At 28.9% G+C, this 57,671-nt stretch carries 59 protein-coding genes and 1 tRNA gene (1 of these 60 running past the window's edge); 57 read left to right on the top strand and 3 right to left on the bottom strand.

Features of this window, described 5'->3' with window-relative positions; all coding sequences use genetic code 11:
• Positions 1–380: 380 nt before the first annotated feature.
• The 27 genes from A3M9_RS0106610 (at position 381) to A3M9_RS0106740 (ending at position 25,271) form a co-directional block, all read left to right on the top strand.
• On the top strand, positions 381–1,067 hold the full coding sequence (locus A3M9_RS0106610) for an SPOR domain-containing protein (protein ID WP_027308525.1): 687 nt from the start codon (positions 381–383) through the stop codon (positions 1,065–1,067).
• Positions 1,068–1,178: 111 nt separating this feature from the next.
• A complete protein-coding gene (locus A3M9_RS0106615; protein ID WP_027308526.1) occupies positions 1,179–1,436 on the top strand; it encodes a DUF4321 domain-containing protein in 258 nt (85 codons plus the stop codon).
• 5 nt (positions 1,437–1,441) lie between these two features.
• The gene (locus A3M9_RS0106620) at positions 1,442–2,008 is read left to right on the top strand and encodes a nucleoside triphosphate pyrophosphatase (RefSeq protein WP_027308527.1); all 567 of its coding nucleotides are present in this window, start codon (positions 1,442–1,444) and stop codon (positions 2,006–2,008) included.
• A gap of 13 nt (positions 2,009–2,021) precedes the next feature.
• On the top strand, positions 2,022–2,711 hold the full coding sequence (gene radC, locus A3M9_RS0106625) for a DNA repair protein RadC (protein ID WP_027308528.1): 690 nt from the start codon (positions 2,022–2,024) through the stop codon (positions 2,709–2,711).
• A 22-nt stretch (positions 2,712–2,733) separates the two neighbouring features.
• Entirely contained in the window at positions 2,734–3,771 is a 1,038-nt protein-coding gene (locus tag A3M9_RS0106630; protein ID WP_027308529.1) for a rod shape-determining protein, read from the top strand.
• 19 nt (positions 3,772–3,790) lie between these two features.
• Positions 3,791–4,612 (top strand): rod shape-determining protein MreC, encoded by an 822-nt coding sequence (gene mreC, locus A3M9_RS0106635; RefSeq protein ID WP_027308530.1) that lies wholly within the window; start codon positions 3,791–3,793, stop codon positions 4,610–4,612.
• A 13-nt stretch (positions 4,613–4,625) separates the two neighbouring features.
• Positions 4,626–5,132 carry a rod shape-determining protein MreD gene (gene mreD / locus A3M9_RS0106640; protein WP_027308531.1) on the top strand — a complete coding sequence of 169 codons (507 nt, stop codon included), beginning with the start codon at positions 4,626–4,628 and terminating at the stop codon, positions 5,130–5,132.
• A 15-nt stretch (positions 5,133–5,147) separates the two neighbouring features.
• A complete protein-coding gene (locus A3M9_RS13360) occupies positions 5,148–7,661 on the top strand; it encodes a penicillin-binding transpeptidase domain-containing protein (protein ID WP_035166042.1) in 2,514 nt (837 codons plus the stop codon).
• Positions 7,662–7,845: 184 nt separating this feature from the next.
• On the top strand, positions 7,846–8,457 hold the full coding sequence (minC, locus tag A3M9_RS0106650) for a septum site-determining protein MinC (RefSeq protein WP_027308532.1): 612 nt from the start codon (positions 7,846–7,848) through the stop codon (positions 8,455–8,457).
• Between the two features lie 18 nt (positions 8,458–8,475).
• A complete protein-coding gene (gene minD, locus A3M9_RS0106655; protein ID WP_027308533.1) occupies positions 8,476–9,273 on the top strand; it encodes a septum site-determining protein MinD in 798 nt (265 codons plus the stop codon).
• A gap of 11 nt (positions 9,274–9,284) precedes the next feature.
• On the top strand, positions 9,285–9,557 hold the full coding sequence (gene minE / locus A3M9_RS0106660) for a cell division topological specificity factor MinE (RefSeq protein WP_027308534.1): 273 nt from the start codon (positions 9,285–9,287) through the stop codon (positions 9,555–9,557).
• A gap of 55 nt (positions 9,558–9,612) precedes the next feature.
• Positions 9,613–10,740: a rod shape-determining protein RodA gene (gene rodA / locus A3M9_RS0106665; RefSeq protein WP_035166044.1), complete on the top strand. Its 1,128-nt coding sequence runs from the start codon at positions 9,613–9,615 to the stop codon at positions 10,738–10,740.
• A gap of 74 nt (positions 10,741–10,814) precedes the next feature.
• Complete coding sequence (locus A3M9_RS14175) at positions 10,815–11,468, top strand: M23 family metallopeptidase (RefSeq protein ID WP_051350632.1); 654 nt, start codon at positions 10,815–10,817, stop codon at positions 11,466–11,468.
• A gap of 9 nt (positions 11,469–11,477) precedes the next feature.
• Positions 11,478–12,254 carry a hypothetical protein gene (locus A3M9_RS0106675; RefSeq protein WP_027308536.1) on the top strand — a complete coding sequence of 259 codons (777 nt, stop codon included), beginning with the start codon at positions 11,478–11,480 and terminating at the stop codon, positions 12,252–12,254.
• On the top strand, positions 12,254–14,092 hold the full coding sequence (locus A3M9_RS0106680) for a TIGR03960 family B12-binding radical SAM protein (protein ID WP_027308537.1): 1,839 nt from the start codon (positions 12,254–12,256) through the stop codon (positions 14,090–14,092). The genes A3M9_RS0106675 and A3M9_RS0106680 overlap by 1 nt, the downstream gene beginning before the upstream one ends.
• Positions 14,085–14,774 (top strand): TIGR03936 family radical SAM-associated protein, encoded by a 690-nt coding sequence (locus tag A3M9_RS0106685; protein WP_035166046.1) that lies wholly within the window; start codon positions 14,085–14,087, stop codon positions 14,772–14,774. The genes A3M9_RS0106680 and A3M9_RS0106685 overlap by 8 nt, the downstream gene beginning before the upstream one ends.
• A 4-nt stretch (positions 14,775–14,778) precedes the next feature.
• Positions 14,779–16,164, top strand: a complete 1,386-nt coding sequence (locus A3M9_RS0106690; protein ID WP_027308539.1) for a ribonuclease E/G — start codon at positions 14,779–14,781, stop codon at positions 16,162–16,164.
• A 119-nt stretch (positions 16,165–16,283) separates the two neighbouring features.
• Entirely contained in the window at positions 16,284–16,595 is a 312-nt protein-coding gene (gene rplU, locus A3M9_RS0106695; protein ID WP_027308540.1) for a 50S ribosomal protein L21, read from the top strand.
• A gap of 35 nt (positions 16,596–16,630) precedes the next feature.
• Positions 16,631–16,897 carry a 50S ribosomal protein L27 gene (rpmA, locus tag A3M9_RS0106700; RefSeq protein WP_027308541.1) on the top strand — a complete coding sequence of 89 codons (267 nt, stop codon included), beginning with the start codon at positions 16,631–16,633 and terminating at the stop codon, positions 16,895–16,897.
• A 91-nt stretch (positions 16,898–16,988) separates the two neighbouring features.
• Positions 16,989–17,534 carry a Spo0B domain-containing protein gene (locus A3M9_RS0106705; protein ID WP_198011945.1) on the top strand — a complete coding sequence of 182 codons (546 nt, stop codon included), beginning with the start codon at positions 16,989–16,991 and terminating at the stop codon, positions 17,532–17,534.
• Between the two features lie 13 nt (positions 17,535–17,547).
• Positions 17,548–18,813 (top strand): GTPase ObgE, encoded by a 1,266-nt coding sequence (obgE, locus tag A3M9_RS0106710; protein ID WP_027308543.1) that lies wholly within the window; start codon positions 17,548–17,550, stop codon positions 18,811–18,813.
• A gap of 10 nt (positions 18,814–18,823) precedes the next feature.
• Positions 18,824–19,123 (top strand): ribosome assembly RNA-binding protein YhbY, encoded by a 300-nt coding sequence (gene yhbY, locus A3M9_RS0106715; RefSeq protein WP_027308544.1) that lies wholly within the window; start codon positions 18,824–18,826, stop codon positions 19,121–19,123.
• A gap of 140 nt (positions 19,124–19,263) precedes the next feature.
• Positions 19,264–20,430: a nicotinate-nucleotide adenylyltransferase gene (gene nadD, locus A3M9_RS14420; RefSeq protein WP_035166048.1), complete on the top strand. Its 1,167-nt coding sequence runs from the start codon at positions 19,264–19,266 to the stop codon at positions 20,428–20,430.
• Position 20,431: 1 nt separating this feature from the next.
• The gene (locus A3M9_RS13370; RefSeq protein ID WP_051350633.1) at positions 20,432–21,544 is read left to right on the top strand and encodes an LCP family protein; all 1,113 of its coding nucleotides are present in this window, start codon (positions 20,432–20,434) and stop codon (positions 21,542–21,544) included.
• A 76-nt stretch (positions 21,545–21,620) separates the two neighbouring features.
• Positions 21,621–21,959 (top strand): ribosome silencing factor, encoded by a 339-nt coding sequence (gene rsfS, locus A3M9_RS0106730; protein WP_051350642.1) that lies wholly within the window; start codon positions 21,621–21,623, stop codon positions 21,957–21,959.
• Positions 21,960–22,243: 284 nt separating this feature from the next.
• A complete protein-coding gene (gene leuS / locus A3M9_RS0106735; protein ID WP_027308547.1) occupies positions 22,244–24,715 on the top strand; it encodes a leucine--tRNA ligase in 2,472 nt (823 codons plus the stop codon).
• 172 nt (positions 24,716–24,887) lie between these two features.
• Positions 24,888–25,271 (top strand): RidA family protein, encoded by a 384-nt coding sequence (locus tag A3M9_RS0106740; RefSeq protein ID WP_027308548.1) that lies wholly within the window; start codon positions 24,888–24,890, stop codon positions 25,269–25,271.
• Positions 25,272–25,281: 10 nt separating this feature from the next.
• Here A3M9_RS0106740 and A3M9_RS0106745 read toward each other — a convergent pair whose 3' ends face one another.
• On the bottom strand, positions 25,282–26,487 hold the full coding sequence (locus A3M9_RS0106745) for a D-alanyl-D-alanine carboxypeptidase family protein (RefSeq protein ID WP_027308549.1): 1,206 nt from the start codon (positions 26,485–26,487) through the stop codon (positions 25,282–25,284).
• A gap of 121 nt (positions 26,488–26,608) precedes the next feature.
• Here A3M9_RS0106745 and A3M9_RS0106750 point away from each other — a divergent pair, with 121 nt between their 5' ends.
• From A3M9_RS0106750 to A3M9_RS0106775, 6 genes are all read left to right on the top strand, one after another.
• The gene (locus A3M9_RS0106750) at positions 26,609–27,172 is read left to right on the top strand and encodes a helix-hairpin-helix domain-containing protein (RefSeq protein ID WP_051350634.1); all 564 of its coding nucleotides are present in this window, start codon (positions 26,609–26,611) and stop codon (positions 27,170–27,172) included.
• Between the two features lie 47 nt (positions 27,173–27,219).
• A complete protein-coding gene (selD, locus tag A3M9_RS0106755; protein WP_084106422.1) occupies positions 27,220–28,251 on the top strand; it encodes a selenide, water dikinase SelD in 1,032 nt (343 codons plus the stop codon).
• 9 nt (positions 28,252–28,260) lie between these two features.
• Positions 28,261–29,646, top strand: coding sequence for an L-seryl-tRNA(Sec) selenium transferase (selA, locus tag A3M9_RS0106760; protein ID WP_027308552.1), 1,386 nt, complete (start codon positions 28,261–28,263; stop codon positions 29,644–29,646).
• A 12-nt stretch (positions 29,647–29,658) separates the two neighbouring features.
• Entirely contained in the window at positions 29,659–31,569 is a 1,911-nt protein-coding gene (gene selB / locus A3M9_RS0106765; RefSeq protein WP_027308553.1) for a selenocysteine-specific translation elongation factor, read from the top strand.
• Positions 31,570–31,636: 67 nt separating this feature from the next.
• Positions 31,637–31,733 (top strand) — tRNA-Sec (locus A3M9_RS0106770).
• A 121-nt stretch (positions 31,734–31,854) separates the two neighbouring features.
• Complete coding sequence (locus tag A3M9_RS0106775; protein WP_027308554.1) at positions 31,855–32,391, top strand: biotin transporter BioY; 537 nt, start codon at positions 31,855–31,857, stop codon at positions 32,389–32,391.
• Positions 32,392–32,427: 36 nt separating this feature from the next.
• Here A3M9_RS0106775 and A3M9_RS0106780 read toward each other — a convergent pair whose 3' ends face one another.
• On the bottom strand, positions 32,428–33,405 hold the full coding sequence (locus tag A3M9_RS0106780) for a biotin--[acetyl-CoA-carboxylase] ligase (protein ID WP_027308555.1): 978 nt from the start codon (positions 33,403–33,405) through the stop codon (positions 32,428–32,430).
• 121 nt (positions 33,406–33,526) lie between these two features.
• On the opposite strand from A3M9_RS0106780, the gene A3M9_RS0106785 reads away from it, so the two are divergent.
• From A3M9_RS0106785 to holA, 8 genes are all read left to right on the top strand, one after another.
• Positions 33,527–34,714, top strand: a complete 1,188-nt coding sequence (locus A3M9_RS0106785; RefSeq protein ID WP_027308556.1) for a D-alanyl-D-alanine carboxypeptidase family protein — start codon at positions 33,527–33,529, stop codon at positions 34,712–34,714.
• Complete coding sequence (locus A3M9_RS14615; protein WP_156897880.1) at positions 34,690–34,854, top strand: hypothetical protein; 165 nt, start codon at positions 34,690–34,692, stop codon at positions 34,852–34,854. Before A3M9_RS0106785 ends, A3M9_RS14615 begins: the two co-directional genes overlap by 25 nt.
• The gene (locus tag A3M9_RS0106795; protein ID WP_027308557.1) at positions 34,854–35,540 is read left to right on the top strand and encodes a TVP38/TMEM64 family protein; all 687 of its coding nucleotides are present in this window, start codon (positions 34,854–34,856) and stop codon (positions 35,538–35,540) included. The genes A3M9_RS14615 and A3M9_RS0106795 overlap by 1 nt, the downstream gene beginning before the upstream one ends.
• A 178-nt stretch (positions 35,541–35,718) precedes the next feature.
• Entirely contained in the window at positions 35,719–38,310 is a 2,592-nt protein-coding gene (locus A3M9_RS0106800) for a calcium-translocating P-type ATPase, SERCA-type (protein WP_027308558.1), read from the top strand.
• A gap of 176 nt (positions 38,311–38,486) precedes the next feature.
• Positions 38,487–38,996: an ECF transporter S component gene (locus tag A3M9_RS0106805; protein WP_035166053.1), complete on the top strand. Its 510-nt coding sequence runs from the start codon at positions 38,487–38,489 to the stop codon at positions 38,994–38,996.
• Between the two features lie 90 nt (positions 38,997–39,086).
• Positions 39,087–39,344, top strand: coding sequence for a hypothetical protein (locus A3M9_RS0106810; protein ID WP_027308560.1), 258 nt, complete (start codon positions 39,087–39,089; stop codon positions 39,342–39,344).
• A gap of 9 nt (positions 39,345–39,353) precedes the next feature.
• On the top strand, positions 39,354–41,438 hold the full coding sequence (locus tag A3M9_RS0106815) for a DNA internalization-related competence protein ComEC/Rec2 (RefSeq protein ID WP_027308561.1): 2,085 nt from the start codon (positions 39,354–39,356) through the stop codon (positions 41,436–41,438).
• A gap of 18 nt (positions 41,439–41,456) precedes the next feature.
• Positions 41,457–42,443: a DNA polymerase III subunit delta gene (gene holA / locus A3M9_RS0106820; RefSeq protein WP_027308562.1), complete on the top strand. Its 987-nt coding sequence runs from the start codon at positions 41,457–41,459 to the stop codon at positions 42,441–42,443.
• Positions 42,444–42,469: 26 nt separating this feature from the next.
• On the opposite strand, the gene rpsT is transcribed toward holA, so the two are convergent.
• Positions 42,470–42,736, bottom strand: coding sequence for a 30S ribosomal protein S20 (gene rpsT, locus A3M9_RS0106825; RefSeq protein WP_027308563.1), 267 nt, complete (start codon positions 42,734–42,736; stop codon positions 42,470–42,472).
• Positions 42,737–42,915: 179 nt separating this feature from the next.
• On the opposite strand from rpsT, the gene gpr reads away from it, so the two are divergent.
• The 16 genes from gpr to yqfD form a co-directional block, all read left to right on the top strand.
• Positions 42,916–43,893, top strand: coding sequence for a GPR endopeptidase (gene gpr / locus A3M9_RS0106830; RefSeq protein WP_027308564.1), 978 nt, complete (start codon positions 42,916–42,918; stop codon positions 43,891–43,893).
• A 58-nt stretch (positions 43,894–43,951) separates the two neighbouring features.
• On the top strand, positions 43,952–45,025 hold the full coding sequence (spoIIP, locus tag A3M9_RS14185; protein WP_051350635.1) for a stage II sporulation protein P: 1,074 nt from the start codon (positions 43,952–43,954) through the stop codon (positions 45,023–45,025).
• 111 nt (positions 45,026–45,136) lie between these two features.
• Positions 45,137–46,939 carry a translation elongation factor 4 gene (gene lepA / locus A3M9_RS0106840; RefSeq protein WP_027308565.1) on the top strand — a complete coding sequence of 601 codons (1,803 nt, stop codon included), beginning with the start codon at positions 45,137–45,139 and terminating at the stop codon, positions 46,937–46,939.
• Positions 46,939–48,042 (top strand): radical SAM family heme chaperone HemW, encoded by a 1,104-nt coding sequence (gene hemW / locus A3M9_RS0106845; RefSeq protein WP_027308566.1) that lies wholly within the window; start codon positions 46,939–46,941, stop codon positions 48,040–48,042. The genes lepA and hemW overlap by 1 nt, the downstream gene beginning before the upstream one ends.
• Positions 48,043–48,155: 113 nt before the next feature.
• Positions 48,156–49,181 (top strand): heat-inducible transcriptional repressor HrcA, encoded by a 1,026-nt coding sequence (gene hrcA, locus A3M9_RS0106850; RefSeq protein ID WP_027308567.1) that lies wholly within the window; start codon positions 48,156–48,158, stop codon positions 49,179–49,181.
• Positions 49,182–49,194: 13 nt separating this feature from the next.
• Positions 49,195–49,779 carry a nucleotide exchange factor GrpE gene (gene grpE / locus A3M9_RS0106855; protein ID WP_051350636.1) on the top strand — a complete coding sequence of 195 codons (585 nt, stop codon included), beginning with the start codon at positions 49,195–49,197 and terminating at the stop codon, positions 49,777–49,779.
• Positions 49,780–49,797: 18 nt separating this feature from the next.
• Positions 49,798–51,609 (top strand): molecular chaperone DnaK, encoded by a 1,812-nt coding sequence (gene dnaK, locus A3M9_RS0106860; protein ID WP_027308569.1) that lies wholly within the window; start codon positions 49,798–49,800, stop codon positions 51,607–51,609.
• Between the two features lie 54 nt (positions 51,610–51,663).
• Positions 51,664–52,797: a molecular chaperone DnaJ gene (gene dnaJ / locus A3M9_RS0106865; RefSeq protein WP_027308570.1), complete on the top strand. Its 1,134-nt coding sequence runs from the start codon at positions 51,664–51,666 to the stop codon at positions 52,795–52,797.
• 111 nt (positions 52,798–52,908) lie between these two features.
• Complete coding sequence (gene prmA / locus A3M9_RS0106870) at positions 52,909–53,847, top strand: 50S ribosomal protein L11 methyltransferase (RefSeq protein ID WP_027308571.1); 939 nt, start codon at positions 52,909–52,911, stop codon at positions 53,845–53,847.
• A 10-nt stretch (positions 53,848–53,857) separates the two neighbouring features.
• Complete coding sequence (locus A3M9_RS0106875; protein WP_027308572.1) at positions 53,858–54,607, top strand: 16S rRNA (uracil(1498)-N(3))-methyltransferase; 750 nt, start codon at positions 53,858–53,860, stop codon at positions 54,605–54,607.
• Positions 54,604–55,896, top strand: a complete 1,293-nt coding sequence (gene mtaB, locus A3M9_RS0106880; RefSeq protein WP_027308573.1) for a tRNA (N(6)-L-threonylcarbamoyladenosine(37)-C(2))-methylthiotransferase MtaB — start codon at positions 54,604–54,606, stop codon at positions 55,894–55,896. The genes A3M9_RS0106875 and mtaB overlap by 4 nt, the downstream gene beginning before the upstream one ends.
• 19 nt (positions 55,897–55,915) lie before the next feature.
• Positions 55,916–56,257: a histidine triad nucleotide-binding protein gene (locus A3M9_RS0106885; RefSeq protein ID WP_027308574.1), complete on the top strand. Its 342-nt coding sequence runs from the start codon at positions 55,916–55,918 to the stop codon at positions 56,255–56,257.
• A gap of 151 nt (positions 56,258–56,408) precedes the next feature.
• Positions 56,409–56,585, top strand: coding sequence for a 30S ribosomal protein S21 (rpsU, locus tag A3M9_RS0106890; RefSeq protein ID WP_027308575.1), 177 nt, complete (start codon positions 56,409–56,411; stop codon positions 56,583–56,585).
• A 16-nt stretch (positions 56,586–56,601) separates the two neighbouring features.
• The gene (locus tag A3M9_RS0106895; RefSeq protein WP_027308576.1) at positions 56,602–57,045 is read left to right on the top strand and encodes a GatB/YqeY domain-containing protein; all 444 of its coding nucleotides are present in this window, start codon (positions 56,602–56,604) and stop codon (positions 57,043–57,045) included.
• 120 nt (positions 57,046–57,165) lie between these two features.
• Positions 57,166–57,426 carry a sporulation protein YqfC gene (gene yqfC, locus A3M9_RS0106900; RefSeq protein WP_200790173.1) on the top strand — a complete coding sequence of 87 codons (261 nt, stop codon included), beginning with the start codon at positions 57,166–57,168 and terminating at the stop codon, positions 57,424–57,426.
• Positions 57,427–57,438: 12 nt separating this feature from the next.
• Positions 57,439–57,671, top strand: the 5' portion of a protein-coding gene (yqfD, locus tag A3M9_RS0106905) for a sporulation protein YqfD (RefSeq protein WP_027308578.1). 955 nt of this gene lie beyond the right edge of the window; the window shows 233 of its 1,188 coding nt (coding positions 1–233); it begins with the start codon at positions 57,439–57,441; its stop codon lies beyond the right edge, outside the window.

The raw sequence follows: 57,671 nt of genomic DNA on the forward strand, positions 1-57,671 counted from the left end.
ATAGTCGTGAACTCTACGAGTTTCAGAATTACAACGAGGACAAGTATGAGGCTTCTTTTTCATTTCTAAATAAATTTCATAGCAAACATTATCAAGTACTTTTGTTATAATAACATCTTTAAAACCAAGTAAATTTTTGATACAATTATTAGTGTGCACTTGTAGGATGCCTCCTTTCAGGTAATATTTTTGTAGTTAATTTAATTTTACCAGGCATCTAAAACAGGTGCATATTTTTTTTGTAAAAAAATATGCTGGGGCTACGCCCCAACATTTATTATAGAACCATTTTTTTTATGCTAAAAATAATTTTATATAAAAAATATAATAATTTCTTACTTAATTAAATATAATTTAATTGAAATAAAGGAGGGGATAAAATGAGATACACAAGGTTAGAATTAAAAAAGAATGGTTTATCCAAGTTTGAATTAGGTATTTTATATTTTATATTAATAATACCAATAGTATCAATAATGGTGGGTTGGGCCATAACAAATTTTATAATATTACCAAAATACAGTTTAAAAAATAATGGCGTAAATACAATTGCAATTAATAAAGCAAATAAAGTTTATCTATTACAAGTTGGTGTATTTACGAATGAAACAAATGCAAAGAGTATGGTTCAAGAACTAAATAAAATTGGTATATATGGACATTACTATAAAGATAATGAAATATATAGAGTTATAACGGATGTATCTACAGATTTAAACTTTATTCAAAATAAAAAGCTTGAACTTGAAAAAAAACGTATTGATTCAATTATAAGACAGTTGGATATCAAAAATAAAAATAATCAACAGGTTGAAAAGACTACAGATTATATAAATAAACTAATCATAGCTCAAATATTAGTTAAAGACGGACAAGTTTCTCAGGAGCAGTTTAATCAAATGTTAAAGGAGTTTTATAATAAATATAAAGATGATAATAAAATAAATGATGTAATTAATATTTTAACGGATTATCAAGAAGCCATTAAAAGCAATAATCAAGATAAAGTCATTTATTATATTGTTAAAAGTATGAATTATTATAACGTTGTTCAGACTAAATATTAAATTTTTATTAATATAGATATAGGTATTGTAGATAATATTTTAAAATGATAAACTTATTTGTGATATGATTAAAATTATTATTTTTTGTCAACATTTAAAAGGGGGAAATTTATGGGTAAAACAAAAGAAAAAATATTTGATTTTTTTGTATTGCTTCTTTGTGTCTTAGCAGGTGAAGCTGTATATATAACCCTATCTAAAATAAAAAGTTTGAGTTTTTTAACTACTGAGTTAGTTATAGGAACACAAAAGCCCATAGTTATCGACATTATGTTTTTTAATTTTGTATTAGGTTTTAATTTGAAATTGAATTTATTTACTATTATAGGTTTCATATTAGGTATTATTTTTATAAAAAGAGTTAGGTGATACAAATGAAAATAATTTTAGCATCATCATCTCCAAGAAGAATAGAAATGTTAAAAAATTTAAATTTAAATTTTGATGTTGTTCCATCTGATTTTAAAGAAGAAATAAATTTAAATGACCCTATTGAACTTGTTAAAAATTTTGCTTATAATAAGGCTTTAGATGTAAAGCAAAAAGTTAATGATGAAGCCTTAATTATTGCTGCTGACACTATAGTATATAAAGATGGAAGAGTGCTTGGAAAGCCATCAGATGAAGAAGATGCTTTTAATATGCTAAAATTTTTAAGTGGAGATCGCCACGAGGTTTATACAGGAATATGTGTGATGTTTAGAAATGATTGTATTGTTGATTATTCTTGTACATACGTGTATTTTAAAGAATTAAGTGATTTACAAATAAAATGGTATATTGAAACCAATGAACCCTTTGGTAAAGCAGGAGCTTATGCCATACAAGGATTTGGTGGTTTATTTGTTGAAAAAATAGATGGATGTTATTTTAATGTGGTTGGTTTACCAGTAAGTAAACTATATGATATAATTAATAGGATGGGGATAAATTTGTTTTAAGGAGAAGGATAATATGGACTGTTATTCAATCAAAATAAAAGATATCCCCATTAATGAAAGACCAAGAGAAAGACTTTTGAAATATGGTGAAGAAGTCCTATCAAATCAAGAGCTTTTAGCAATAATATTGCGTACAGGCACTAAATCAGAAAGTGCACTTGATTTGGCTAAAAGATTAATTACTAATTATGGAGGAATAACATTTATTGCAAAAAGTTCTGTTTATGAGCTTAGCAAAATAAAGGGTATAGGTCTTGCTAAGGCTTGTGAAATAAAAGCTTGTGTTGAAATAGGCAAAAGGTTAAATTCATTTAAAGGGAATAATAGAGTTAAGATAACTTCACCAGAAGATGTGGCTATGCTTGTAATGGATGAGATGAGATTCCTATCAAAGGAGCATTTTAGAGTTATATTTTTAAATACAAAAAATTATGTTATACAAATAAAGGATATTTCAATAGGAAGTTTAAACTCATCAATAGTACATCCAAGGGAAGTTTTTATAGAGGCAATTAAAGTTAGTTCTGCTTCAATTATATTATGTCATAACCATCCTTCAGGAGATGTAACTCCGAGTCAAGAGGATATAAATATTACGAAGCGATTAATTGAGGCAGGAAAAATAATTGGAATTGAAGTTTTAGATCATATTATAATTGGAGATATAAATTATTTAAGCTTTAAGGAAAAAAATATAATATGACATCATGAAAGGAGTATGAAATATGGGATTATTTAGCATTTCAAAAGATATGGGAATTGATTTAGGAACAGCAAATACTTTAATATATTTAAAGGGCAAAGGAATAATTTTGAGGGAACCATCGGTTGTTGCAATAAGAAATGATAATACAAAGCAGGTTTTGGCAGTTGGAGATGAAGCTAAGGAAATGATAGGTAGAACACCAGGTAATATTGTTGCAATAAGACCTCTTAAAGATGGAGTTATAGCAGACTTTGATGTTACACAAACAATGTTAAATAAGTTTATAAGAAAAGTAACAAATAATAGTTCATTTGTGAAGCCAAGAATAGTTGTTTGTTTTCCATCTGGTGTAACAGAAGTTGAAAAAAGAGCTATTGAAGAAGCTACAAAACATGCAGGTGCAAGGGAAGTTTATTTAATGGAGGAACCTATGGCTGCAGCAATAGGTGCAGGACTTCCAGTTAGCGAACCTACTGGAAGTATGGTTGTAGATATAGGTGGAGGAACAACTGAGGTTGCAGTTATATCACTTGGAGGAATAGTTACAAGTAAGTCTTTAAGAATAGCAGGTGATGAGCTTGATCAGTCAATCGTACAATATATAAAGAAGGAATATAATTTAATGATTGGTGAAAGAACAGCCGAACAGATAAAAATGGAGATTGGGTCAGCTTTCCCAGACGAAGAAGAAACAACAATGGATATAAAGGGAAGAGATCTAATATCAGGTTTACCAAAGGTAATTACAATCTCATCAGAAGAGATAAGAGAAGCAATAAAGGAGCCAGTTGCAGCGATAATAGATTCAATAAAATCAACACTTGAAAAAACTCCACCAGAGCTTGCTGCAGATATTATGGATAAGGGAATAATGTTAACAGGTGGAGGTGCCCTTTTAAAGGGATTAGATAAATTAATAAATAAGGAAACTCATATGCCTGTTCATATTGCAGAAAATCCGCTTGATTGTGTTGCTATAGGTGCAGGTAAGGCTCTTGATAATATAGATAAGTTAGGTTTAAATAAAGGCTTTGGTTTCCCACAAAAAAATAGATAATATAGAAAGAGGGAGCTAAATGGATTTTTTAAAGAACAGGTTGTTAACCATAATACTTGTTCTTTGCCTTGTACTTACTATTTTTATTGGAATTACTGCAAATAATAGAAGCAATGAAGGGGCTATACAAGGGGTAATAAATTCAGCTATAGCCCCAATACAAAAACAGGTATATAATGCGGGGCAAAGGATATATAATATTTTTTCTTTTTTATCTTCAATTTCAACATTAAGGAAAGAAAATATAGAACTAAAAAGTCAGATTCAAGATTTGAAATTAAAATTAATAGACTATGAGAAAATTAAATCCGAAAATACCGAATTAAATAGACTATTACAATATAAAAATGATAATAATTTTAAATATATATCAGCTAATGTTATTGGTAAAGTAGGAGATAATTGGTTTAATGTTGTCATATTGGATGTAGGAAGTAATGACGGGGTAAAAAAAGGTTGTTATGTTAGAGCAGCCGATGGTTTAGTAGGTAAAGTTGTTGAAGTTAATAGTACAACCTCTAAGGTTATGACAATTTTAGATGAAAACTCAAAAATTCCTGTTACAATTAATGAAACAGGTGATGATGGGCTATTAATTGGAAGTAACAACGATAGTTTATGTAAAGTTCAATTTTTGCCAAGTGAAACTAAAGCTGATAAAGGTAATATTGTAATAACAAGTAATATAACAACAAATCCAGATGTTTTAGTACCAAGCGGTATTATAGTTGGAACTATAGAAAGAATTGAATATGAAAAGATAAATTTATCAAAGACTGCGTTTATAAAACCAGCGGTTGATTTCTCAAAAATTAAAAAAGTACAAGTTTTAGTTAAATAAAGGGGAAAGTGTTGTGAAAAGAAGTATTACTTTTGTATTGATTGGTTTATTATGTTTAATATTACAAAATACTATATTTATGAATTTTAGTATTTTTGGTATAAAAGTGGATTTGCTGTTAATTTATATTGTAAGTATATCAATGTTTCTTGACAAAGTAGAATTGATATTTGTAGTTTTACCAATAGGCATTTTTAAAGATGCCTTTTTTCCTTATATTTTTGGAATTAATACTTTAATCTATATAATTGTTTCATTTGTTGTTAATTTAATAGAAAATAAGATCTATAAAGATACAATAGTAATTCCTATATTGTTTACTTGCCTATCAACCTTAGTAAAATTCATACTTGTTTTTATCTTTATATATCCATCAGGTATATTAAATTATAGTTATGAAAAGTTTTTGATATTATTTGTATATGAGATAATTTTGAATGCGTCTATATGTCCTTTTATATATAACGTTGTTAAAAAAGTAAATATGTCCGAAAAATTAAAAAAGGATTGGAAGTTTTAAGTAGTAGGTGGTTTAATGAAGAAAAATAGAATAAAATACTTTACAATTATATTAATTATGATGTTTCTGACTTTAGCATTAAGGTTAGCCTTCTTACAATTAATAAATGGAGATTATTATAGTCAGCAGGCAGAAGCTGTATTTAGTAGAGTTTATAGTGAAAAACCACAAAGAGGAGAGATTTTAACAACTGAAGGCATTAAACTTGCTACTAATATACAAAGTTTTAATATAATATATACAGATAATAGGAAGGTAGTACCTGAGAAGGATATACCAAAGGTGCTTTTAAAGGCAATTAGAGTTTTAAAGAATGAAACGCCAGACTATGAAAAATTGATTTTAGATACTTTACCAATTAAGATTGATAATAATAAGGTTGAATTTGATTTTGATGTTTATGTGTCTGAAGAGGATTTAAATTTAAATGATAATATAAGCCAAGAAGAAAAGTTAAAGAAAATAGAAGAAAAAAGACAAAAAATTCTAAAGGCAAAGGAAGAAAGATTTAAAAAAGACTATAATCTACCTTTAGATTTAGATGCAAACCAAACATTATATGAATTGTTTGTTAAATATAAGATAGCAAATAAAAATGAAGATAGATATATTTTTGTTGAAAATATGAGCCTACAGGAGGCTAAAGATGTATTGTCTTTAAGGCTATTAATTGAAAAAAATAGATTTTATAAATATAAACCTGTTGAAATAGCTAAAAATGTTTCAAGAAAAACAGCTTTTTATATAGCGATGAAATCTGAGGAACTACCTAATGTATCCTTTAATGAAGAACCCTTAAGATATTATCCAAATGGAGATTTTGCCTCACATATTTTAGGATACCTAAGTAGAGCTGGAGAAGACACAGCAGAACAGTATAAAAGTTTAGGCTATGATATAAACAATGAGTGGATTGGTGCAATAGGTCTTGAGGCAAAATTTGAAAATATAACCAAAAACGAATATGGTGCATCCCTAAGGGGAGAACCTAAAGAAAAATATATAACGGTAGATAAATTTGGTAATCAATTAAAATTAATCGGTGAAGTAGAAGGAATACCAGGTGATACAATAGTTACAACAATAAGTTATAATCTACAAAAGGTGGCAGAAGAATCATTAGAGAGGCTATTTAAAAACTTGCAGGAAGGCAAGGTTGATGGAACTAGAAGACCCAATGCCAATAGAGGAGCTGTTGTTGTTGCTAATGTAAAAACAGGAGAAATACTTGCTTTGGTAAGCAAACCAAGTTTTGATCCTAATCTATTTGCAGAGTTTGGTACAATAAAGGATGAAGAAACAAGATTGCGTATTTTCACACCAGAAAAATTTTTAACAGAGACACAAAAATATTATAATGAAGTATTAAAACTTGATATAGTACCAAAGCCCTTATACAATTATGCTACAAAATCATTAGTTCCTCCAGGTTCAACCTTTAAACTATTAACTTCTATTGCGGCACTTGAGGAGGGCATAATAACTCCTAATACAATTATAGTTGATAAGGGTATGTATAGAGAATTACCGGGATTTAAAGGTAATTGTTGGATATGGAATGAAAAACATACAACTCACGGACCGGTTAATGTAGCTAAAGCATTACAGGTATCCTGCAACTATTTTTATTATGCAGTTGCTCAAAAAATGGGATGGGATAAATTTGATAAATGGGTTAAGAAGTATAATTTAATAAGAAATGGTAATAATTCAGCAACAGGAATTGAAATAGGTGAAAATTTTGGTCAAGCAAGTAGTGTAGAAAAAAGGAAGGCACTCTTTATAAGAAAATATTTAAAAAATATAATGGAAAAGCTAAAAATAAAAGAAGATGATAAGTTATTATCAGATATAAAAGAAATGTTTTTAAACGAGAATTTAGATGATACAAGATTAGCTGGACTTAGTGAAAATCAAAAAAAATATATAAATAGTGCATATAACCAATTTATAGCAGAAGCTAAGAGATTATCAGACCTACTAAGTGCATCAATAGGACAGGGAGAAAATCAATTTACACCACTTCAGCTTGCACAGTTTTATATGACTGTAGTCAATGGAGGTAATAGATATAAACTGCATTTAGTTAAAGAGATATTAAATCCTGATGGCTCTTTAAAGTATAAAGTAGAACCTGAAGTATTAGATAAGGTTGAAATAAAACCTGAAACTTATAATGCAGTAATGCAGGGATTACAAAAGGTTAATGAAGAAGGTTCTGCAGCAAGCGTTTTTAGGAATTATCCTATTCCAACAGGAGGAAAAACTGGAACAGTTCAGATTTTCAATGATTTTTCAAGTGAAATAGCTAAAAGGGCAAGTGCAGATGGTGTTGTTGCAAACGGTGTATATGTAGGGGTTGCTCCAATTAATGATCCACAAATAGTAGTTGTAGTATTGGTCTATAATGCTGGACACGGATATTCCTGTGCAAGTGTTGTAAAGGATATTTATGATGAATATTTTGGATTAAATAAAATGCAGCCAAATAGTGAAACATCAAATTCACAGATATCAACAACACACTAATATAATAATAATTAGGGGAGTCATTTTTAAAATGATTCCCCTAATTATTTAGACAAGTTTCAATATCAAAAAATGTATTTTTTAAAATGAATTTGTATGTTAAAATAAATAAGTGTAATAATTTTTTAGAAGGAAATTTAAAATTGACGTAGAATAATATTATTAAGTGACCTTGGAGGTAAAAATGGGTAGCATTGTGATTAAGGGAACTAAAGAAGGGCTAATCCTGTATTTAAATAGCAATAATAAAGAAGTTATTGAAGAAGAAATAATTAATAAACTTGACAATGCTAAGGATTTTTTTAAAGGTAGTAGATTAAAATTAGTGGACAAGCTTAATTTATTAGATGAATCATTTTTGAAATATATGATTGAGTTATTAAAAGAAAGATATGACATAAATGCATATTTTGAAAATATTAAGGTAAAGGAAGAAACAGAAAAGGTTTTTTCTGGCATATATGAGGGAAGAACAAAATTTATAAAAAATACAGTGAGATCTGGACAAAGAATAAATTATCAAGGTAATATTGTAGTTATTGGTGACGTTAATTCAGGTGCAGAGATAATAGCAAATGGTAATATAGTTATTTTAGGTGCTTTAAGGGGAGTTGTACACGCTGGAGCTAATGGTAATAGAAAAGCAATAGTAGCAGCTTATATGTTACAACCATCCTTGTTAAAGATTGCTGATATAACATCGAGGGCTCCTGATGAAAAAATAAAACCTAAGGTACCAGAAGTAGCTAAAGTAAAGGATAATTTAATAGTAATAGAACCATATAAATTTATATGATGATGGAGGGATTAAATAATGGGAGTGGCTATTGTTGTAACTTCAGGAAAAGGTGGCGTTGGAAAAACAACAACCACAGCAAATATAGGTACAGCACTTGCTATGCTTGGAAATAAAGTTGTTGTAGTAGACGCAGATACTGGTTTAAGAAATTTAGATTTACATTTAGGATTAGAAAATAGAATTGTTTATAATTTAGTAGATGTTGTAGAAGGTACTTGTAGATTAAAACAAGCACTAATAAAGGATAAAAGGTTTGACAATTTATTTTTACTACCTACAGCACAAACAAAGGATAAAACAGCAGTTACGCCAGAACAAATGCAAAAATTAATAGATGATTTAAAAAAGGAGTTTGATTACATAATAATAGATTGCCCTGCAGGAATTGAACATGGATTTGAAAATGCTGTAGCTGGAGCAGATAGAGCAATAGTAGTTACAACTCCAGAGGTTTCTGCTGTTAGAGATGCAGATAGAATTATTGGAAAGCTTGAGGCAAAAGGATTAGAAGATCATCAGCTTATAATAAATAGAATAAAATATGAAATGACAAAGAAGGGCGAAATGCTAAATATTGATGATATGACTGATATATTGGCGATTAAGTTACTTGGAATAATTCCAGAAGATGAAAAAATTGTCATTTCTACAAACAGAGGTGAGCCAGCAGTAACTGATGAAAACTCAAAGGCAGGTAAAGCTTATAGAAATGTAGCAAGAAGAATAATGGGGGAAGAAGTTCCATTCTTAGATCTTGAGGAAGAACCATCTGGACTTTTGGCATCAATTAAGAAGATATTCTTTAAGAAGTAAGGGGTGTTGCTATGGATTTATTTAAGTTTTTTAGTAAGGAAACTCCTTCAAAGGATGTAGCGAAGGAAAGGTTAAAATTAATACTCATACACGATAGAGCAAATGTTTCACCACAGTTTTTAGAAATGGTAAAAGGAGATATTATTAGGGTTATTTCAGATTATGCAGAAATTGATGAATCAGGATTGGAAATAAAACTTACAAGAGCAGGTGAGCAAGGAACTTCTTCTCCGGCACTTGTTGCAAATATACCAATAAAGAAGATGAAGGAATTTGGAAGATAAGATGTTTTCTTATCTTCTTTTTTGTTTTATAATATAGTAGTTAAGGAGGTGTAGTATGATTAAAATAAATAAAAAATTGTTTAGATACTTTGATTGGAGTATATTTTTTAGTATGATTGCTATTTGTATTTTAGGAATTACAACTATAATGTTTGCAAATAATGCCTTGGAAACTGGAAATTTTAGAAATACAATTGCTCAATTTATTATATTATTAGTAGCTTTAGTAGCCTTTGTATTTGTAATCACAATTGATTATACAACAATAGGGTCCTATTACAAGATAATATATGTTGTTACTAATTTATTAATAATAGCAGTTTTGTTATTTGGTAGGGAAGTAAATGGAGCTAAGGCTTGGCTTGGTATTGGTCCTTTTGGTATTCAGCCATCAGAATTTGCAAAGCTATCAATTATAATTGGATTATCAAAAATATTAGAGGATGTAGATGAAGTAAATAAATTTGAGGTGTTAAAAAGGGTTGCAATTTTTGTTTTAATTCCTATGGGGTTAATACAGTTGCAGCCAGACTTAGGGACAAATATGATAATTGCAGTTATTGTATTAGGTATATTATTTGTTGCAGGCTTGGATATGAAGTTTATTTATATACCTGTGACTATCCTTGCAATTTTAATACCAATAGCTTGGAATTTAAACATAATTAAGACATATCAAAAACATAGAATACTTGTTTTTTTAAATCCTGAGTTAGATAGATTAGGTGCAGGATATAATGCATCAATGGCTAAGCTTGCTATAGCATCAGGAAGGTTTTTCCCAAAATCATCCTTTGCAGATATAATACAAGGGAATACACAGCTTTCATCAGGTAAATTTATACCAGAAGCTCATACCGACTTTATATTTGCTGTTTTTGCAGAGAATTGGGGATTTTTAGGTTCAATTATTCTTTTAATTTTGTATCTTAACATTCTTTATAAATCTATAAAAATATCAAAGGTTGCAAAGGATAAGTTTGGACAATATCTTGTTATAGGTATTGTTACTATGATAGGATTTCAAATATTTCAAAATATAGGTATGGATATAGGTTTAATGCCTATAACTGGTATACCACTGCCTTTTATGAGTTATGGTGGAACATCTCTATTAACTAATGTTATTGCAATAGGTCTTATTTTAAATGTAAGTATGAGAAGAAAAAAAATAAATTTTTAAAATGCATGCTTTTGCATGCATTTTTTTATTACCTAAAAATAAATATATAGTAGATTAAAAAGGAGGTGCTTTAAATGAATTATTATAATTATAATAGGTTTGTATATAAAAGGAAAAATAATAAATATCTTGAGGGATTTACAAAGAGGCTGGCAGTTGTAGCTGTTATTTTTATTCTTATGTTTACAATAAAGATAACTTATACGTACAATGGTAATACTGTATTATTTAAAATAGAAGAATATTATAGAAAGGATTATACTCAAACTATTAAAAATATAGTTAGTCATAGTAATTATATTAGTGTATTTTCAAATAATATATTTCAAAATAAAAAAGAAGTATTTAAACTTGATTTTATGCCATTAGATGGTCAAATAATTAAGCCCTTTGGTGAATACGTAGATCCAAATAGCAAAAAGAGCTTTTTTAACAATGGTATAGATATTGAAGTTAAAGATACATATAATGTACTGTGTGTTTATGATGGAATAATAGAAAAAGTTGAAAATACAAAGGATAATGGAATAGTAGTAACTGTAAGTCACAAAGATAATTACAAAACAGTATATTATAACCTTATAGAATTAAATAAAGATGTAGGTGAAGAAATTAAAAAAGGCGATATACTTGGAAAAGTTGATAAGGAAAAAAATAAGTCATTTCATTTTGAAGTTATGCACTCAGGAAGCTATGTGGATCCTCTTAAATTTCTAAGCAATAGATAGAGGTAAAAAATGACTTATGTTAAAGTTATTCTTTTATATATGATTTTTTACCTTATGCATGAATTAGCACATATTTTATGTTCCTATATATTCGGGTACACAATTGAAAGCATAAAATTTAAGTGGACAGGATTTAATATAAATTTTAAAGAAGAAATCATCAATCCAATCTATGATGTTGCTATATCATTATCTGGTCCTGCCTCTAATTTGATTTGTATTTTGTTTTTTTATTATGTTTTTTCAAATGAAATTTTGTTTAGGGTTAACTTTGTTCTATTTTTATTTAATATAATGCCATTTAATTATTCAGATGGTGGTAGAACATTAAGAATGATTTTAAAATATTATGTTGGTTTTTATAAATCTTATATTATAGTAAATTTGTGTAGTATCATTTTTGCAGTTTTTCTTTTGATTGTTTCTTTTCTAAATATTAACAAATTAAATTTTATATTAATATTTTTTGTTGGCATAGCAATTATTATAAATTCAATTATTGATTATAATAATATTGTAATAAACATATTAAAGGATGTATATGCGAAAAATATTTTCTTTAAAAACAGAAGGATAATAAAGATTAAATTAAAAGGGGTACAATCTTCAAATAAAATCCTTGATATTATTAAGACTTTTTGTTTTAATAAATATTATGTAATATATGTATTTGAAAATACAAAAATTATAGGTAAGGTTACAGAATATGAGATTATTAATTACTTTTTAAGTTTTGGTAATGTTACTTTTGAAGAATTAATAAAAAAATCTGGGAGGAGTTTTTAATGATAAACTTAAACGAAGAAATATTATTAAAGGTACAAAAGCCAGCACGATATGTTGGAAATGAAGTAAATTCAGTAATTAAGGATAAAAAAGATAAGATAAGATTTGCATTTTGTTTTCCTGATGTTTATGAAGTTGGTATGTCACATTTAGGTTTGAAGATTATCTATCATTTGCTAAATGAAAGAGAAGATTGTTATTGCGAAAGGGCATTTGCTCCTTGGCCAGATATGGAAAGATTAATGAGAGAAAATGATATACCTCTTTTTGCATTAGAAACAAAGGATGCACTTAGTGAATTTGATTTTGTTGGCTTTACATTACAATATGAAATGAGTTATACAAACATAATTAATATGTTAGATTTAGCACATATTCCTTTATATTCAAAGGATAGAAGTAATCATCCTTTTGTTGTTTTTGGAGGCCCTTGTGCTTACAATCCTGAGCCATTAGCAGATATTGCAGATTTTTTTGTGCTTGGTGAGGGGGAAGAAGTATTAAATGAGGTGTTAGATTTATACTCTAAATTTAAAAAATCAAATGCATCAAGGCAGGAGTTTTTAGAGAAGGTAAGTGAAATAGAAGGAATATATGTTCCCTCACTATATGAAATAGAATATAATACGGATGGAACAATAAAGAGGATGGTTCCTAAGAAAGAAACTTATAAAACAAATATAAAGAAGAGAATAATAAAAGATCTAAATAATTCCTTCTATCCAGAAAAGATGATAGTTCCACTTACTGAAGTTGTACATGACAGAATTATGCTTGAGACATTTAGAGGATGTACAAGAGGTTGTAGATTTTGTCAAGCTGGCATGATATATAGGCCTATTAGAGAAAAAAAGACAGAAAAGTTAATTGATTTGGCAGATAAACTTATTAATGAAACTGGATATGATGAGATATCCTTAACTTCACTTAGTATTTGTGACTATTCAGATATTCAAAACTTGGTTAATAAATTAATTGAAAAATATAAGGAGAGCAATGTTGGCATATCATTGCCGTCACTTAGAATAGACTCCTTCTCTGTTAATTTAATAAATGAGATACAGAAGGTAAGAAAAACAGGACTGACTTTTGCACCAGAAGCTGGAACGCAAAAAATGAGAGATGTTATAAACAAGGGTGTTACAGAAGAAGACTTAATAAAGTCAGTACGTAGTGCCTTTGAATTAGGTTGGAATAATATAAAACTTTACTTTATGATTGGGCTTCCATTTGAAGAAGATGAGGATGTTGAAGGTATTGCAGACTTAGCATATAAAGTTGTTGATGAGTATTTTAAGGTTCCAAAGGAAAAACGTCAAAAGGGACTAAATGTTACAGTTAGTACTTCATCCTTTGTACCAAAGCCCTTTACACCGTTTCAATGGTTTGGTCAAAATACAATGGATGAACTTTATAGAAAACAAAAATTATTAAAGGAAAAAATAAAAAGTAGGTTTATAACATATAATTGGCACGAGACGCCTATTAGCTTTTTAGAGGGAGTATTCTCAAGGGGAGATAGAAGATTAACTAAGGTTCTTGTTAAAGCTTGGGAGTTAGGTTGTAAATTTGATGGATGGCAGGAGCATTTTGACTTTGAAAAATGGATGAAGGCATTTGAAGAGTGTAATATAGACCCACATTTTTATGCAACAAGAGAAAGAAGTTTAGACGAAGTATTGCCTTGGGATTTTATTGATGTAGGTGTAAGCAAAGAGTATTTAATAAATGAATATAAAAAGGCTGAAAAAGGTATTTTAACGCCAGATTGTAGGCAAGGTTGTACAGGATGTGGAATTACAAAACTTTTGAAAGGTGGTAAATGTTTTAATGAATAGATATGTATTTAAACTAAAGAAGATGGGAAATACAAAATATATTTCTCATTTGGATACGATGAGAACTCTTCATAGAGCAATAAGAAGAGCAGGATTACCCTTGACTTATTCAAAGGGATTCAATCCTCATCCAAGTATTTCCTTTGCATCACCTTTATCTGTTGGAATAGAAAGTTTTGCTGAATATATTGATATTGAATTTGATTCTTTTATAGACAAAAATGAAATATTAGAAAAAATTAATTTTAATATGCCAATTGGTTTAGAGGTATTGAAGGTTATACCAATAAACAAAAAAATGCCTACTTGTATGGCAGCAACTTATGCTTCAAGATATGAAATAAAGCTAAAACGTTCTCAAAATAATAAAATTGAAGAGGCAGTAAATAATATTATAAATGCAAAAGAAATCATTAAAACAAAAAAGACAAAGTCAGGAGAAAAATCAATTAATATAAAAGAAATGATTTTTGATTTAAAGATAAAAAATATAGATGAAAACTATTTTATATTAGAATGTATTGTTTTAACTTCAAATTCTGGAAGCTTAAGTCCAGAAGTTATTGCTGATATACTAAAAGAATCTGTTGCAATAGGAGTTCCAATTATAAAAAGAACAGAAATGTATACAAAAGTTAAAAATGATTTAGTACCTCTTGATGAATTCTTTAGCAGGATGTGATTAAATGATACTACTAATAGATGAAAATAATATACAAAACAGAGCTTTACTTATGGATGAAAATAGATTAGTAAAAATCTATATAGAAAATAAATATGAAGAAGATATATGTGACAATATATATGTAGGTAAGATTAAAGGTATTTCAGACAAAATGAAGGTGGCTTTTGTGGATATAGGATTTAAAAAGGAGGCTATTATGCCTCTTTTTTCTAACCAATACACTATTAACCAAGATGTGATAGTTCAAGTAAGTAGGGAAGCAAAAGGTAATAAAGGGCCAAGAGTTAAAGACAAATTACAATTAAAGGGTAGATACATAATTTTAAACATAAATAGTAAAGAAATCAGTATATCTACTAAAAATAAAAATTTCAATACTCAGCATTTAGATAATTACGATGGTAGATACGGATATATAATAAGAACCAATACAACGATAGAAGATATAAAAGAAGTTGAAGAAGAATACTACAGATTATCAAAGATAGCGGACGGAATACTACAAAGAAAAAGTTTTATTAAACCACCATATTTAATCTATAAAAATAATGAGTTTTATAAAAATATTGAAGATGAAATTTTAGATAAAAACATTGAATCAATTAAAGTTAACAATGAAAAATTAAAAAGAGAATTAAGTAAAAGGGGTAATTTTAAAGATAAACATATTATAATTGATGAAAATATTCCTTACTTTATAGAAGAAGTTATTAAAAATAATACATCACGAGTTATAACAATGAAGAACGGTGGTAGTGTGATTGTAGATTTAACAGAGGCTTTTACAATAATAGATGTTAATTCATCCTTATCCACTAATACCAATAATGCTTTTGAAATAAATAAGGAAGCGTGTGATGTTATTATAGACTTTATAATAAAATATAATTTAAATGGTAATATATTAATTGATTTTATCGATTTAGATTTCAAAAAGAGAAAAGAGTTAGAGAAATATGTAAATGAAATAATTGAAAAAAAGAATTTAGATTTACAAGTTTTTGGGTTTACTAAATTAGGTATAATGGAAGCTTCACGTAAAAGGTACAATAAAAGTTTTTTTGAGAAGTATTATGATATAGAACTAAAATCAAAAAGTATTTATACTATTTTAAGGGAAATTGAGCTTTTATTAACACAAAAAAATTCAAGTGAAATTTATATTTTAATTAATAATAGTATATACTTGCAAAATGAATCTATTATTAATATATTAGTTAAAGAAATTGAAAAGAAAAATAAAACTAAAATAAAGTTAATTTCAAGTGATATAAAAGACTATAAAATAATAGATGATGAATTAGAATTAAACTTAATAAGAAATAAAAATAACTTATCTATAATTGAAGAAGATGATGATAAAATAATAATTCAGATTAAAAAGTAAAAAAGTGTTGACATAAAAGCCTTATGTATGATAAACTACCATCTGTAGACCGCTCGAGACGGGCTTTAAACCAAAGGGTGCCTTGTTCTACGGCGAGACTGGTTAGAGGAGGTGTAAAAATGTACGCAGTTATAGCAACAGGTGGAAAGCAATACAGAGTACAAGAAGGTGACCTACTTTTTGTAGAAAAGCTAAATGCTGATGTTGATTCAACTGTTGAAATCAACGAAGTTCTTGCAGTATCAAAGGATGGAAAGTTAACAGTTGGTGCTCCAACAGTTGAAGGTGCAAAGGTAGTAGCAAGAGTTGTTAAGCACGGAAAGGCTAAGAAGGTAATAGTTTTCAAATTTAAGGCTAAGAAGGATTACAGAAGAAAGCAAGGTCATCGTCAACCTTATACTCAAATTAAGATTGAAAAAATCGAAGCTTAATTAATATAGAGCTTTCTTATAAGGAGGTGTAATCAATGGCTCATAAGAAAGGTGTCGGTAGCTCCAAGAACGGTAGAGATAGTGAATCCAAAAGACTTGGTGTCAAGAGAGCAGATGGACAATTTGTTCTTGCAGGCAACATACTTGTAAGACAAAGAGGAACTAAGATACATCCAGGTGAAAATGTAGGTAGAGGAAAAGACGATACTCTATTTGCATTAATAAATGGTGTAGTAAGATTCGAAAGATACGGTAAAGATAGAAAGAAAGTAAGCGTATATCCAGCTGAAATTGCACAATAATAAATGCACCCAGTAGGGTGCATTTTTGTTGCATTTTATATATTGGTGGTGTATTATTTAAATGTTAATACACTTGCAAGTAGGTGATTTTATGAAGGATAAATCAAACATAAAATGGTGTATGAATCAAATGCGAAAACAGAGGCACGATTTTATGAATTACTTACAGGTTATTTATGGATATCTACAAATAAATAAACCTGAAGAAGCATTAAACTATATAAAAAAAATAAACTCAAGAATGTATATGTTAAGTCAACTTTATAATCTTGATAATAGCTATTTATCTTTAATAATTAATGACATAATAAATTCAATAGAGAGATGTGCACTTGAATGGCAATTAAAAAATTTAAATTTTTACATATCAGAAGAAAAATTAAGCAAAAATATTAACAAGTACATAGAAAATTTAGATATATTTAAGCAGGAACTTTATGATATTTTAAGAAAAGAATTTAAAAAACAGGAGATCTATATAGATGCAAAAGAAATTGAAGAAGGGGTACAAATTTTATTATACAATGATATGGAAATTGACTTAAATAATAACAATTTAAACTTTATTCTAATTTCTGAAAATATATCACTATATAAAGAAAACGATAAGAAAATTGTAATGATTAATATACAGTAAGGTGGTGAACATTATGTTTGTAGATGTAGCTAAGATATACGTTAAAGCAGGCGATGGAGGACACGGTTGTGTATCATTTAGAAGAGAAAAGTATGTTCCATTTGGTGGACCAGATGGTGGAGATGGTGGACGCGGTGGAGATGTTATATTCAAAGTTGATGTCAATATGCGTACATTATTAGATTTTAAATATCAAAAGAAATATGAAGCTCAGCGTGGAGAAAATGGTGGTACAAATAACAAATTCGGTAAAGACGGTGAAGATTTGGTTATAAAGGTTCCAGCAGGTACTGTAATAAAGGATGCAGAGACTGAAAGAGTAATAGCTGATTTAGTAGAGGAAGGTCAAGAATTTGTAGTATGTAAAGGAGGAAGAGGTGGAAGAGGAAATACAAGATTTGCAACTCCAACAAGGCAGGCACCTAATTTTGCAGAACCAGGTATGCCTGGGGAAGAAAAATGGATAACACTTGAATTGAAGTTGTTAGCTGATGTTGGATTAATAGGATTTCCTAATGTAGGTAAATCAACAATTTTATCAATGGTAACTGGTGCTAAACCCAAAATTGCAAATTATCACTTTACAACCCTTAAACCAAACCTTGGTGTTGTTGAAATGCAGGGAGTAAAGAGTTTTGTTTTAGCTGATATACCTGGTTTAATCGAAGGAGCACATGAGGGAGTAGGACTTGGAATAGATTTCCTAAGACATGTAGAGAGAACAAAGGTTTTAATACACGTTATAGATGCATCAGGAATTGAAGGTAGAGATCCAATAGATGATTTCTATAAAATAAATGAAGAGTTGAAACTGTACAGTGAAAAATTATCAAAGAAACCACAGGTAGTTGCAGCAAATAAGTGTGATATTCCAGGTAGTGAAGAGAATGTTAAGAGATTGAGGGAAGAGCTTGGTAAGCAAGGAATTGAGGTATTTGAAATATCAGCAGCAACTAATAAAGGATTAAAGGAAGTTATGTTATATGTAAGCAATATGCTTGATAACATTGTTGAAGAAAAGCAAGAATATGAGGTATATGTTCCAGAAGAAAAGAAATTTACTTATACTATTAGAATAGATGAAGATGGAACATATGTAATAGAAGGTTCCTTTGTAGATAGATTACTATTAAGTGTTAACATTTATGATAGTGAATCATTAAAGTATTTCCACAAGGTTTTGGAAAAACGTGGAATAATAGATGAATTAAGAAAAATGGGTATAAAAGATGGTGACCTTGTAAGAATGAATGATTTTGAATTTGAATTCATAGAATAGGAGGATAGATATGCTGACGAGTAAACAAAGAAGCTACTTAAGAGGGTTAGCAAATAGTATAGATTCAATAGTTCAAATTGGTAAAGAAGGAGTGGACGATAGAGTACTTGCACAAATAGATGAAGCATTAGAAGCAAGAGAAATAATAAAGCTTAATGTATTAAAGAATTCATTACTAACTGCAAGAGAAGCTTGCGATATAGTCTGTGAAGAATTAGACGCTGATCCTGTTCAAGTAATTGGTAATAAATTTGTAATATATAGACAATCTAAAAACAAACCCAAAATAGAATTACCTATGAAAAAATGATATGTTAAGTTATAGGTGCCATAATTATAAATTTTATATGGCACTTTCCTTTTTTCTGTTTTAAACGCATATTTATATACTTTTATTTTTTATTACTTTTTTATATAATAAAAAAGTAATTTTTGTTAGGAGTTGATTTTATGTTATCAGTTGGTATAATGGGTGGTACCTTTAACCCAATACATAATGGCCATTTAATAATTGCAAACGAAGTCCTAAATCAAATGAATTTAGATAAGATATTTTTCATACCAGTAGGAAGACCTCCGCATAAAAATATAAGTGATATTGCAAGTGCTCAAGATAGATTTAATATGGTAAAGCTTGCAATTAATGATAATAAAAAATTTGAAGCACTTGATATTGAAGTAAAAAGAACTGGTTTTACTTATACAATTGATACACTAAAAACATTGAATAAACTCTATGGTAATTACAAATTCTTCTTTATAATAGGTTATGATACATTAAATGAGCTACATACTTGGAAGCAAATTGATGAAATTCACAATTATTGCAGCTTTGTTGTTGTAAATAGAAATTCAGAAAAAGACGATATATTAGATTTAATTACAAATTATCGTAAAAAGTATAATTTAGATATTCGTTTTATAAGTATACCTAATATTGATATATCATCATCTGTGATAAGAAATAAATTAAAAAATCAAAAATCTATACAGTATTATGTACCAAGTGAGGTTGAAAAATATATATATGCGAACAATCTCTACTCAAATAAAATAAATAAAGAAGAAATCATAAATTTTGTTAAGCAAAGTTTAGATGAAAAAAGATACAGACATTCAATTAATGTATCAAAGATGGCAGTTAAATTAGCACAAAAATACAACATAGATAAAGAAAAGGCTGAAATAGCATCTATTTTGCACGATAATGCAAAAAATTTAAGTTTAGATGTAATTATGGGATACATAAAAGATTATGGGATAATGCTAAATGAAATAGATAAAAAGTCACCACAAATTTTACATTCCTATGTAGGGGCATATATAGCAAAGGATAGGTTTAATGTTGATAGTGATATATTTAATGCGATATATTATCATACTGTTGGAAGAAAAGATATGTCTATCCTTGAGAAAATAATTTATATTGCAGACATAATAGAAGAGGATAGGAATTTTGATGGTGTAGATGAAATTAGAAAGCTATCATTTGAAAATTTAGATTTAGCAATTATAAAATCCTGTGATTCAACGATTAAGTATTTGTTAGAAAGAGGATTACTTATCCATCCTAATACTGTAGAGCTAAGAAATAGTTTATTGGATATGGGGGAGTAATATGAAAAGACTAATTAAAATAATTACAATCCTTTTATTTATAGTTTTAATACCAATATTTATATTAAGTATTAATAAACCAAAAGCAGCAAATTTATTGTTAGTTGGGGTTGATGCAGGTGACTATGAACACAAAGATGCTCCTAAACGTTCTGATACAATAATGTTAATTCATCTTGAACCAAAGGACAAAAAAATATTTATATATTCAATACCAAGAGATACAAGAGTAAAGGTTAATGGAGAATTTAGAAAAATAAATTCTGTACACGCTATTGGAGGAATAGATTTATTAAAATATAAGTTAGAAGATATGTTAAAAATAAACATAAATAATTATGTTAAAGTTGATTATAAAGCTTTTAGGGAATTGATTGATGCAATTGGAGGAGTTGATGTAATTATACCCTTTGATATGAATTATGATGCAAGAGATATTAAAATACATTTTAAAAAGGGTGAAAAGGTGCATTTAGATGGGCAAAAGGCAGAACAATTTGTAAGATGGAGAAAAAATAATGATGGAAGTGGATATGCTTTAGGAGATATAGGTAGAATATCAACACAACAGGAGTTTTTGATAAAAGTAGCTGAAAAACTAAAGTCACCACTTACACTTGTAAAGTTTCCAAAGATTTTAGGTGTTGTATCAAAAAATGTACAGACTGACCTAAATGGAATTGATATGATAAAATATGCTATATCCTTCATAGGCATATCAAAAGATGAGATTAAAACAAAAGTAATGTCTGGAGAACCAAAGTATATAAATTCAGTTTCATATTATATACCAAGCTATAAAAATGATTATGAGTTTCTAAGATATTATAGATCTAGAATAACAGGCAATAAGGTTGATTGTAGTATACAAATATTAAATTCAACAAATAAAAGTGGACTTGCTGCAAGATATAAAGAATTGCTAAAGGAAAATAAATATGAAGTAAGTAAAATAGGAAATTATAACAAAAAATTAGATCAAACACTTATATATTGTAATGATGAAGAAGTTGGCCAAGAAATTAAAGAGATTATAGGATGTGGCATAATAAAAAAATATGATAATCAGGAAGAAGATGTTGTTGTCATATTAGGGTTAGATAGTGTAAAATAATTATGTCTTTTTTTATTAAACCACCATATAAATATAATAAGAAATATTTAATTAAAGTTAGGAGGAATGTTTCTTGATGGGAACATCTGGCATGGCATATTTTATTGGTAAAACAGCATCTGAAAAAAAGGCCAGGGATATAAAAATTTTAGACGTTAAAGGTTTATCTGAGATAGCGGATTATTTTGTTATTTGTAGTGGGACATCGACTATACAGGTTAAAGCTATAGCTGATGAGATAGAAGAAAAGATGGCAGAAAAGGGATATGAAATAAATCATAAAGAAGGATATAATTCTGGAAAGTGGATATTGTTGGATTATGGTGAAGTAATTGCACACATATTTTATGAAGAAGATAGAGAATTTTATGATTTAGAAAGATTATGGATAGATGCAGAGGCAATTAGTATATAATCTTTGACAATTAAAGATTAATATAGTATAATATACAAAAAATAAATATTGTTGCCTTCTGAGGAGTAGTAGGAATTTACGGCATTCAGAGAGCTGGTGGACGGTGCAAACCAGTTGTACGAAATTCTGAACTCGCCTCGATGAAAAGAGGGCAGGGAGACCTATATCTGATTAAGTGGACCAATTTATGGTCAAGTAGGGTGGTACCGCGAGAAGTTGCCTCGTCCCTATATTTAGGGGTGAGGCTTTTTATATTGCAAAAGAATTTTTATGGAGGTGGAGTTATGGCATTTTATGATTTTGAAGGTATAGAAAAAAAGTGGCAAGAAAAATGGGAAAAAGAAAATAATTTCCACGGTGAAGATTTTTCAGAAAAACCAAAGTATTATATGCTTGTTATGTTTCCTTATCCTTCTGGAAAGCTTCATATGGGACATGTTAGAAATTATTCAATAGGTGATGTTATAGCAAGATTTAAAAGGATGCAAGGGTATAATGTACTACATCCAATAGGTTTTGATGCATTTGGATTACCTGCTGAAAATGCAGCAATAAAACATGGCATACCTCCAAAGGATTGGACAATAAGCAATATGGCTGAAATGGAGGATCAATTAAAAAGATTAGGATTTAGTTATGACTGGCAAAGAGAAGTAAAAACTTGTATGCCAGAGTATTATAAATGGACACAATGGATGTTCTTACAAATGTATAAAAATGGTTTAGCCTATAAGAAAAAATCATTTGTAAATTGGTGTCCATCTTGTGAAACTGTTTTAGCAAATGAGCAGGTTGTAAATGGTGAATGTGAAAGATGTGGAACACCTGTAGGCAAGAAGAATTTAGAACAATGGTATTTTAAAATAACAGATTATGCTGAAAGACTTTTAAATGATATTGATAGACTAAAGGGTTGGCCTGATAAAGTTAAAATAATGCAAGAGAATTGGATAGGAAAAAGTACAGGTGCACTTATAGATTTTAAAATAGAAGGCAGAGAAGATAAGATTACTGTATTTACTACAAGACCAGATACAGTTTTTGGTGTAACATATATAGTTCTTGCTCCTGAACATCCTTTGGTGCAAGAAATTTCAAAGGGAACTGAGTATGAAAAACAAGTAACTGAATTTGTAAATAAAATGCAATTTGTAAATGAAGTTACAAGAACATCCTCTGATTTAGAAAAAGAGGGTGTATTTACTGGAGCCTATGCTATAAACCCTGCAAATGGTGAGAGAATTCCAATTCTAACAGCAAACTATGTACTTTTAGATTATGGCACAGGTGCTGTTATGGCTGTACCTGCACACGATGAAAGAGATTTTGATTTTGCTAAGAAATATAATTTGCCAATTAAAGTTGTAATAAATCCTGAGGGAGAAAATTTAAATCCTAATACTATGACTAATGCATATACTGAAGATGGAATAATGTGTAATTCAAAGCAATTTGATGGAATAAAGAATAGAGAGGCTTATAATAAAATAATAGATTATTTAAAGGAAAAAGGAGCTGGAGATTATAAAGTAAATTATAGATTAAGAGATTGGTTAATATCAAGACAAAGATATTGGGGTGCACCAATTCCAATAGTATATTGTGATCATTGTGGGGAAGTGCCAGTACCTGAAGAACAGCTTCCTGTATTGCTTCCAGAGGATGTTGTATTTACTGGAAAAGGGGAGTCTCCACTTACAACATCTGAATCATTTATGAATACAACTTGCCCAAAATGTGGTGGTAGAGCAACAAGAGAAAAGGATACGATGGATACATTTGTTTGCTCATCTTGGTACTTCTTAAGATATACAGATGCTACAAATCAAAATAAAGCATTTGATTTTGAAAAAGCAAAGTATTGGATGGATGTTGACCAATATGTTGGTGGAGTTGAGCATGCAATTTTACACCTACTATATTCAAGATTTTTTACGAAAGCTCTATATGATTTCAAAATATCACCAGTAGATGAGCCATTCAAAAATCTTTTAACTCAAGGAATGGTACTAAAAGATGGTGCAAAAATGTCAAAATCTAAGGGTAATATTGTGAGCCCTGAGGAGATAATAAAAGAATATGGAGCAGATACTGCAAGATTGTTTATTATGTTTGCTGCACCTCCAGAGAGAGACTTAGAGTGGAGTGATCAAGGTGTTGAAGGTTGTTTTAGATTCTTAAATAGAGTTTGGAGATTGGTTGATGAACTAAAGGATAGATGTAAAACAACTTCGACAATAGACCTTCAACAATTATCAAAAGATGATAAGGAAATGAGAAGAATATTACACTCAGTAGTAAAGAAGGTAACTGAGGATATTACTGAAAGATTTAATTTTAATACTGCTATAAGTGCTACTATGGAACTTGTAAATGCACTATATCAATATAAAGAAAAAGAAGATGCAAAGGATGAAATATTAAAAGAGGCAGCAGAAAAGCTAATATTAATTTTAGCTCCATTTGTACCACATATTACTGAAGAACTTTGGGAAATGATAGGAAAAACAGGAAGTGTACACCAACAAATGTGGCCAACTTATGATGTTGAGGCATTAAAGCAAGATGAAATAGAGATAGTTGTTCAAATTAATGGAAAGTTGAGAGGAAAGATTTTAGTTTCACCAAATGCATCACAGGAAGAGATACTATTAACAGCAAAGAATGATGAAAAGATTAAGCAAAGCTTAGAAGGAAAACAAATTGTAAAAGAAATAGTTGTACCAGGAAAAATTGTAAATATAGTTGTAAAGTAAGCATAAAAAGAGCCATAGGTTAAATTCCTATGGCTTTTTTTAAAATATATCCTGTTATAATTCGAAATAATGAAGTATATATTTGATATAAAAAGAATAATGAATTAAAATTTGCAAATTTTTGATAGACAGTTTATAATAAATATATAATATACAATTGGAGGTTGGTAAAATGGAAAAAGTGGTTATAAGCACTAATAATGCTCCAGCAGCAATTGGTCCATATTCACAAGCAATAAAATATGGTAATTTAGTATTTACTTCAGGACAAATACCAATAAATCCTCAAACAGGTGAGCTTGTATCAAATGATGTAAAACTTGCAGCGAGACAGTCATTAGAAAACGTAAAGGCTATATTAGAAGCAGCAGGGACTTCAATGGATAAAGTTATAAAAACAGTTATATTTCTTAAGGATATTAATGATTTTGCTGCAGTAAATGAAGTATATGGTGAATACTTTAAAGAAAAAATGCCTGCAAGATCAACAGTTCAAGTAGGTAAGCTACCAAAGGATGCATTAGTTGAAATTGAAGCAATTGCTTACATAGAATAAAAGGGCCTTTTTATATTAGGCCCTTTTTCCTTTTATATTTTCTATAAAATCCTCTTAAAAGGAATACAGCTACAAGAGGATATATATACATTTTATAGTTTATTTTGTTTAAACTCATATTATTGAAAACTAAATAATCCTGTAGAGAGATTAAATCAATTGAGTCTATTACCTTGCCATCAATAAGCAATTCAATTTTTCCTACTACTTCATTTTTATGTATACTTTTTATGTTTTGTTTTAGAATTACGTTTTGTGCTGGAATTTTATTATCATTTATATTTTTCATAAAATAAAAATCTCTATTTGCTGCAACAGGTATCAATGTTTTGCCTTCATTTAGTTTAAGGTATGTGTAGGGAACAGTACTGTCTATTAATTTCTCTTTTGAGTAATTATTAAAACCATATTCAAAAAGCTTAATTACATCATTATATACAGGAGACGGTGATTTCATTACTACTACTATTAAATTGATTCCATCCTTTGTTGCAGAACCCACGAATGTATTTTTAGCTTTAATTGTGTAGCCTGTCTTTATTCCTGTTGCATATTGATAATAATATTTACCTCCATTCCACAGAAGCTTGTTATGATTATTAATATATCTTGTTTCTGGTTGCTTGTTTGTTGGTGGTATAATGTATTGTCGAGTTGATACGATAGTTTTAAATACTTCATTCTTCATTGCATATTTTGCAATAAGTGCCATATCGTATGCAGTTGTATAATGATTTTCATCATAAAGACCGTGTGGGTTTGAAAAATATGTATTTTTACATCCTATTTTATAAGCATATTCATTCATAAGTTTAGTAAATTCCTCAACGCTTCCTGATATATGTTCAGCTAAGGCTTCAGCGACATCATTAGCTGAGGCAAGCATTAAAGCGTATAGTAGTTGTTCAACAGTAAACTCTTCTCCTTCGTGTATATAAATTTTACTTCCTCCAACAAAGGGAGGATTTTTACCTACTATTACTTTGTCTTGTAGATTACACTTTTCAATCACAATTATAGAGGTTAATATTTTTGTTATACTGGCTGGTGCTAAAATTTGTTGGGAATTTTTTTCGTAAAGTATTTGTCCAGTATCTGCATCAATTAAAATAGCAGCTTCAGAGGTTAAATCAAAATTTTCTAATGCAAAGGCTGATATATTAAATGCATTTAAACAAAAAAACATTGTTATAAAAAAGAATAATATTCTTTTCACTTTGTGCCTCTCTCCTTTCAGTAAGTTAAATTATATCAAAAAAAAATTTTATTAACAATAAAGTTTAAATAAAATATAGCTGGTTAGAATTTTAATTGAGTTTATTATACGAGGTGATACTATGAATCTAACAAAAAATCAAAAGGTAGGTTTATATGTATTTGCAATTATAGTCCTTTTTATAGGTTCTATTAAGTTTTATTCATTAAAGAAGGCTGAGGATGATATAGTGGTAATAAAAAATCAGGCAACAAACAAAAAAGAGATTCAAGTTTATATATGTGGTGAAGTAAAAAAGCCCGGTGTTTATAAAATTAATGATGATAAACGTATAATAGATTTAGTTTATTTAGCTGGTGGTTTTACAGATAATGCGAATTTAGAGGCAGTAAATTTAGCTACTAAATTAAAGGATGAAGATTATATTAAGATTCCCACAAAGAATAAAAATGAAAAGGATAAAGGTATAATAGATTCAAGGGATGATGAAGATAAGATTAATATAAATACTGCCTCTATAGAAGAGTTGAAAAAATTACCAAGAATAGGAGACGCTCTTGCTAAAAGAATAATAGAATATAGAAATAAAAATGGTCCCTTTAAAAGAATTGAAGATTTAAAAAATGTAAGTGGTATAGGTGATAAAATGTTTGAAAACATAAAGGATTTGATTAGTATTTATTGATATAATGATACTAATGTAATAAAATAAATTTGAAGGGAGGGACAATAATGATAGACATAAAACTTACACAAATGGTTAAAGCAGCTGGCTGAGCTGCAAAGATTGGTCCTGAGACCTTGGCACAGGTTCTGTGTCATTTACCAAAAGTATATGATAAAAACCTTATTGTTGGAATAGAAACCTCTGATGATGCAGCTGTATATAAAATAAATGAAGAAATGGCAATCATACATACAGTGGATTTTTTTACTCCTGTGGTGGATGATCCATATCTTTTTGGTCAAATAGCTGCTGCAAATTCACTAAGTGACATATATGCTATGGGTGGAGATGTTTTATTGGCATTAAATATAGCCTGCTTCCCTGCCTGCAAAGACATTAATATTTTAGGTGATATATTAAAGGGTGGTGCTGATAAAGTAATAGAGGCCAATGCTATTATTGCAGGTGGTCATACTATAGATGATGATGAGCCTAAATATGGATTGTCTGTCATTGGAGTTGTAAAGCCAAATAATATATGGGTTAATTCAAATTCAAAACCGGGAGATCTGCTTATTTTAACAAAGCCAATAGGAACAGGTATAATAAATACAGCAATAAAAGGAGAACTAGCTGAAGAGAAACAGATAGAAGAAGCGGTAAAAACAATGTCGACTTTAAATATGTATGCAGCTAAAATTGCAAAAAACTATAAAATAAATTCTTGTACAGATATTACTGGATTTGGACTTGCAGGACATCTTTATGAAATGGCAAAGGGCAGTAATGTAACAATTCATATTGAGTGGGATTCTATTAAATTATTAACTGGAGTAGAAGAATTTGCAAAGATGGGTATTATACCAGCAGGTTGCTATAGAAATAAGGAATATTTGAAGGACAAATATATTAATCTAAAAAATAGTGAATTTATTGAGGATATAGTATTTGATCCACAAACATCCGGTGGTCTTGTATTTTCATTAGCTGGTGATGAAGCTATAAATTTGTTAAGGGATTTAGAACAAAATAATGTACAAGCATTTATAGTAGGTTATGTTACAGAATTTGATGGAAAATACATATATATTGAATAGGAGGTCAAAATGAATAAACTATTATCATCACTTCCTAAAGTTGATGTATTATTAAATGAAAAAAGAATTAAGGTATTTTTAGACAAATTTCCAAGAAATTATGTCCTTGATGTTATAAGAACTGTAGTAGATAGTTATCGAAAAAGAATTTTATCTGGCAATATACAAGAGATTGATATTGAAGAAATAATAAGAGATATTTGTAACCAATTAGAGATAAATTATAGACCAAGCTTAAGAAGAGTAATAAATGCAACAGGAACAGTAATTCATACTAACTTAGGAAGAGCACCAATTTCTAAATATGCATTAGAGCAAGTTATGGAAATAGGAGAAAGATATAACAATTTAGAATATAATTTAGATGAGGGTAAAAGAGGCTCAAGATACAGTCACGTAGAACATATTATATGTAAATTAACAGGAGCAGAGGCTGCAATGGTTGTTAATAATAATGCAGCTGCAGTGCTTTTAGTATTATCAACAATTGCAAAAAATAAGGAAGTTATAGTATCAAGAGGACAATTAGTAGAAATTGGGGGTTCATTTAGAATTCCTTTAGTTATGGAACAAAGCGGTGCCATACTTAAAGAAATAGGAACAACAAATAGAACACATTTATATGATTATGAGTGTGCAATAAATGAAAATACGGCAGCTCTGCTAAAAGTGCATCAAAGTAATTATAGAATTCTTGGCTTTACTGAAGAAGTCAGTTTAGATGAACTTGTTGTATTAAAGGAAAAATATAAATTACCTCTTATCGAGGATATTGGAAGTGGTGTATTAATTGATCTATCAAAATATGGGTTGAACTATGAGCCAACTGTACAAAACAGTATAAAAAAAGGTGTTGATGTTGTTACGTTTAGTGGAGATAAATTGTTGGGTGGACCTCAAGCTGGAATAATTGTAGGTAAAAAGGAATTAATCCAAAGAATGAAAAAAAAACAGCTAACAAGAGCATTAAGAATAGATAAATTTACACTAGCTGCACTTGAAGCTACATTAAATTTATATTTAGATGAAGAACGAGCTGTAAAGGATATTCCTATATTAAATATGTTAACACTTGATTATGAAGAACTTAGAAGGAGGGCTAATAAATTATTAAGAATATTGAAAAGAGCAATTAAAGAGGATAGGGCAAAAATTACTGTAAGAGAAGATTATTCAACTGTTGGTGGTGGTGCAATGCCTCTTGAAACAATTCCAACATTTGCTGTTTTTATAGAACCTAAAAATAAAAAAGTTGAAAAGATAGAAGAAGAACTTAGAAAATGTCAAATACCTGTAGTTGTAAGAGTTGGTAGAAATAGTATTATATTAGATGTTAGAACTTTGTTTGAGGATGATTATACGATAATAAAAAATAATTTAGATGGCATCTTATAGGAGGCAATATTAATGCAAAATGTAATTATAGGAACAGCAGGACATATAGATCATGGAAAAACTACATTAATTAAAGCTTTGACAGGCAGAGATACGGATACATTAAGAGAAGAAAAAGAAAGAGGAATTACAATAAATTTGGGTTTTACTTATTTTGATCTACCAAGTAAAAGAAGAGCAGGTATAGTTGATGTTCCTGGACACGAAAAATTTATAAAAAATATGTTGGCAGGTGTAAGTGGAATAGATATTTTTCTTCTTGTTATTGCTGCAGATGAGGGGATAATGCCTCAAACAAGGGAACATCTAAATATTTTAAAGTTACTTGACATAAAAAAAGGAATTGTAGTGTTAACCAAAATAGATTTAGTTGATAAAGAGTGGCTTCAATTTGTTTCAGATGATGTAAAGGAATTTTTAAAGGATACTCCATTTAAAGGTGCACCAATAATACCAGTATCTTCTATTACAAAGGAAGGTATTGATATGCTTGTAAATACTATTGATAATCTGACTAAAGAAATTAATGAAAGGGATATATTAACAGATTTTAGATTGCCTGTAGATAGAAGCTTTACTGTACCGGGATTTGGTACTGTTGTGACAGGAACATTAATATCAGGAAGTATAACTGTTGGTGAAGAATGTGAAATATACACAAAAGGGCTAAGGGGTAAAGTTAGAAATTTACAGGTTCACGAAAAAGATGTAAAAACGGCATTTGCAGGTCAAAGAGTAGCAATAAATATATCAGGTGTAAAAAAAGATGATGTTGAAAGAGGAGATGTTGTTGCAAAAATAGGGAGTTTAGAAAGTTCTATGATGATTGATTGTAGGTTAAATTATTTAGAGGATGCACCTAAAAAACTAAAAAATAGAGATAGAATTAAGCTATATCACGGAACAAAAGAGATTATAGGAAGAGTCATATTGTTAGAAAAAGATGAATTAGCACCTGGGGATACGGCATTAGTTCAATTTAGGTTAGAAGAACCAATTGCGTCAAGAAGAGGAGATAAATTTATAATAAGAACATATTCACCTATGATTACAATAGGGGGAGGAACAATATTAGAACCTAATGCTAAAAAGCATAAGATAGGCGATTCAAGGGTGATTGAGGAGTTATTAATAAAAGAAAAAGGTACAGCTTATGAATTGGTTGAAAAGATAATTGAAAAGCATAGTCAAAGTTTCCCCAATATAGATGAAATAAGAAAATTAGCTGGTAGAGGAATAGAAAATTTGGAACAAATTATCGAAGGTTTATGTATCGATAAAAGAGTGCATTTAATTGATATTGGAACTGAAAAAATTTATGTTCACTTTTCCTATATAAAAAGTCTTAAAGAAGACGCAAAGCAAATTTTAAATGAATATCACATTAAAAATCCATTAAATTATGGTATGAATAAAGAGGAATTTAAAAATAAGCTTTTTGAACAAGAAAAAAGGACTAAGTTAATTGATATGTTATTTAATTTACTAAGAGAGGATACAATTGATTTAAATACAAAATATGTAAAGCTAAAGGGTTTTGAAATAAAACTTAATAAGAGACAGACAGAAATAAAAGAAAAAATATTAAATGAATTAAAAAATGCAAACTTAATGCCGCCTAAAATTGATACTATTTTAGATATTTTTGGAAGAGAAAAGGAGACGGCAAAAGCAATTTTAAATCTATTGATAGAAGATGAAGTTTTAGTGAAAATTGAAAATGAATACTATATTATGAAAGATAATATAGATTATGTAAAGCAATGGATTGCGGACTATATAGAAAAAAAGGGTGAGATTTCAACTTCAACATTTAGAGATGAATTAAAATTGAATAGAAAATATGCTGTAATGATATTAGAATACTTAGATTCAATAAAGTTTACAAAAAGGATTGAAGATAAAAGAGTGCTCTATAGATAAAATTAATAATTTTTGTTTGTTTATTTTATTTACAAATAGAAATATTTAATGTATAATAAAATGGCACGGGGGTAGATAGGTGCTGGTGTGCCTACCGGTCTTCAAAACCGAGTTGACGGGCTAATAACCCGTTGGGTGGGTTCGATTCCCACATACTCCCGCCAGATAAGAATTCTAAACGCCTAAAGGGCGTTTTTTTATTTTTTAATGTTTGACAATCAAAATAATTTTTATTATAATAAATGTAAACCAATAAACAATAACAAGTTTACAAAGGAGGTAATTATGAAAACAAGGGATTTAGTAATAATTAGTTTATTTTCAATATTAACAGCTATAGGTGCATACATAAACATTCCCATATTTTATGTGCCTTTTACCTTACAAATAATTTTCGTTATTATGTCTGGAATAGTTTTAGGAGCAAAAAGGGCAGCACTTTCGCAGATACTATATTTACTTATGGGACTAATAGGTATTCCAGTCTTTGCAGGTGGAACTGCAGGGATACAGGTAATATTAAAACCAAGTTTTGGATATATAGTAGGTTTTATATTAGGTGCGTATACAACAGGTAGAATAATTGAAAAAGTTAAAAGGCAAAATATAGTTGCCTATATAATAGCAGGTTTGTTAGGACTTGCTGTTGTCTATCTATTAGGGGTAACATATTTATATTTAATTTTAAATATATATTTTAAAAAAGGTGTAACTATGTTTTGGGCAATTAAGAATGGTATTTTGATATTTTTACCCTTTGATGTTATAAAATGTTTTATTGCTGCATTTGTTGGTTTGAAAATAAATAAGATTAGAAATTAAAATAAAAGAATGCCGAAAGTATTTATCGGCATTCTTTTATTTTCCATTATACATATTGTGTAGACTTACTTCTCCTGAAAGCAATTTTTCAATTTTTCCATCATTGTCTATAACTAATTGTCCGTCATCATCAATATCTACTACTTTTGCTATATATTTTTCGTTAGGTTTAATTATTTCAACATATTTATTTATTAAAGCAGAATTTTTACGTACTATTTCTAAATAAGGTCTTATATCTTTTGTAGATAAATAGTCTATATAAAAATCCTCAAAGTTGTTTAATATTTCAGCAGTTAATTTTTTTCTATCAATAAATTTTCCTGTTTCTATTCTTAATGAGGTTGCAATTTTCGTTAATTCTTCATTAAAATCTTCTACTTCTGTATTTACATTTATTCCAATTCCAATTACTAAGGAATTAATGTGATTTAATTCTGCATTCATTTCTGTTAAAATTCCACATACCTTTTTTCCATTAATTAAAATGTCATTTGGCCATTTGATTTTTATATCAACATTGAATTTGCAAAGTGTATTATATATTGATGAGGCAGTAATAATTGTTAATTTATGTGCCTCTGTAGGAGGTAGATTAGGATGGAGAATTATTGACATCCAAATACCTTTTCTTTTAGGTGATACCCAGGTTCTACCTAATCTACCTCTACCCTTTGTTTGTTCTTCTGCTATTATAACTAACCCATCTTTACAGTTTTGTGAAATAGACTTTGCAAAAGTGTTAGTTGAATCAATGCTTTCAAAATACAAAATATCGTGACCTATAAATTTTGTTTTTAAAAATGGTGATATTTCATCAAAGGATAAAATATCTGGGGAACTAATAAGTTTATAGCCGTTTTTAGTTAATGAATCTATTTGATAACCTTCCTTCTTTAGCTGATTTATATGTTTCCATATGGCAGCACGTGAAATGCCTAATAATTTACTTATTTCTTCCCCTGAAACATATGTATCAGATGACCTTAAAATATTTAGAATTTTAGATTTCATTAAATCACCCCATTGATGGTATTTCTATTTTATTATATATTAGAAAATGCAGAAGTATCAATAATTAAAAAAATATTGCAATTAAAGGAATATATTGTTAAAATAATTAGAGAGGTGGCAAATGAAAAGGACATCAATTTTTATTATAACATTTATTATTCTGATATCTAATATTTTAAAAGCTAATGCAGGTGAATTAAAATACGAATTAAACTGCAAATCAGCTGTTTTGATTGATGCAGAATCTGGAAGGGTATTGTTTGATAAAAACAAGGATGAAAAAAGAGCAATAGCATCATTAACAAAATTAATGACCTATTATACATTTATTGAGGGTGTAGGTAACGAATATAAAAATAATTTTATTATATACAACATAGATAATAAGAAATTTAACTATGATGAACCAATATTAAATGTTAATTATGGAGAAAAAGTAAAAATAGATGATTTAATAACAGCTATGTTAGTTTTTTCTGCTAATAATGCACCAGAAGTACTTGAACAGGAATTTTGCAGAACTAAAAAAGAAGATTTTATATATAGAATGAATGAAAATGCTAAATTATTAGGTTTAAATAATACGCATTATATAAATTCATCTGGATTAACTAAAAACAATAAATATAATGTATCTACTGCCTATGAACAGGCATTGCTCTCTTACAATATTCTTAAAAAATATTATGATATATTAAAATATACTTCTCTAAAAAGCTTTAAGTATAAAAATAAGATTTATTTTTCAACAAATAAACTATTGGGAAATTTTAAAGGGGTAGATGGTTTAAAGACAGGTTATACTGATGAGGCAGGTTATTGCTTAGTTACAACTATAGATGTTACTAATTCCAATGGAAATGGGAAACCACTTAGATTTATAAGTGTTGTATTGGGTTGTGACACAAAAAACGACAGGTTTGAAGATACAAAGAAAATATTGAATTATGCCATTAATAATTATGAAAATTTTGTAGTAACTAACAAGGATGTTTTTGAAATAGAAAATAAAGACTTTATTGGAGAAAAAATAAAATATTCACCAAGGACTGATGTTGTAGTTTTAAAGAAAAAAAATGAAACCGTAGTAATAAATTGTCAATTGAATAAAAATCTGAAGAATAATATAAAAAAAGGAGATAACGTAGGTAAAATTACTATAAAAACAAGTGTAGGTCAGGTTGAAGTAGATGCAGTTGCAACTTCAGATTTTAATAGAAAGAGCATTTTTTATAAAATAAAAGAATATATTTTTTATCTTTTAAAAGAGTTGGGGTGGTTTGGATGGATAAAGTTAAAGACGATTTGATTTTACTTTGTGAACGGTTCATTGAACTTGCAGATAATCTGCTTTTGGAAAACAAAATTACTAAAGAAGAATATGAGGAATTAACAAAAAATAAAAAAGAATTTATCTTGAATATAAAGGGTTTAATGGAGATGGAGTGATGTATAAATTAGGAAATGTAAAATTTATAATTTTGGCAGCATTCTTAAGCATAATTACAATAATTGTTGTTAAATTTCATCTATACAATTTAAATGATGTAAAACAAATTGTTACATCTTATAATAATTTAGCTCCCTTTATATTTTTCTTGTTATGCATATTAAGGCCCATACTCCTTTTACCAATAGGGTTATTTTCTGTTTTAGGAGGAATATTGTTTGGTTCTATAAAGGGAACAATATTAACTGTTCTTGGCAGTACGGTTGGTTCAATAATTGCGTATTATATATCTTGGTTTTTAGGTGCTGATTTTTTTCAGAGGTATTTTGGAGACAAAATTGAAAAGTATTCCTTTGACGAAAAAAATGCTTTTAAGATTACATTTTTAATGAGGGTTATTCCAATTTTACCCTGTGATGTTGTTAGTTATATATGTGGTCTTTCAAAAATAAATATAATTAAGTATACATTAGCCTCTTTTTTAGGTATAATTCCTGGAACATTTGTCTACAGCAATTTTGGTAGTTCTTTAAATAATGTTTATTCCAAACAATTTGTATTTTCAGTAGTTATGATTATTCTTTTATCATTAATTCCTGTTTTATTAAAAGTAAGGCATAAGGGCAATAAAAGCGATGAATCAATTGTAAAAAATTTAATATCAGATATTGACAATAACAAATAAAGAGTATAAAATTTCTTATAAAGGGGAGTAACTCGACTCGTAAGGGTATAACCAATCGTCATCGCGGCAAATGCCCGGTTGGTTAACAAGCAGAGCTTGTGAGTAAGACCTTTATCCATTTTTGATGGATAAAGGTCTTTTTGTTTTGTAATAATAATGATAAAGGAGGTCATAGACAATGAAGGCGTTTTACAACTTAACAAGAGAACAAATTTTTGATGAATTGAAAACTACAGAAAAAGGCATAACAGAACAGGAGGCGAAAAATAGGTTAGAACAATATGGTTATAATGAATTTAGAGAAAAAAAGGGTAAAACAACTCTTCAAAAGTTTTTAGATCAATTTAAAGACTTTTTAGTAATTATATTAATAGTAGCAGCAATTATATCAGGATTGGTAGGTGAGGTTGCAGATACAGTAATTATTTTGTTAGTAGTCATATTGAATGCTATATTGGGTGTCATACAAGAAAATAAAGCAGAGGAGTCGTTAAATGCATTAAAAAAGATGGCTGCTCCGCTTGCACACGTTATTAGAGATGGAAAATCAAAAGAAATACCTGCAAGAGAACTTGTTATAGGTGATATAGTTGTTCTTGAGGCTGGTAAGTATGTACCTGCAGACTTAAGATTAATTGAAACATCAAACTTAAAAATTGAAGAGGCTGCTTTAACAGGTGAGTCTGTACCAGTTGATAAGAATAGTGATTTATTAGAAGAAAATAACATACCTATTGGTGATAGAAAAAATATGGCTTTTATGTCATCTATGGTAACTTATGGTAGAGGTATAGGTGTAGTTGTACAGACAGGAATGAATACAGAGATAGGTAAAATAGCAGATATGATATCTAAGGTAGAAGAAGAAAAAACGCCTCTCCAGGAAAAGCTTGAAGAAGCAGGAAAATGGATGGGAATATCTGCACTTGTTATATGTGGATTAATGTTTGGTATTGGAGTTTTTGAAGGAAGAGAAGTATTTAATATGTTTATGACATCGGTTTCACTTGCAGTTGCAGCAATACCAGAGGGGCTTCCTGCAGTTGTTACTATTGTTTTAGCTGTTGGTGTACAGAAAATGATAAAGAAAAATGCAATTGTTAGAAAACTGCCTGCTGTAGAAACATTAGGATGTGCAACAGTCATATGTTCAGATAAGACAGGTACATTAACACAAAACAAAATGACTGTAAAAAAAATTTATACTTCAAATGGATTTGCAGATGACATTGTAGATGCTAAAAAGCTATTTCATATTGCAAATCTATGTAATGACACAAAGGTTGTAGAAGAAAAAGGTAAAATAAAGCTTTTAGGTGATCCAACTGAAACAGCCTTAATAGATTATTCTTTAAATGTATCAATCGATAAACGAGAATTAGATAAAATATTTGAAAGAATTGATGAAATACCCTTCGATTCAGATAGAAAACTTATGACTACATTTAATAAAGCTGAGGATAAAATAGAAGTTAATGTTAAGGGTGCACCAGATGTATTGTTATCAAAATGTTCATATATATTAGAAGGCGATAAGATAAGGGAAATTAATGAAGATGATATTAAGAGAATAAAATTAGCAAATGAAGAAATGGCAAAAGAGGCCTTAAGGGTATTAGCATTTGCCTTTAAGACTGTTGATAAGATTAATAAGGATGATGCAGAAAAGAATCTTGTATTTGTAGGATTAGTTGGTATGATTGACCCACCAAGGGAAGAAGCAAAGGAGGCAGTTAAAAAGTGCAAAACAGCTGGTATTAAACCAGTAATGATAACTGGAGATCATAAAATAACAGCAGTTGCAATTGCAAAGGAATTAGGTATATTGAAAGAAGAAAATGAAGCAATAACAGGAGCAGAATTAGAAAATATATCACAGGAGGAACTAATTGAAAAAGTTAAGAATTATTCAGTATATGCAAGAGTTTCACCAGAACATAAGGTAAGAATAGTTGAAGCTTGGAAGGCAAATGGTCAGATTGTTGCTATGACAGGTGATGGAGTAAACGATGCACCAGCACTAAAGAAATCAAATATAGGTGTAGCGATGGGTATAACTGGAACTGATGTTTCTAAGGAGGCAGCTGATTTAATATTAACAGATGATAATTTTGCTACCATTGTTTCAGCAGTAGAAGAGGGTAGAACAATTTACTCAAATATAAGAAAATCTATAAGTTTTTTATTATCCTGTAATATTGGAGAAATTTTAACACTATTTATAGCAACATTATTTAATTGGGCTGAACCGCTACTCCCAATACACATACTTTGGGTAAACTTAGTAACTGATACCTTCCCAGCTTTAGCACTTGGAATGGAATTACCTGAAAATAATGTTATGCAGGAACCACCAAGAGATCCAAATGAGGGATTTTTCTCAAAGGGATTAGGTTTTAGAATAATACTACAAGGTATTTTTATAGGTGCAGCCACACTATTTGCCTTTAAATATGGCGAAAGGTATAGTGAAGAAGTTGCCAGAACTATGGCATTTTATACATTGAGTTTATCACAGTTAGTTCACGCGTTTAATGTAAGATATTATAATAGGTCGGTTATTTTTAATGGTATGTTTAGTAACAAATATTTAAATTATGGAGTGTTGGTTTCTTTATTAATTCAAATGGTAGTATTTATTACTCCATTAACAAGAAGAATATTTAAAATAGAACTTTTAAACATTGAACAAATTGTTGTAGTAGCTATATGTTCAATTTCTATTTTAATAGCAGTAGAAATAGCAAAGTTGTTTAGAAAAAAAGCCTAAGGATATAAAACTTAGGCTTTTTTAAATATATAAAAGCTCATAAAGTTAAATTAAATATAATATAAAAATATAGCTAATGTTTAAACAAAGTATTGACAAATGTTATTAAAAGTGTATTATATAAAAAAATAAATTTTAATAAAAGTGTATCGAAACATTATAAAGGGGGAATTAAATTGAACAGCAATCAAAAAATATCAAAAATTGTAACACTATCAATGGCTATTGCATTAGTTACTGTGTGTACAATGGTTATTAGAATTCCAACAGTAAAAGGTTATACTAACTTTGGTGATATAATGATTTTTGTCATAGCAGCAATTTTAGGTAGAAAATATGGTTTAATTGCCGGTGGAATAGGATCAATGATGGCAGATTTGTTGGGAGGATACTTTATTTATGCTCCTGCAACTTTAATAATAAAAGGAATGGAAGGTCTTTTATTTGCAATAGTCTATGAAAAACTAAATCAAGAAACAGCAATATCTACTTTAATAGCAGGACTTGTTGCTGCTTTAGAGATGATGACTGGATATTTTATTTATAATTACTTTATGACTGGTTATGCAGCAGCAATAACTTCTTTAATTTCAGGAGATATAACACAAGGATTGGTAAGTGCGGTTGTAGCAGTACCAATTATATTAGCAATAAAAAAGACAAAGTTCAGATTAATAAATCAATAGTAAGAGGATGATAAAACATCCTCTTTATTTGTATAAATTAGAAAAAATATGTTAATACTTTAAATAGCTATTAACATAGGAGGCGATGATATGTTTAATGAATCAAGAGAAACTAGAACTGTAAAGGATGGAGTATATCATCTTTCATTGCAAATACCTGAAAAGGAATACTTTTTAGTATATGATAATGTTTCGGAAAACATAGCTTCAGAAATATTAAATCACTACCTTAAAATACATCAAGATGATGGAGAACCACAAAATATAAACATTAATTATAATAGAAATGCACATATGATAAATATAGAAGCAGATCTTAAATATATTGGAAATGCTAAAAAACATTAGAGGTAGAGTATGTTTAAAAGTATATTGATAAGGATTGTTATACCATATATTTTGGGCATACTATTTTTCTTAGAAGAATATAGATTAATTTTAGGTGCAACAGCTGTTGCACTATTTTTAGTTTATATGATTATTTATAAGAGAGATTTTTATATCTATATACTTTTTCTATTAGTAGGTGTATTTGTAGCTTTTATTTCCTTCTATTCTTTTAAAAATAAATTAAAAAGTATAGAAAACCAAAAAAAATATATAGGGGTTGTAACTAAGATTTCATTAGACAATAAAAGTTGCATAGTTAAGAACAAACATTATACATTGAAGTTATATTTTGATAATAACAAAAATTTATCTGTAGGAGATGAAATAATATTTACGGGAACAGTTATTACTGATATTAATTATAATAAGATATTTAGTAAAAACATAAATGCCTATTTAAAAGTAATAGAATTTAAAAAGATTGGAACTAAACGCGATTTTTTTATAAGTCTATATAGATTGAGTGATAATTTTAAAAGGAATTTAATTAAAATAGATAAAGAAGCAGGAGCTATAATAAATGGATTTTTATCAGGTGATACAGAGGGTTTAGAAGAATATACTAAAGATGTTTTGAGGGAATTAAACTTAAGTCATATAGTAGCTGTATCAGGAAGTCATCTTGGAATTTTAGCACTATTTACAGTGATACTTTTTTCATCCAATTTTAAGGTAAGATATTTTGCTCTATTGTTTTTTACTTATAGTTATGTTGTGTTAGCAAATTTTTCTCATTCTGCAGTTAGGGCCTTTATTATGATTTTATTTGCTACATTGGCTCAAACTTTAAAAAAATATCCTAATTCATTAAATATTTTAGTTACAACCTTTATTTTAATGACTGCAAGTAATGTATATATTGTTTATGATATAGGGTTTATTTTATCTATAGTTTCAACCTTTGGTATAATTATTTTAACTCCGGTTTTAAAACAGAAAATGGATAAAAGGATAGCTATTAATCTATCAGCGTTTATATTTTCAATGCCAATTATATTATTCTTAAGTGGTTATGTATCAATATTTTCTGTTATAACTAATTTGTTTGTTTCATATTTAGTAGCCTTTATCACAATTTTTTCTTTGATAACATTTATAACATTTTCTTTGGCAAAGAGTCAGATGATTTTATATCCTGTCCTAATTTTAGGTAATTTGTTTATTAAGTTATTAAATATTTTAAAATGCATAAATATTAATCTATATATCCCAAATTATTCTTTATATATGCTTATTATTAGTTATATTATTATAATATTATTCTTTGATTTAATTAAAATAAATGATAAATTAAAAAAAGCAATATTAATCGTTTTATCAGCAGTTTTTCTATTTAATTTTTACCCTAAAAATCAGTTAATAATAAGTTTTATAGATGTAGGACAAGGTGATTCTATATTTATAGAAACACCTAATAAAAAGACAATTTTAATAGATACTGGCGGAAATATAAATGGATATAATATGGCACAAAAAAGAGTTGTACCTTTTGTTAAAAAGAGAGGATATAGAAGGATTGATGTTTTAATAATTACACATTTTCACAATGATCACGCTGGTGGATTGCAATATGTTATAAATAATCTGCAGGTACATTCAAAATTTGCATTTAAGCCGAATAATAATGAATTTATAGAACTAAAAAATAATGACAAATTGATAGTTGATGGTGTTGAATTTAATATATTATCTAATGAATCAGAAACAAGTGAAAATGTTAATGAAAATTGTTTGGTTATAATAGGTAAATATAAAGAATTTGATTTTCTTCTTACAGCAGATGCAGAATTGTCATTAATGAAGAAAATTAGTGGAGAATTTGAGATTGTAAAAATGCCACATCACGGCTCAAGATACTCCTTTAATGAAGAAATACTTAAGAATATTAAAATTCAAAACTCTATATTTACTGTTGGTAAGAATAACTTTAATCATCCAGCTAAAGAAGTTATTGATTTGTTAGAAGAGAATGATATAAAATATTACAGAACGGATAGAGATGGAACTATTCAAATAAGGACAGATGGTAAAAAATACAGTATACATAAATAGTAAAAAGGATGATGTATAATGGAGTTAAATAATTTTTCTGATTTTAAAAAGAATATAAAAAATATAAAATCATTAATTTTAGTTTATGGACAGGAAAAAACAATTATAGATAACACAATAGAATTAGTTTATGATTTAATTACACAATTTAAAGAAATTAATATATTGATTATGGATGGTGAAAATGTAAGCATTGAATCTATAATTAATGCTTGTGAAACTACACCATTTATGTCGGATAAAAGACTTATACATATAAAAAATGCTAATTACATCTTTGAAAACAATGCACTTTCTAATGAACTTTCAAAATACTTAAATAATATACCTGATACAAATATTTTGCTTTTATCAAGTTATTCAAATGTTGATAAAAGTGGAAACTTATATAAGTTATTTAGGACAAATGGAATGGTTATAGAGTATAAAAAATTAAAGGGAGAAAACCTTCAAGAATACATTCAAAACTATTTAAATAAAGAAAACAAAACTATTACAAAGTCAAATTTATTATATTTGACATCAGAACTTACACTTTGTAATGAGAATATTGATTTAGAATTAAAAAAATTAGTAGATTATTTAGGAGATAAAAAAACTGTTGACAAAATAGATATAGATTTAATTTTATCAAAAAGCATTGAAAATAATATTTTTAGACTTTTAGATTATATTACAATAAAGGAACTGGATGATGCTGTAATGGTTTATAATCAGATGATTCTTCAAGGTGAAGAAGAACTTATGATTTTAAGTATGATATTTAGAAATTATAAAATAATGTATCTGTTAAAAATTTATGGTGAGAATTATAATGATGTAGTAAAAAAATATAATATAAGAGACTTTGCACTTAAAAATTATATTAAATGGATTAAAAAATATGAATTAAGTGATTTGAAAAAAAATATAAAGAGATGCTATGAATATGATTTAAAAATAAAACAGGGAGAACTAAATGCTTCTATTGCTGTTGAAAATTTAATAATAGAATTGTGTGCATAATAAAAACACCCTAACGGGTGTTTTTATTATGCAAGGGCTTTGTTTAGCTTAACAGTAAGTCTTGATTTCTTTCTTGATGCAGCATTTTTATGTATTACACCTTTTGCTGCAGCCTTATCAAGTGCTTTAACTGCTTGTGCATATAAAACCTTTGCTTCGTCGATATTGCCGCTGTTTAAAGCTATTTCAAATTTCTTTATAGCAGTTTTAACAGCTGACTTTACCATTTTGTTTCTTAGAGTTCTTCTTTCAGTAACTCTTATTCTTTTGATAGCTGATTTAATATTTGCCATTTTAATATCCCTCCTGAAAAATTTTAATAAGTGGGACATTACAGCAGTTTGGGGACACGGCGAACAGTTTGTTCGTAACGATAGTATTATATCATTATGAACTAAAATTAGCAAGTGAATTTAAATTAAAAATAAAAAAAATTTGGATGTATATACTAAATACTAAGGGAGGGATTATTGTGATAAACATTAGAACGGATTTAGCAGTTGAAGCAAGGGAAATGTATAAAAAGGATAATAACACAGAAGTTCCTGGTGTTGAAGTTGATGTGAAAAAACCATATGAGGATGTATCTGTAACAGTTGTTGAAATTAAAGATGAACGTGGTGCAAAAATAATGGGTAAAGAAATTGGAAGGTACGTGACAATAGAAGTGCCAGGAATAAAACATTACGATGCAGAGGCACATGATAAGATAAGTGAGGTTTTAGCTAAAGAATTAGAAAATATGATTGGAATTAAGGACGGGGATACAGTTTTAGTTGCAGGTTTAGGTAATTGGAATGTTACTCCAGATGCATTAGGACCTAAAGTGGTTTCTAAGCTTCTAATTACAAGACATTTAAAACAATTAATGCCTGAACATATAGATGAGGGCATTAATCCAGTTTGTGCAATCGCACCAGGTGTTTTAGGTTTAACAGGTATAGAGACTGCGGAGATAATACAGGGAGTTATTTCAAAGGTAAAACCTAATTATGTTATTGCCATAGACGCATTAGCTTCAAGAAAGATGGAGAGAGTTGCCTCAACTATTCAAATAGGGAATACAGGAATAGGACCTGGTTCTGGAGTTGGAAATAAGAGAATGGCTTTAAATAAGGATACATTAGGAGTACCTGTAATTGCAATTGGTGTACCTACTGTTGTTGATGCAGCAACAATGGCCAATGATACAATTGATATGATTATAGATGAATTGATAAAACAAAGCAAGGATAATAAAGATTTCTATGATATTGTTAAAAAGGTTGATAAAAATGAAAAATATATTTTAATTAGGGAAATTTTAAGTCCATATATTAGTGATTTGATGGTAACACCAAAGGAAATAGATGCATTAATAGATGATATGTCAAAAATAATTGCAAATTCTATTAATTTAGCACTCCATCCTTCATTAGATAAAGAAGATTTAAATAAATACCTTCAGTAATATTTTCGGATTAAAAATAATATATTTTTAAGAGGTTATTTACAAAGGGGATGAGGGAATGAAAAAAAGGTATGAAGAAATTATTTTAAATATTATCTACATTCTTATTCTTATTTGGCTTTTACTATCAATAGTTTCACCTATGATTGTTGCTAAAAATTTATATTCGAGTAGTTTTTATATTAGTACTATTAGTAAATCTAACGGTATTATGGACTATGTATATAGTAATATAGAGGATGAAGATAAAGTTAGTATATTACCATTAATATTAAAACATTTAGTTGGAGTAGATATAGAGGACCCTACAAGTTATTTTGAAAATCAAGTACCATTGATTGGGTATATAGACATTTCAAATTTGATAACCAATAATGATAATCCAGTAAATATAGTAGCGGATAATGACAAAAAAAACCAGAAGGAAAATGATATTGAAACAGATGAACCAAAAGAACCTACAAAAAAAGATGATGATTCTATACAAGTAGTTAAGCCAAATGATAAAAATGATGTTGAAAAGAAAAAAATTGATAGGGATAAGCCTTTAGTTCTAATTTTTCATACTCATACTACAGAAAGTTTTAATCCTAACAATTTAAAAGATAGAAATTTTACAACTGATTATAATTTAAATATTGTTAAGGTTGGTGAAGAGCTTAAAAGGGAGTTAGAAGAAAAGTATGGTATTGCAGTAGTGCACGATATAACAATACACGATTTACCAACAAGAGAAAAGGGATATGAAAAATCAAGACCTACTGTTTCTTCTTATTTAAAAAAATATCCAAGTTTAAAAATAATAATTGACTTACATAGAGATGCTACTACTTCATCAAGCAAAACAACTGTTATTATTAATGATGAAAGACACGCAAGATTGATGTTTGTAGTTGGTGCTAAAAATAAAAATTATAAAACTAATTATGAAAAAGCGGAAAAATTAAATACAATAATAAACAATATGTATCCAAACCTTAGTAGGGGAATCGTTAAGCAAAATGCGAAATATAATCAAGATTTATCTGATAAAATGATTTTACTTGAAGTAGGTTCTAACCTTAATTCATTAGATGAAGCTATTAGAACAAGTAAAATTATTGCAAAATCAATTGCGATCTATTTAAAATAGGAATGTCTTTGGACATTCCTATTTTAAATAAATTCAATGTTGACATATTTATAAAATATTGTGTTATAATCAATTATGACTATTTTTGTATAATTTTAAGGAGGTTAGGCTATGCCAAGTGATAGACAAAAGAAAATACGTAATTTCTGTATAATAGCTCATATAGATCATGGTAAATCAACTTTGGCAGATAGATTAATAGAAAAAACAGGTACATTAACTCAAAGAGAAATGGAAGAACAGGTATTAGATACAATGGAGCTTGAAAAAGAAAGAGGAATAACAATTAAAGCTCAGGCAGTTAGATTAATTCACAACGATGGCAATGATGAGTATATCCTAAATTTGATAGATACACCAGGTCACGTAGATTTTAATTATGAAGTATCAAGAAGTTTAGCAGCTTGTGAAGGTGCAATATTAGTTGTGGATGCAACACAGGGAATTCAAGCACAAACACTTGCTAATTGTTATCTGGCCTTAGAACATGACTTAGAGATAGTTCCTGTAATAAATAAGATAGATTTACCAAGTGCAAGACCTGAAGAAATAAAAAAGGAAATAGAAGATGTGATTGGACTTGATTGTAGTGATGCACCTCTTATATCAGCAAAGGTTGGGCTTGGAATAGAGGATGTATTAAAGGCAATTGTTGAAAAAATTCCTTGTCCAAATGGTGATGAAGATGCACCTTTAAGGGCTCTTATATTTGACAGTTATTATGACCCATATAAAGGCGTTGTATGTTATGTAAGGGTAAAGGAAGGAACTATAAAAAAAGGCACAAAAATAAAACTTATGATGTCAGGAAAGGAATATGAAGTTACAGAAGTAGGTATATTTAGACCAAGTTTTATGGAGGTTGATAAGCTACAAGCGGGTGATGTTGGTTACGTAACTGCAAGTATTAAAAATGTAAGAGATGCAAGAGTTGGAGATACTATAACAGAGGCAGAAAGACCAGCAATTGAACCATTGCCTGGTTATAGACCAGCGATTCCAATGGTTTATAGTGGTATTTATCCAGCCGATAGTTCAGATTACAATGATTTAAAGGATGCCTTAGAAAAACTACAGTTAAATGATGCTGCATTAACCTTTGAACCTGAAACATCTGTTGCATTAGGTTTTGGTTTTAGATGTGGCTTTTTAGGTTTACTTCATATGGAAATAATACAAGAGAGATTAGAGAGAGAATATAACTTGAATTTAGTAACTACAGCCCCAAGTGTTATTTATAAGATTATAAAGACTAATGGAGAAATTATAGAGCTTACGAATCCAACAAATATGCCTCCTACAACGGAGATTAGTTATATGGAAGAGCCAATTGTTAATGCAAGTATAATATGTCCTTCAGATTATGTGGGGGCTGTAATGGAACTATGTCAAGAAAAAAGAGGAATATTTAAAAATATGGAATATTTAGAGACAACAAGAGTTATGCTCCATTATGAAATTCCTTTAAACGAGATAATTTATGATTTCTTTGACGCATTAAAGTCAAGAACAAAGGGATATGCATCACTTGATTATGAACTTGCAGGATATAAAAGGTCTGAACTTGTTAAACTTGATATTTTATTAAATGGAGATCCTGTAGATGCCTTGTCACAAATTGTTCCAAAGGAGAAGGCATATCAAAAGGGAAGAGCTATTGCTGAAAAGTTAAAGGAGATTATACCAAGACAGTTGTTTGAAATACCAATTCAAGCAGCTATTGGTTCAAAAGTAATTGCAAGAGAAACCGTAAAAGCGTTAAGGAAAGATGTTTTAGCAAAGTGTTATGGTGGAGATATTTCACGTAAAAAGAAACTCCTTGAAAAACAAAAAGAAGGTAAGAAGAGAATGAAACAAATAGGAACTGTTGAAGTTCCACAAGAAGCATTTATGGCTGTATTGAAGGTGGAATAATGAAGGGATTGTATATTCATATACCATTTTGCAAAAGCAAATGTTATTATTGTGATTTTAATTCAATTGTGAATACAGAATATCAGGATGAATATATTGAGGCTTTGCTTAGGGAAATAAATTTATTAGAAGAAAAACAATTTGATACAATTTTTATTGGTGGGGGTACTCCCACCATTTTATCTATCAAAAATTTAGAAAAATTATTAAGTTCGCTTGAAAAGTTTACACCAAAGGAATTTACAATAGAAGCCAATCCTGGTACTTTAAATTTAGAGAAGCTTAATATGTTAAAAAAATATGGTGTAAATAGATTATCAATAGGTTTACAAAGTACAGATAATAAAGTATTGAAAAAATTAGGAAGAATTCATACCTATGAACAGTTTTTAATTAATTTTAAAGATGCAAAAAGTTTGGGTTTTAAAAATATAAATGTCGACTTGATGTTTAACTTACCGGATCAAAATGTAAATGAATTCATAGAGACATTGTTAAATGTAATAAAGTTAGAGCCACAGCATATTTCCTGTTATAGCTTAATAATAGAAGAAGATACAAGGTTTTATAATTTATATCAAAATGATGAACTAAATCTACTTGATGAAGAAGAGGAAAGATTGCTTTATCATACAATGATAAATTTGCTTAAAGAGAATGGGTATAACCAATATGAAATATCAAATTTTGCAAAAATAGGCTATGAATGCAGGCATAATATCATTTATTGGAGTGATGATGAGTATATTGGGGTGGGTGCAGGTGCACATTCATATATAAATGGTATTAGGTATAGTAATGTTAAAGATATAAAAAAATATATTTATAATATAAAAAACTATGGTAATGCAATAGAAGAAAAAAATATTTTAACTAAGGAAGAACATATGGCTGAATTTATGTTTTTAGGTTTAAGAATGAATTGCGGAATAAATATTAATAAGTTCAAAAGTAAATTTAATGAGGATGTTATGCAGGTCTATGGTAATGAGATATTAGACTTGATTGATAAGGGATTAATTGAGAAATATGGAGAAAATATAAGATTAACAGAGAAAGGACGAGATTTATCCAATTTAGTCTTTGTTTCCTTTTTAAAATGAAATTTTATTATAATAATGCATATATTGACAAAATATTTTAATAGTGATATTTTAAAATCGTAGTGATTAGCACTCGTGATTAATGAGTGCTAACAAGAAAAGGGGGTGGAATAATGGAACTAGGAGAGAGAAAAAGAAAAATATTAGAGGCTATTGTGACAGATTATATAGAAACTGCTGAACCAGTTGGATCAAGAACTATAGCTAAAAAATATTTGACTGATATAAGTCCAGCAACCATTAGAAATGAAATGGCGGACTTAGAAGATCTAGGACTATTAGAACAACCCCATACATCGGCTGGAAGAATTCCCTCTGACAGAGGATATAGGTACTATGTAGATCAAATAATGGAAATTAAATATCCATCCCCACAGGAAATAGAAAAAATTAAATATATGCTTCAAATTCAAACTATAAATGAATTAGATAAAATTATTAAAAGGACAACTAAATTAATATCTGATATCACAAAATATACATCTGCTGTACTGACTCCTTCTGTTAGAAAGAGTTCAATAAGGTCACTCCAGTTAATACGTGTAAGTGACTACGATATTGTTGCTGTTGTTGTTACAGATACAGGTATTATAAAAAATGTAGTGATAAAATCACCTAATGCAGTCGATGATTCTAAAATTTTAAAATTGAATAATCTATTAAATGAAAAATTATCAGGATTAACTATTAATGATATTGGACTTACAGTAATTTCTGATATACAAAGTCATATGAGGGAATATAGTGAGATATTTTCTGCTATCATATCTGTTGTATATGAAAGTTTAAAGGAAGATGATGCAGAAGTATATCTTGAGGGAACAACTAACATATTTGAATATCCTGAATATGATGATAAAGATAAAGCAAAAACATTTTTATCTTTTATAGAGGACAAAAAATTACTTACAAATGTTTTTGCTGAAGATACTAATAATTTTTGTGTTTATATAGGTTGTGAAAATGAAAATGATAAAATAAAAGATTGTAGTATTGTAAAGGCAACATATAATATTGCAGATAAAACTGCAGGTACAATTGGAATAATTGGTCCTAAAAGAATGGATTATGCAAGAGTTATTGGCATATTAAAATCAATTTCTAATGTTTTAAGTGAAGTTTTTGAAAAAACTCTATAGTAGAGGTGATAGTGTGACAGAGGAAATAAAAGTGAATGAAAATGAACTTGAAAAGGAAGAGAAGGAAGAAATAATTGAAAAAATAGAAGACTTAGAATCTGAAAAGGAAGTAAATAATGATATAAATGATGAAAACAAAGACGAGCTAATTGATATAAAAAATCAGCTTGATGAAAAGACTAAGGAGTGTAATGAGTATTTAGAACTTTTAAGAAGGACAAAGGCTGAATTTGATAATTACAGAAGAAGAACACAAAAAGAAAAAGAGACAATATATGATGATGGATTTGCTGATGCTATTAAAAACATATTACCAATTCTTGATAATTTAGAGAGAGCTGTTATTTCAACGGAAGAAAGAACACCACTTTATGAAGGTGTAGAAATGACATTGAAATTGTTTAAAGATACTTTAACAAAGTTAGGTATTGAGGAAATACCTGCTCTTAATGAAAAGTTCGATCCTAACTTTCATAATGCAGTAATGCATATAGAAGATGAAAACCTTGAGGAAAATGTAATTGTTGAGGTTTTCCAAAAAGGGTATAAATATAAAGAAAAAATATTAAGATACAGTATGGTTAAGGTCGCAAATTAATAAAGAGGAGGAGATAAAATGGGAAAGGTAATAGGAATTGACCTTGGTACTACAAACTCTTGTGTTGCCGTAATGGAAGGTGGAGAACCAGTTGTAATTCCAAATTCAGAAGGTTCAAGAACTACACCATCAGTAGTTGCATTTAAACCAAATGGAGAAAGAATTGTAGGTCAAGTTGCAAAAAGACAAGCAATAACAAACCCAGATAGAACAATTATATCAATTAAAAGACATATGGGAACAGATCACAAGGTGAAAATAGATGATAAGGAATATACTCCACAAGAAATTTCAGCAATGATTTTGATGAAGCTAAAGGCAGATGCTGAGGCTTATCTTGGAGAACCAGTTACACAAGCAGTTATTACTGTTCCAGCATATTTTAATGATAGTCAAAGACAAGCAACAAAGGATGCTGGAAGAATAGCAGGGCTTGAAGTATTAAGAATAATAAATGAACCAACAGCAGCATCTTTGGCTTATGGATTAGATAAGATGGATAAAAACCAAAAGATACTTGTATATGATTTAGGTGGAGGTACATTTGACGTTTCAATACTTGAAATAGGAGATGGAGTATTTGAAGTTAAAGCTACAAATGGTAATACACATCTTGGTGGAGATGACTTTGACCAAAGAATTATAGATTATCTTGTTGAAACATTTAGAGCTGAAAATGGTATAGATTTAAGAAGTGACAAGATGGCAATGCAAAGATTAAAAGAAGCAGCAGAAAAAGCAAAAATTGAGCTTTCAACATTATTATCAACTGAAATAAATCTACCATTTATTACAGCTGATGCAACTGGTCCAAAGCATTTAAATGTTACTTTAACAAGGGCTAAATTTGAAGAATTAACTCACGATTTAGTAGAAGCTACAATAGAACCTATGAAAAATGCATTAAGAGATGCTGGACTTTCAATAGATCAAATTGATAAAGTAGTTTTAGTAGGAGGTTCAACAAGAATACCAGCTGTTCAAGAAGCTGTTAGAAAGTTTACTGGAAAAGAACCAACTAAGGGAATAAATCCAGATGAATGTGTTGCAGTTGGTGCTGCAATTCAAGCTGGTGTTTTAACAGGGGAAGTAAAGGACGTTCTACTTCTTGATGTTACACCACTTTCATTAGGTATAGAGACATTAGGAGGCGTATTTACAACATTAATACCAAGAAATACAACAATACCAACAAGAAAGAGCCAAATATTCTCAACAGCTGCAGATGGTCAAACTTCAGTTGAAATTCATGTTCTTCAAGGCGAAAGGCCAATGGCAAAGGATAATAAGACACTTGGAAGATTTACACTATCTGGTATACCACCTGCACCAAGAGGAATTCCTCAAATTGAAGTAACATTTGATATTGATGCAAATGGTATTGTGCATGTATCTGCAAAGGACTTAGGAACAGGCAAAGAAGCAAACATTACTATTACTGCATCAACAAATTTAACAGAAGAAGAAATTCAAAAGGCTGTGAAAGAAGCAGAGAAATATGCTGAAGAAGATAGAAAGAGAAAAGAAGAGATAGAGATAAGAAATAATGCAGACTCTGTTGTATATCAAACAGAAAAGACATTAAAGGAATTAGAAGGTAAGCTCACTCAAGAAGAAAAAAATACAATAGAAGACCATATTAAGAAGGTTAAAGATGCACTAAATGGTACTGATACAAATGCAATTAAATCAGCTACTGATGAATTAACACAAAAGTTCTACCAAATATCTTCAAGAATATATCAACAATACGCACAACAAAATGAAACAGCAGGTACACAAAATGAAAATGAAGTCCATGCAGATTATGATGTAAAAGACGAGAAGTAATTTTCAACAAGGAGGGAGTATTCCCTCCTTATATAATGAAGGGTGGTGAATTGTTTGGCAAAGGACTATTATAAAATATTAGGTTTAGATAGAAATGCAACTGATGAAGAGATAAAAAGTGCTTTTAGAAAATTAGCCTTAAAATATCACCCAGATAGGAATCCTGGAAACAAAGAGGCAGAAGAAAAATTTAAAGAAATAAATGAGGCATATCAAGTATTATCAGATCCTCAAAAGAAGGCACAATATGATCAATTCGGCACAACTGATTTTAATGGTCAAGGTGGCTTTGGAGGATTTGATTTTTCAAATTTTGGAGGATTTGGAGGCTTCTCTGATATATTTGACGATTTAGGAGATATTTTCGGTGGTATGTTTGGACAAAGAAGAGAAAGGACTGGTCCAAAAAGAGGAGCTGATTTAGAATATAATTTAGAACTTACATTTGAAGAGGCAGTATTTGGTGTTAAAAAAGATATAGAGATATATAGAAATGAAGATTGTGATGTTTGCCATGGTACAGGTGCTAAACCTGGTACATCACCAAAAACTTGTGATAAGTGTCATGGTACAGGACAAGTAAAGGTTCAAAAAAATACTCCATTTGGAAGCTTTGTAAGTGTTACAACTTGTGACAAATGTCACGGTGAAGGTAAGGTGATTGATACGCCGTGTACAAATTGTGGAGGAAAAGGTAGAGTAAGAAAGAAAAAAATTATAAGTATAAATATACCAGCTGGTGTTGACAATGGTAATACTATTCCATTAAGAGGTCAAGGTGAGCCTGGAATAAGAGGTGGAATGCCAGGGGATTTATATATAAATATTAGAGTTAAACCACATCCAAAATTTGAGAGAAGAGGAACAGATATATTCTGTGAAGTTCCTGTATCCTTTATAAAGGCTATATTAGGAGGAGAAATCAAAATCCCTACACTTGATGGAGATGTTCAACACATTTTATCAGAAGGTACACAACCAGGTGAAATTATTAAATTAAAGGGAAAAGGTGTACCTAAGTTACGTGGTGCAGGTAGAGGAGATTTGTATGCTAAAATAAAGGTAGAAATACCAAAGAATATTAATTCAAAGCAGAGGGAATTGTTAAAAAAATTAGCTGAAGAATTTGGTGAGGATATAGATAAAAAGAAGACTTTCGCTGATAAAGTTAAGGATATGTTTAGTTAGGCATGTTTAATACATGCCTTTTTACATATAATAAAAATTAATAAAATACAATTGTTATAAAACATTATTATGATATAATAAAACGGTAAAATCAACTAAGGAGGAAGGATTATGAATGGAGAATGGATAGAAATTAAAGTTGTTACTAAAAGTGAAGCAGTAGAACCTGTATCAGGTATTTTTTATGGACTTGATGTTAAGGGGGTTGCAATTGAAGACCCTAATGATATAACTGAACGCCCTTCAGGACCATTCACTTGGGATTATGCTGATTATAATATATTTGAATATGGAAAGGATGCTGCTATTGTTAAAGCTTATTTTAGTAAAGAAGAACAAATAGAAGAAATATTGAATTTTATAGAGGAGAAATTAAAAGAGTTAAGAGATTTAGGAATTGATATAGGAATTGGTAAAGTTATAAGAAATAAGGTGCAAGAAGAGGATTGGGCAAATGAGTGGAAAAAGTATTATAAAACAACAAAAATAGGAAATTCGATTATTATAAAACCTAAATGGGAGGATTATAATCCAAAAGAAGGCGAAATAATTGTAGAATTAGATCCTGGAATGGCCTTTGGAACAGGAACTCATGAAACAACAATGATGTGCATTGAATTTTTAGAAAAGTATTGTAAAAAGGGAGATAGAGTATTTGACATAGGAACTGGGTCAGGAATACTATCCATTGTTGCTTCAAAATTAGGTGCCGATGAAGTAATAGGTGTTGACTTAGATGAGGTAGCAGTAGATGCTGCTAAGATTAATGTTGAATACAATAAAGTTAATAATGTAAAGATTCTTCACGGGAACTTAGTAGATGTTGTAGATGGAAAAGCAGATATTGTTATAGCAAATATAATAGCTGATGTAGTAATATATTTAGCATCATTTGTAGGAAATTACATAAAGGATAATGGACTTTTTATATCATCAGGAATAATAAAAGATAAACAAGATGAAGTTGAAAAAGTTTTAATTCAAAATGGTTTTGAAATAATAGATAAAAACAATAAAGGAGAATGGGTTGCAATTGTAGCAAAAAAATAAGGAGGTTATTATGCACAAGTTTTTTGTCAAAACAGATAATATCATAAATGATAAAATAAACATAACTAATGACGATGTACAACACATTACAAAAGTTTTAAGACTAAAAATCGGCGATTCTATTCAAATATGTGATGGAAATGAAAATGAATATATTTGCGATATTGTAGAAATAAACAAAAAAAGTGTTATATGCCAAATTAAAGAGAAATTTAAAAATAGAAATGAATCTAATATAAATATAGTACTGTTTCAAGGATTGCCTAAAGCTCAAAAAATGGAACTTATTATACAAAAGGGTGTTGAAATTGGAGTTAAAGAATTTTATCCTATTATAACAGAACGTGTAGTTGTAAAAACTGATGGAAAAGATATTAGTAATAAGTTAGAAAGATGGAATAGAATAGCGTATGAAGCTGCTAAACAATCAAATAGAGGTATAATACCAACAGTAAATAATTTAATAAGTTTTGAAGAAGCATTAGATATATTAAAGATGTTTGATTTGATTGTTGTTCCATATGAAAAGGAAAAGTCTACAAGTTTTAAGGAGTTATTTAATGAGAGTAGAGATTATAAAAATATTGCAGTAATAATTGGGCCTGAAGGTGGATTTAGTGAGGAAGAAATAAATATATTCATAAAAAATGGTTTTAAGCCAATTACGTTAGGACCAAGAATACTTAGGACTGAAACAGCAGGATTAGTAGCAAGTACTATTTTATTATACGAGTTGTCTGATATAGGAGGAATGAAATGAAAAAGGTAGCATTCTATACATTAGGATGTAGGGTTAATCAATATGAAACAGAAGCTATGGCAGAAATATTTGAAAAAAACGGATATGAGGTTGTAAATTTTGAAGATTATTCTGATGTATATGTAATAAATACGTGTACTGTGACAAGTATTGGTGATAAAAAATCAAGGCAGATGATTAGAAGAGCAAAAAAGAATAATAAAGATGCAATTGTGATAGCTGTTGGGTGTTATGCTCAAGTTGCACCAGATGAGGTATCAAAAATAGATGATGTTGATATAATAATTGGAACTGACAATAAAAGCAAAATATTAGATTATATCAATGAATTTAATCAATCTAAGAAAAAATTAAATAAAGTGAAAAATATAATGACAGTAAGAGAATTTGAAGAAATGGAAATAGACCATTATCAAGACAAAACAAGAGCCTTTTTAAAGATACAAGATGGCTGTGACAGATTTTGTTCTTATTGTTTAATTCCATATGCAAGAGGACCTGTAAGAAGTAAAAAGTTTGAAACTATAATAGAAGAAGTAAATAGACTTGTAGAAAATGGATATAAAGAAGTGATATTATCAGGTATACATGTTGCTTCTTATGGAAAAGACATTGGTAATATAACTTTAGTTGATGTTATAGAAAAATTAAATGAAGTAAATGGGTTAGAAAGAATAAGAATAGGTTCTGTGGAACCATCATTTTTTAACATAGAGAATATTAAAAGACTTGCTAATTGTAATAAATTGTGTGAACATTTTCATCTTTCTCTTCAAAGCGGGTGTAATGAAACATTAAAAAGAATGAATAGACGCTATACTACTGATGAGTACAAAGAGGCAGTTTTAAATTTAAGAAGGCATTTTAATGATGTTTCAATAACAACTGACGTTATTGTAGGATTTCCAGGTGAAACTATTGAGGAATTTAATAAGACGTATAATTTTTTAGAAGAAATTAAGTTGAATAAACTTCATGTTTTTAAATATAGTCCAAGGAAAGGAACAAAGGCAGCAGAGTTTAAGGAAACAGTTGATAATGAAGAAAAGGAAAGAAGAAGTAAATTATTAATTGAACTTAGTGATAAATATGAAAAGGAATTTAATAAAAAACTTATTGGGAAAATAGTGGATGTTTTAATAGAGGAGAAAAAAGAAGATTCATATTATGGTTATACAAGAAACTATGTAAAAGTTGAAATAAAAAGTAAAAATAATATCGAAGGAGAAATTATAAATACAAAAATTAATGATATGAATAATGACATTTTAGTAGGTGAAATGGTATAATATGTCTATGGGAGGTGAGATAGTGGATTGTATATTTTGTAAGATAGCGAATGGTGAAATACCAGCTTCTAAGGTATATGAAGATGAATATGTAATTGCATTTAAAGACATAAACCCAGTTGCACCTGTACATATATTAGTTATACCAAAAAAACATTATGAATCAGTCTTGGAAATTGACACAGAAGGAAGTATATTAAACAAAATATTTAATGCAGTAAAAATTATTGCTCAGCAAATGAACTTAACTAATGAAGGATTTAGACTTGTTACTAATACTGGTGAGCAGGCAGGACAGACAGTAAAACACATACATTTTCATCTTATAGGTGGAAGAGATTTTCAATGGCCACCAGGTTGATGATATTAAATCAAAAATTAACAAATTTATTATATTTTATTGACAATATTTACACTCATAATATATAATATAATGTGTCCTTGATTGTGTGCTTAATTCACGGTACATCATAATAATGTATGCAATATGTTAAGCGGAGGGAGGGATAAAGGTGTCAGAAATCAGAGTTGGCGAAAACGAATCATTAGATAGCGCACTAAGAAGATTTAAAAAGAAGTGTGCGATGGCAGGTGTTCTTTCTGAAATAAGAAAGAGAGAACATTATGAAAAGCCAAGTGTAAAGCGTAAGAAGAAGTCTCAAGCTGCAAGAAAGAGAAAGTTTAAGTAATGAAAGAAGGGTGAATATGTCACTCAAAGAAAGAATTCAAGAAGATTGGAAAGCTGCAATGAAAAATAAAGACAGATTTAGAGCGAATGTTCTAAATATGGCTAAAGCAGCTATACTACAAGCTGAAAAAGTTGATGGAACAAAACTTGAAGATGAACAAGTAATTGAAGTTTTAAATAAAGAGGTTAAACAGAGAAGAGACTCCATTGAGGAGTTTGAAAAAGGGAACAGGCAGGATCTTGTAGAACAAACTGGTAAAGAAATAGAGATTTTGCTTGAGTACCTTCCTCAGCAATTAACAGAAGAAGAAATATCTGAAATAGTTAAAGAAGCCGTGAATGAAGTGCAAGCTAATTCAATCAAGGATATGGGAAAAGTAATGGCAATTGTAATGCCAAAAGTAAAAGGAAGAGCAGATGGAAAGTTAGTAAATCAAATAGTAAAGCAGTATCTGCAATAATATAAAGGGGTTAACTTAGGTTAACCCCTTAAATTTTATATATTAATCTTAATAATATGAAACTTTTTAGCATATTATTAAATTAAGCAATTATATTTCAGGTGGTTTATGAAAAACAAGATGAAAAGAAAAATTAGCGAATCTCTTGAGTTACCTAAGGAAGTAATTATGAATGTGCCATACATCAGAATATTGGGAAATGATGAATTGCAGATAGAAAATCACAAAGGTATAGTTGAATATAGTTCAGATATTGTACGTTTAAAAAGCAGTATTGGTATTATAAAAATAGAAGGAAAGGATTTCTTAATTAAAGAAATTAATCCTGAAACTGTAGTATTGACAGGCAAGATTAAAAATCTTGAATTTATCAGTATTTAGCTGGAGGGGTATATGGGAAGGGATCAAGAGTTTTTAGATGGATATTTAATTGTTGAATTGAATTCCTTTTGTATTGAAAAGTTTATAAATTTAGCATACAATAACGGGATAAAGTTATGGGATATAAAAAGAAAAGATTTAATAACTGCACAGTTTAAGATTTCTTCAGATGACTTTAAAAAAATTAAAAAGGTGGCAAAAAATACAAAATCAAAAATAAAGATTGTACAAAAAAAAGGATTAGG

Origin of the sequence: Caloramator sp. ALD01 (genome assembly GCF_000472625.1) — a bacterium.
In the GTDB taxonomy this organism is placed as follows: domain Bacteria; phylum Bacillota; class Clostridia; order Clostridiales; family Caloramatoraceae; genus Thermobrachium; species Thermobrachium proteoclasticum.

What these genes read in the sequence shown, in the direction of transcription:
- A3M9_RS0106610 (WP_027308525.1), top strand. Translation starts at nt 381, where the DNA reads ATGAGATACACAAGGTTAGAATTAAAAAAGAATGGTTTATCCAAGTTT.
- A3M9_RS0106615 (WP_027308526.1), top strand. Translation starts at nt 1,179, where the DNA reads ATGGGTAAAACAAAAGAAAAAATATTTGATTTTTTTGTATTGCTTCTT.
- A3M9_RS0106620 (WP_027308527.1), top strand. Translation starts at nt 1,442, where the DNA reads ATGAAAATAATTTTAGCATCATCATCTCCAAGAAGAATAGAAATGTTA.
- radC (WP_027308528.1), top strand. Translation starts at nt 2,022, where the DNA reads ATGGACTGTTATTCAATCAAAATAAAAGATATCCCCATTAATGAAAGA.
- A3M9_RS0106630 (WP_027308529.1), top strand. Translation starts at nt 2,734, where the DNA reads ATGGGATTATTTAGCATTTCAAAAGATATGGGAATTGATTTAGGAACA.
- mreC (WP_027308530.1), top strand. Translation starts at nt 3,791, where the DNA reads ATGGATTTTTTAAAGAACAGGTTGTTAACCATAATACTTGTTCTTTGC.
- A3M9_RS13360 (WP_035166042.1), top strand. Translation starts at nt 5,148, where the DNA reads ATGAAGAAAAATAGAATAAAATACTTTACAATTATATTAATTATGATG.
- minC (WP_027308532.1), top strand. Translation starts at nt 7,846, where the DNA reads ATGGGTAGCATTGTGATTAAGGGAACTAAAGAAGGGCTAATCCTGTAT.
- minD (WP_027308533.1), top strand. Translation starts at nt 8,476, where the DNA reads ATGGGAGTGGCTATTGTTGTAACTTCAGGAAAAGGTGGCGTTGGAAAA.
- minE (WP_027308534.1), top strand. Translation starts at nt 9,285, where the DNA reads ATGGATTTATTTAAGTTTTTTAGTAAGGAAACTCCTTCAAAGGATGTA.
- rodA (WP_035166044.1), top strand. Translation starts at nt 9,613, where the DNA reads ATGATTAAAATAAATAAAAAATTGTTTAGATACTTTGATTGGAGTATA.
- A3M9_RS14175 (WP_051350632.1), top strand. Translation starts at nt 10,815, where the DNA reads ATGAATTATTATAATTATAATAGGTTTGTATATAAAAGGAAAAATAAT.
- A3M9_RS0106675 (WP_027308536.1), top strand. Translation starts at nt 11,478, where the DNA reads ATGACTTATGTTAAAGTTATTCTTTTATATATGATTTTTTACCTTATG.
- A3M9_RS0106680 (WP_027308537.1), top strand. Translation starts at nt 12,254, where the DNA reads ATGATAAACTTAAACGAAGAAATATTATTAAAGGTACAAAAGCCAGCA.
- A3M9_RS0106685 (WP_035166046.1), top strand. Translation starts at nt 14,085, where the DNA reads ATGAATAGATATGTATTTAAACTAAAGAAGATGGGAAATACAAAATAT.
- A3M9_RS0106690 (WP_027308539.1), top strand. Translation starts at nt 14,779, where the DNA reads ATGATACTACTAATAGATGAAAATAATATACAAAACAGAGCTTTACTT.
- rplU (WP_027308540.1), top strand. Translation starts at nt 16,284, where the DNA reads ATGTACGCAGTTATAGCAACAGGTGGAAAGCAATACAGAGTACAAGAA.
- rpmA (WP_027308541.1), top strand. Translation starts at nt 16,631, where the DNA reads ATGGCTCATAAGAAAGGTGTCGGTAGCTCCAAGAACGGTAGAGATAGT.
- A3M9_RS0106705 (WP_198011945.1), top strand. Translation starts at nt 16,989, where the DNA reads ATGAAGGATAAATCAAACATAAAATGGTGTATGAATCAAATGCGAAAA.
- obgE (WP_027308543.1), top strand. Translation starts at nt 17,548, where the DNA reads ATGTTTGTAGATGTAGCTAAGATATACGTTAAAGCAGGCGATGGAGGA.
- yhbY (WP_027308544.1), top strand. Translation starts at nt 18,824, where the DNA reads ATGCTGACGAGTAAACAAAGAAGCTACTTAAGAGGGTTAGCAAATAGT.
- nadD (WP_035166048.1), top strand. Translation starts at nt 19,264, where the DNA reads ATGTTATCAGTTGGTATAATGGGTGGTACCTTTAACCCAATACATAAT.
- A3M9_RS13370 (WP_051350633.1), top strand. Translation starts at nt 20,432, where the DNA reads ATGAAAAGACTAATTAAAATAATTACAATCCTTTTATTTATAGTTTTA.
- rsfS (WP_051350642.1), top strand. Translation starts at nt 21,621, where the DNA reads ATGGGAACATCTGGCATGGCATATTTTATTGGTAAAACAGCATCTGAA.
- leuS (WP_027308547.1), top strand. Translation starts at nt 22,244, where the DNA reads ATGGCATTTTATGATTTTGAAGGTATAGAAAAAAAGTGGCAAGAAAAA.
- A3M9_RS0106740 (WP_027308548.1), top strand. Translation starts at nt 24,888, where the DNA reads ATGGAAAAAGTGGTTATAAGCACTAATAATGCTCCAGCAGCAATTGGT.
- A3M9_RS0106750 (WP_051350634.1), top strand. Translation starts at nt 26,609, where the DNA reads ATGAATCTAACAAAAAATCAAAAGGTAGGTTTATATGTATTTGCAATT.
- selA (WP_027308552.1), top strand. Translation starts at nt 28,261, where the DNA reads ATGAATAAACTATTATCATCACTTCCTAAAGTTGATGTATTATTAAAT.
- selB (WP_027308553.1), top strand. Translation starts at nt 29,659, where the DNA reads ATGCAAAATGTAATTATAGGAACAGCAGGACATATAGATCATGGAAAA.
- A3M9_RS0106775 (WP_027308554.1), top strand. Translation starts at nt 31,855, where the DNA reads ATGAAAACAAGGGATTTAGTAATAATTAGTTTATTTTCAATATTAACA.
- A3M9_RS0106780 (WP_027308555.1), bottom strand. Translation starts at nt 33,405, where the DNA reads ATGAAATCTAAAATTCTAAATATTTTAAGGTCATCTGATACATATGTT.
- A3M9_RS0106785 (WP_027308556.1), top strand. Translation starts at nt 33,527, where the DNA reads ATGAAAAGGACATCAATTTTTATTATAACATTTATTATTCTGATATCT.
- A3M9_RS14615 (WP_156897880.1), top strand. Translation starts at nt 34,690, where the DNA reads ATGGATAAAGTTAAAGACGATTTGATTTTACTTTGTGAACGGTTCATT.
- A3M9_RS0106795 (WP_027308557.1), top strand. Translation starts at nt 34,854, where the DNA reads ATGTATAAATTAGGAAATGTAAAATTTATAATTTTGGCAGCATTCTTA.
- A3M9_RS0106800 (WP_027308558.1), top strand. Translation starts at nt 35,719, where the DNA reads ATGAAGGCGTTTTACAACTTAACAAGAGAACAAATTTTTGATGAATTG.
- A3M9_RS0106810 (WP_027308560.1), top strand. Translation starts at nt 39,087, where the DNA reads ATGTTTAATGAATCAAGAGAAACTAGAACTGTAAAGGATGGAGTATAT.
- A3M9_RS0106815 (WP_027308561.1), top strand. Translation starts at nt 39,354, where the DNA reads ATGTTTAAAAGTATATTGATAAGGATTGTTATACCATATATTTTGGGC.
- holA (WP_027308562.1), top strand. Translation starts at nt 41,457, where the DNA reads ATGGAGTTAAATAATTTTTCTGATTTTAAAAAGAATATAAAAAATATA.
- rpsT (WP_027308563.1), bottom strand. Translation starts at nt 42,736, where the DNA reads ATGGCAAATATTAAATCAGCTATCAAAAGAATAAGAGTTACTGAAAGA.
- spoIIP (WP_051350635.1), top strand. Translation starts at nt 43,952, where the DNA reads ATGAAAAAAAGGTATGAAGAAATTATTTTAAATATTATCTACATTCTT.
- lepA (WP_027308565.1), top strand. Translation starts at nt 45,137, where the DNA reads ATGCCAAGTGATAGACAAAAGAAAATACGTAATTTCTGTATAATAGCT.
- hemW (WP_027308566.1), top strand. Translation starts at nt 46,939, where the DNA reads ATGAAGGGATTGTATATTCATATACCATTTTGCAAAAGCAAATGTTAT.
- hrcA (WP_027308567.1), top strand. Translation starts at nt 48,156, where the DNA reads ATGGAACTAGGAGAGAGAAAAAGAAAAATATTAGAGGCTATTGTGACA.
- dnaK (WP_027308569.1), top strand. Translation starts at nt 49,798, where the DNA reads ATGGGAAAGGTAATAGGAATTGACCTTGGTACTACAAACTCTTGTGTT.
- prmA (WP_027308571.1), top strand. Translation starts at nt 52,909, where the DNA reads ATGAATGGAGAATGGATAGAAATTAAAGTTGTTACTAAAAGTGAAGCA.
- A3M9_RS0106875 (WP_027308572.1), top strand. Translation starts at nt 53,858, where the DNA reads ATGCACAAGTTTTTTGTCAAAACAGATAATATCATAAATGATAAAATA.
- mtaB (WP_027308573.1), top strand. Translation starts at nt 54,604, where the DNA reads ATGAAAAAGGTAGCATTCTATACATTAGGATGTAGGGTTAATCAATAT.
- A3M9_RS0106895 (WP_027308576.1), top strand. Translation starts at nt 56,602, where the DNA reads ATGTCACTCAAAGAAAGAATTCAAGAAGATTGGAAAGCTGCAATGAAA.
- yqfC (WP_200790173.1), top strand. Translation starts at nt 57,166, where the DNA reads ATGAAAAGAAAAATTAGCGAATCTCTTGAGTTACCTAAGGAAGTAATT.